We start from the raw sequence: 56,520 nt of genomic DNA on the forward strand, positions 1-56,520 counted from the left end.
CGCCTCGGGGATCCTCGGCCTGTAGCGCCGGACATCCCCCTCCCGACACCAGTCACGACGAGAGAGTCACCCATGGATTTCGAATTGACCGAGGAGCAGTCGCTCCTGCGCGACACCGCCCGCGAGGTGCTCGGACGCGCCTACGACGTCGAGAAGCTGCGTGCCGTGGCCGACACCGACCGCGGCTGGAGTGAGGACGTCTGGTCCTCACTCGCCGAGATCGGGATTCTCGGCCTGCCGTTCACCGAGGAAGACGGTGGCGCCGGAGCCGGATTCGCCGAGACCGCCGTCGTGGCAGGCGAACTCGGTCGTTCCCTCGCACCCGAGCCGTACATCACCGGGATGGCGACGCCTGGCGTGGCGATCGCCGCGGTCACCGACGACACCCTGCGCGGCGAGATCGTCAGCGCCGTCTCCGAGGGCGAGCTCGTGTTGGCCTGGGCACACGACGAGCCCGGCGACCGCTGGCCCGCATCCGCGCTGGCCACCACCGCCGCCGCGGCAGGCGACGGATACACCGTCACCGGCACCAAGAGCCCGGTGCTCGCCGGCGATGTCGCCGGGAAGTTCGTCGTCACCGCCACGCTCGACGGCGCGCCCGCCCTGTTCCTCGTCGACGCCGACGCATCCGGCGTGACCCGCACCGCGCTGCGCACGCACGATCGTCGTCGCGCCGCGCGGATCACACTCGACGGTGCCGCCGCGACCGCACTGCCGGTCGACGACGTCGCCGCAGTGATCACCAAGGCCGAGGTCGTCACCCAGACCCTGCTGTGCGCCGAGGCGGTCGGCGCGATGGAGCAGGCACTGAACCAGACGACCGAATACCTGAAGTCGCGCAAGCAGTTCGGGGTGCCGCTCAAGACGTTCCAGGCTCTCACCCACCGTGCGTCGAACATGTACGTCGAACTCGAGTTGGCGCGCAGCATCAGCACCTACGCCACGATGCGCCTCGCCGACGACGACGTCGACCCGGCCACCGCGTCACGCGCCAAACTGCAGATCTGCCGTTCGGCACGTCTCATCGGTCAGGAGACCATCCAGCTGCACGGCGGCATCGGCCTCACCGCCGAGTACCCGGTGGGCCACGTCGTGAGCCGGTTGACGGCTATCGCGCACACCCTCGGAGGCGCCGACGATCACCTGCGTGCGTTGTCGGAGTCGGTCGCCGACCACGACATGCTCACGCTGATCTGATCGGCACCATCCGGTAATCCGCGTCGCGCGGTGTCCGGACCATGGACGCGTATCGGGTCATGAAACCCGGCCAGTTGTGGGTGTCGTGGCCGTGCGCGTCCAGATACCAGTTCGAGCAACCGGATTGCCACACCGAGTTCGATTGGCGCTCAGCCAGTTCGGTGCGCCACCGCTCGAGTGCTGTCGCGGTGACCTCCATCGCCGTGCCCGGCGTCCGGTCCAGACGGGACACCGCGGCGACGATGTGGTCGGCCTGCGCCTCGAGCATGAACGTGATCGAGCCGGTACCGAGGTTCGTGTTCGGGCCGTAGACCAGGAAGAGGTTCGGGAACCCCGGCACCGCGACCCCGAGGTGCGCGAGGGCACCGCCGTCCCAGGTTTGCGCCAGGTCGATCCCGTCGACCCCGGTCACCGTGAGCGTTCCCAGGTGGGCCGTCCGAAAGCCGGTGGCGTGGATGATGACGTCGACCTCGTGATGCGCGGTTGCGGTGGACAGGCCCGTCGTCGAGAACTCCGCGATCGGCTCGGTCACCAACGTGACGTTCCCCCGCGCGAAGGCATCGTGGTACTCGCTGGAGATCAGGATACGTTTGCAACCGAGGCGGTGATCCGGCGTGAGGCCGGCACGTGTCGCTTCGTCCAGACCGCGTCTGGCGAGTGCACGTGCGTGCACCCGCTCGAGCGGCCGCATCAAGCGCGGCCACTTCCAGAAGAAGACCCCGAACGCCTCGAAGGTCCACCAGATGCCGCCGCGTGCAATCGATCTCAGCACCGGGAACAGGCGATACGTCCGGTGCAGTCGTTCACCGTAGGCGGCGTCGGGCTTGTCGAAGACGTACGGCGCCGATCGTTGGAACACCACCAGTTCGCCGACCGTGTCCGCGATCGCGGGGATGACCTGGACGGCGCTGGCCCCGGTTCCCACCACGGCAACCCGTCGGCCGGCAAGGTCGACGTCGTGACGCCAGCGTGCCGTGTGCATGCGCGGGCCGCCGAATTCGTCGAGTCCCGGTATCGACGGATAGCCGGGAACGTTCAGTTGCCCGGTCGCGCCGACGACCACGTCGGCGGTGACCTCCGCACCGTCGGCGAGGAGGAGCGACCACTGCGCACCCGTCCACCGGACCGACTCGACGGTGACGCCGAGTCGCAGGTGGTCGGCGATCCCGGCCTCGTCCACACACCGCCGCAGGTACCGCTGGATCTCCGGTCCGGGGGCGAAGCGCCGTGTCCAGTCGGTCGTCTGCGCGAAGGAGTAGCTGTAGACGTGCGACGGCGCATCGCATGCCGCGCCCGGGTAGGTGTTCGCCCACCACGTACCGCCGACGTCCGGGTTGGCGTCGAAGAGGATGAACTCCCGGTGACCCGCCGCGGCCAGCTTGAGAGCAACGCAGACACCGCCGAATCCGGCCCCGATGATGGCGATGCGCACGTCGGTCACACCTGAGGCTGACACCGGCCGGACGCGGAGTCAAGGATTTCTCGGACATTCGTCTGGACACCCGTCTATCCTGACCGGATGATCGGAAACGTGCTGGTGGTGGTCGGTGTCGGCGGCATGGGAGAGGCGATCGCCCGGCGACTGGGCTCAGGCCGTCCGGTGGTCCTCGCCGACCACGACGAGGTACGACTGCAGGCGGTGAGTTCGGCCATGCGCCGCCAGGGCTACGACGTGCGCGAGAAGTCCGTCGACGTCAGCGACCGTGGGTCGGTCCGCGAACTCGCGGCGTTCGCGGCCGGACTGGGCCCGGTCACCGCGGTCGCGCACACCGCGGGACTGTCGCCGGCGCAGGCACCGGCGGAGCGGATCGCCGCGGTCGACCTGGTGGGCGTGGCGCACTCGCTCGACGAGTTCGGCGAGGTGATCGCTCCCGGGGGCGCCGGGGTCTACATCTCCAGTATCGCGGGCCACATCTTCCGTGACGCCGTCGACGCGGCAACGGCCGCGATCTTCGCGAACGCCCCCGCCGAGGAGTTGGCGGACGTCGGATTGCTGTCCATGCCCGACGTCCCCGTCGACCTCGCACGCGCGATGACCTACGGATACGCCAAGCGCGCCAACCAGATCCGCGTCCAGGCGCAGGCGCCACGCTGGGGCGACCGCGGCGCACGGGTCAACTCGATCAGTCCCGGCGTCGTGGCCACCCCGATGGGGTGGGATGAGTTCGAGGCCGAGTTCGCCCACGACGCGTACAAGTCCATGGTCGCCGACAACGCCGCCGGCCGGTTCGGGACCGCCGAGGACGTGGCCGCGGCCGCCGACTTCCTGCTCGACTCGACGAAGTCGAGCTTCGTCTCCGGTGTCGACCTGCTCGTCGACGGCGGAACGCTCGCGGGGATCAGCACCGGGCGGGTGTCGATGTCCCCGGCCGAGAACCGGACATGACGGGGCCGTCGATAGACTCCACCCACGCATCGCCGCGCCCAGACACCAGGAGATCCCCATGGCAGCACCGCTGATCGAAGCATCGACCGACATCAAGGCCAGCCCCGAGAAGGTCTGGTCGATCGTCTCCGACCTGGCGCGCATGGGCGAATGGAGCCCGCAGTGCCGCAAGGTCATCGTGCGCGGCGGCGCCGTCGGACAGGGCACCAAGACCATCAACGTGAACAAGCGCGGCCTGCTCGTGTGGCCGACCACCGCGAAGGTGGTGACGTTCGAGCCGAACCGCGAGATCGCCTACCGCATCACCGAGAACCACACCGTGTGGGGCTTCGAGATCACCCCGTCCGCCGACGGCGTGACGCTGACCGAGCGCCGCGTGGCCGCGGACGGCAAGACCACCGCGGTGTCGGCGTTGCTCGTCGACAAGGTGTTGGGCGGCAAGGACAACTTCGAGATCGAGCTCGAAGAGGGGATCAAGGAGACGCTGGCCAAGATCAAGGCGGCCGCCGAGCGCGGCTGATCTCTGGACCTGCCGGCGCTGTCGCATTACGCTGGTCGGCGGCGCCTGCAGGACGCCTCCGGGTCCGCGGACAGGGCTGAGCCCACCTGCAGCTCGATCGTTCTCGAGGCCAACCACTCCTTTCGGCCTGTTCTGCGGACCACAGGCGACGAGAGGAGCCTGTCATGGCTGTTGCACATCTCCCGGAACGACCCGATCTCGACCAGCTGCGCAGGCAGGCCCGGGAATTCCAACGGGCGGTCCGTGAGGGCCGAGGCCACGCCGTCGCCGAGGCAGATCTCGATGCACCCGACCCCGAATATCCACTCGCGCGAGCGCAATTGGTGATCGCGCGGAGATTCGGCTTCGTCAGTTGGCCGCGCCTCGTGCGCCACGTCGAGGCCATCCGATCGCGCTTCTGGGAATACCGTGACCACGATGGGGACGGCTCGGCAGCCGACGAGTTCCTCCGGCTGGCCTGTCTGAACTACGCCGTCGACGACCCTGCTCGTCCGGCGCAGGCGATGGCGGTGCTGTCGGAGAACCCGGCGGTGCCGACCACCGATCTCGCCGTCGCCGCAGTCATCGGTGACGTCGATTCCGTTCGAGCGTCGCTGTTGCGCAACGCATCCGTCGCGACAGATCCGACGGGGCCGTTCGGGTGGTCACCACTGATGTATCTGACCTACAGCCGCGTTCCGATCGCGCGCGTCGAGGCCGTCGCGACCGCGACAGCACTCCTCGATGCCGGCGCCGATCCGAACGACGGGCGGTTCTTCGCCGGCCTGTCCGCCCCGTTCACCGTGTTGACCGGCGTCTTCGGCGGCGGCGAGAACGGCCAACCGCCGCATCCGCATTCGACGGATCTGGCACGGCTGCTGTGCTCGAGGGGGGCCGATCCCGACGACGCGCAGACGCTGTACAACCGGATGTTCACCACCGACGACGACTTCCTCGAGGTGCTGTTCGAGTTCGATCTGGGGACCGGTGACGGCGGACCGTGGCGGCATGCCGTACCGGACCTGCTGCCGTCACCCAGCGACGCCGTCCGGGGCCTGCTCGAGTGGGCGGTGACCCACGATCAGTTCGATCGGGTGGAGCTGCTCGCCCGGCACGGTGTCGACATCGTGAGCCCGCTGAGCACGGGACGCACTCCGATCGCTACCGCGATCGGCAACGGTCACACGCGACTGGCCACCCGCCTCGCAGAACTCGGCGCCGCTGCTCCGGTCCTCGACCCGGCGGAGACGTTCGTGGCGGCGGTGATGTCGGGCGACGCGACCATCGCACGCACCACCGAGGACGATGTGGTCGCAACCGTCCGTCGAGATCGACCGGCGCTGGTGGTGTGGGCGGCCGGACACGGACGCGTCGAATCGGTGGAACTGCTCGCCGAGGCCGGCTTCGACATCAACGCCCTCGGGCGATCGGACCTGCCGGTGGCGGACCGGTGGCAGACGGCGCTGCACACCGCCGTCGAACGTGATGACGCCGCGATGATCGGCCGGTTGCTGGAGCTCGGCGCCGACCGATCGGTACGTGACGCCCGGTTCGACGCGACGCCCGCGCAGTGGGCCGATCATCTCGGCCACGACGATCTCGTCGAACTGTTCGGGTCGTGACGACGGCCCGCGCCGGGGCGGCCGGATCGGTTCGGCGGCCACCCCGGGCACCGGTCGTCATCTGATCGGGGTCACTCCGCGAGCTTGGCGACCGCCTGCGCCCAGAGGAAGTACTTGTTGGTCCCGAGGTCGCCGACGGTCTTGATGTTGAAGGCCTCTTTGAGCAGCTCGGCGTGGCGCGGGCTGACCCCCTGCAGTGCGTCGACAGGTGCGTTGACCAGCTCGTCGATCGGCGTCTCTTCGAAAGACTTGTCGAACTTGTCCTTGTAACCGGACATCGTTGCACTCCTTGCGGGTTCGGTCAGCCGGGAAGGTCCCGGTCGACGTCCGCCAGGGTACGAGTCGCCGGTGACACGGAGGCGACATTCGATCTGCGGGGTCCGAACGCGACCGCTCATCGGGCGCCGTTGTTCGCGAACTGTCGCCGATAGCGGCGATGTCGTCGATCCCCCAATCGGTCGTCTCCAACAGCACGCGCGACTCGTCGAGTCGCTGCTGGAGAATCCACCGCGCCGGGGGCGGCACCGGTCGCGGTCTGATTCCACTCATGCGGGTGCGGCGGGCCGCCCATGATGGAGACAGCGCAGACCGCGCGCCGGGAGATCCCCCGGACATCGTCAGGAGCAGCCATGAGCACACCGAAACGTGCACTGATCGTCGTCGACATCCAGCAGGAGTACTTCGAGGGTCCGCTCCAGATCGCCTACCCACCGCGCGACGAGTCGCTGGCCAACATCGTCTCCGCCATGGACACCGCTGTCGCACAGGATATCCCGGTGGTCATCGTGCAGCACCAGATGCCCGACGGCGCCCCGGTCTTCGTCGAGGGGACGCCCGGGTGGTCGCTGCACCCGGAGATCGAGAAGCGGACGACGCCCACGACCAAGCACGTGCACAAGAACTTCGGCAGCGTGTTCGCGGGCACCGACGTCGCCGAGTGGCTGCGGGCGCGCGACGTCGACACCATCACAATCGTCGGCTTCATGACCAACAACTGCGATCTGGCGACCGCGGTGGAGGCCGAGGGCCTGGGGTTCGCCGCGGAGATCCTCTCCGACGCCAGCGGTGCGATCAACCTGGCCAACGAGGCCGGACACGTCTCGGCCAAGACCCTGCACACCACGCTGATGGTGCTGTTGCAGTCGAACTTCGCCGCCGTGACCACCACCGCCGAGTGGACCGCCGCCGTGGCGTCCGCGCAGACGATCGAGGTCAACAACCTCGTGGTGTCAGCCGTCGAAGGGCGCTCGGTCGCCGTCGGCTGACCGGTCCCATCCACAAACCACACCGCTCAGCGAGGCGAGCTGCACTACGCATCCAACGCCGGTCAGCGGTGTGGTTTGTGGACCGATGAGTCAGCGAAGGTGGACGATCACGCCGGCTCGGTGTCTCGGCCGAACACCGACCGATGCCAGAGCAGGACCGCGGGTACACCGATCAGCTCGAGTGCGGTCGCGGCCGCGAAGACCGGGTGGGGCCGACCGACGGCGCGCCACGACAGCAGGCGGGGTACGCCTCCGGCGGCGGCGAGACCGAGCAGCACCCGGGTCGTCGTGGCGCGCTCACGTGGAGCGGCCGCCGACCACCACAGACCGGGTCCCGCGGCGAACCAGAAGACGTTCACGAACCGGTACTCGCTGTCGACACTCGGCGTGGTCGGGCCTCCTCCGGGCGCACTCGGCGGGCCCTCGAGGACGCCGCGCGCACCGGACATCGCCGGAAGTATCCCCAGCAGCGCCACGACCGAGGTCACCGCCGCCTCGTTCGATGGTCGACGGATGCGTCGCGTCATCTGCGTCCTCGCTCTGAGCTGGTCAACTCGTCCCACAGCGCGGGCAGATCGGCGACGGAGTCGATGACGTGGTCGGGTACCGGCCCGAACTCGTCGCTCTGCACCGTCGCCAGGGCGCCGGCCCGGAACTTGCCGGTCCGCACCAGGACACCGATCAGGGCCGCGGCCTGCGCCCCGAGGACGTCGTTGTGGAGGTCGTCACCGACCATGACCACCGACGTCGGTTCGAGTCCCATCGCCTCCACCGCCGCCCGGAACCCCACCGGCGACGGTTTACCGATCGCCCGGATCTTCTGTCCCGCAGCTTTTTCCAGGCCCTCGAGGTAGACGCCGGTGTCGATCTTCATGCCGTGATCGGTGGACCATGTCATCGATCGGTGCATCGCGACGACCGGGACCCCGGAGATCATCAACTCCAACACCCGCGAGATGGCGTCGTGGGTGAACTCCGGTCCGGCGCCGCCGAGGACGACGACCTCGGGGTCGTCGTCGGCCGCGCACAGCGACACCCCGTCCATGTCGTCGGCGACGGGTCCGTCGTTGAGCACCCACGTCCGCCTGCCCGGGTACTCCGCCTCGAGGTACTCCGCGGTCAGCTTCGCCGCACTGAGGATCTCCTCGGCGGCGACGTCGAAACCGCAGTCGGTCAGTGCGGCGGCGATCTGCGCGCGCGACTTCGACGTCGTGTTGGTCAGGAACAGTCGCGGGATCCCGCGTTCGGTCAGGGCCGCGAGCGCCTCGACGGCACCGGGCAGCGGCTGCCACGAGGTGACCAACACCCCGTCGATGTCCAGCAGCAATCCCTCGGCCATAGGGAAAATCTAGTCGCCACGAGATGACCACGCAGTACGCGGCCACCGGGTCACACCGCCGCGGGATGGCATGCTGAGATTCATGTCCACGCTCACCGATCTCACCGAGGGCGTCGACCGCCTGATGCCCCGCGCCCAGGCGGATCTGACCACCCTGGTCGCCTTCCCATCCGTACACATCGCACCCGACCAGCGCGCGGCGTGCGCCGACGCCGCGTCCTGGGTGGCCGACGCGTTCGCCGAGGTCGGGGTGCCGTGCGAATCCATCACCACGTCCGACGGCAGCATCGCCGTCGTCGGACACCGACCCGGTCCCGCCGGCTCGCCGACGGTGCTGCTCTACAGCCATCACGACGTCCAGCCCGCCGGCGACACCGCGCTGTGGCATTCGGACGCCTTCACCCTCACCGAGCGCGACGGCCGCTGGTACGGACGCGGGACCGCCGACTGCAAGGGCAACGTCATCGCCCACCTCACCGCACTGCGTGCGATCGGCGACGACCTCGCCTGCGGGATCCGCGTCGTCATCGAGGGATCCGAGGAGGCAGGCGGCGAAGGGCTCGACCATCTCGCCCGTGAGCGTCCCGAACTCTTCGACGCCGACATGATCCTGATCGGCGACACCGGCAACGTCGCGGTGGGCACCCCGACCCTGACCACCAGCCTGCGCGGTGTGGTCAACGTGAAGGTGACCGTCTCGACCCTGGGCTCCGACGTGCACTCCGGTCAGTTCGGCGGCGCGGCGCCGGACGCACTCGCCGCCCTCGTCGCGGGACTCGCGAGCCTGCGCGACGCCGAGGGCAACACCACCATCGACGGCCTCGACGCCGGACAGACGTGGACGGGAGCACCGTACGACCCCGATGTGTTCCGCACGGACGCAACCATTCTCGACGGTGTCGACATCATCGGTTCGGGCGCTCCCGCCGACATGGTGTGGGCCCGACCGGCGATCACCGTCATCGGTCTCGACGCCCCACGGACCTCCGAGGCCGCGGCGGCGATCGTCCCCACCGCCGCAGCAATGCTCAACCTCCGTGTCCCGCCGGGGATGGACCCGGCGATCGCGCTGGACGCGCTGATCCGCCACCTGCAGGCGCACATCCCATGGCACGCACAGGTTGTCGTCGAACCCGAGGCCACCGGCGCCCCGTTCGCCGCCGACACCTCCGGCCCCGGTTACCGCGCCCTGAGCGAGGCGATGGAACAGGCCTACGGCGCGCCGGTCGCCCACTCCGGGCAGGGCGGATCCATCCCGCTGTGCACAGTGCTCTCCGAGATCTGCCCCCGCGCGGAGATCGCACTGCTCGGGGTCGAGGAGCCGCGGTGTCGGATCCACGCCCCGAACGAGAGCGTCGACCCGACCGAGATCGCCCGGACCGCACTGTCGGAGGCGTTGTTCCTGCGGTCGTTCGGCACCCGGTGACCGCCCCGCTCCGCTCGGTCACCGACCACCAGGCCCACGTCGCCGCGCTGTTCGGACCGGCCCGGACGGTGCGGGTGCCGATCGCCGACGCGCTCGGTCGCGCACTGGCCGTCGACGTCGCCGCGGCGGTCAGCCTGCCCGGCTTCGACAACTCCGCGATGGACGGATACGCGGTGCGCGCCACCGACATCACCGACGCGTCCGAGGAGGAGCCCATACGCCTGCCGGTGGCCGAGGACATCCCGGCCGGGCGGACCGATTCACTCACCCTCGCCGAGGGCACCGTCCACCGGATCATGACCGGCGCCCCGATGCCCGCGGGTGCCGACGCGGTGGTTCAGGTCGAACTCACCGATGGCGGGGACCAGACCGTCGCGATCCACGGCACGGTCGCCGTCGGCACGGCCGTACGGCGCGCCGGTTCCGACATCGAGGCGGGTGATCCGGCTCTACTGACCGGGACCGTGATCGGTTCCTCGCAGATCGGTCTGCTCGCCGCACTCGGTGTCGCCGAGGTGGAGGTGACGGCCCCGCTGCACGTCGTGGTGCTCTCCACCGGGTCGGAACTCATCGCGCCCGGCAACCCGCTGGAGCACGGTCAGATCTACGAGAGCAACGGCGCGATGCTGTGTGCCGCCGTCCGATCAGCCGGTGGCGAGGCGACGCTGGTGCACTTCGTCCCCGACGACGTCGGACAGTTCCGGTCGCGCCTCGACGAGATGATCGACGGGCCCACCGCCGTCGACCTGATCCTCACCTCGGGCGGTGTCAGCGCAGGCGCCTACGAGGTGGTCAAGGACGCGCTGACCGGGCAGGGCGTGGACTTCCTCAAGGTGGCGATGCAGCCGGGCATGCCCCAGGGCAGCGGTCGGTACACCAGCGCGACCGGTACGACCGTGCCCATCGTGACGCTGCCGGGCAACCCCGTGAGCGCGCAGGTGTCGTTCGAGATCTTCGTCCGACCGCCCCTGCGCAGCGCGATGGGTCTGCTCGCGCACCGCCGACGGATCCAGGCGTCCCTGGCCGACGATCTTCGTTCGCCGCGCGGCAAGCGACAGTTCCGACGCGGGGTGTTCACCCACGCCGGCGGGGCCGACGGGATCGGCTCGGTCGTCCCCATCGGCCCGCCCAGTTCGCACCACCTGCGGTTTCTCGCGTCGGCCAACGCGCTCATCGACATCGCCGCCGACGCCGACGACGTCCCGGCCGGGACGACCGTCGAGGTGATCCTGCTCGATTGAATCGCTGACCTGCGATCACGACGAGCGCAGATGGAGCGGGCGGGTCGGTCGACCCCTACCCTCTACCCTGAATGCGACAACGCGCATCGGCGTTGGACGACAGCGGGAGGCAGAACGACGTGGCGAGACGCCCGAAGACGGGGATCGATCGCCCGGGGACTCCTGAGTCGCCCCAGGGCGGCGCGGTCACCGAGCACACCACCGGTGTCGCGCACGTCGCAGAGCTGATCCGACACACCGTCCCGACGATGCATCCCGCGGGGATCCCGTTTGTCGCCGGTCCCGCCGCGGTGGCCGTGCTCGCACGCAGGCACCGCTGGATCCGCACCCCCGCGACCGCCCTGGCGCTCGCCGGGGCCACGTTCTTCCGGCACCCCACCCGGGTACCGCCCGTCACCGTCGGCGCCGTCGTCGCCCCCGCCGACGGCGAGATCACGATCGTCGACGAGACGGTCCCGCCGGTCGACCTGGGTCTCGGCGACCAGCCGTTGCCTCGGGTGTCGACGTTCCTCAGCGTGTTCGACGTGCACGTCCAGCGTGCGCCTGTCGCCGGCCGGGTCGTCTCCGTCGTACACACCCCCGGCAAGTTCCTTTCGGCCGATCTGCCCGCTGCCAGCATCGACAACGAGCGTGTCAGCATGCGCATCGCGACGTCGGCCGGAACCGGTGGCGCCACAGTCGATGTCGGTGTCGTGCAGATCGCGGGTCTGATCGCACGCAGGATCGTCTGCGAACGAGAGGTCGGCGACGAGGTCGCGCTCGGTGAGACCTACGGGCTGATCCGCTTCGGTTCGCGCGTCGACGTGTACCTGCCGGCCGGGACCGTGCCGCAGGTGCTCGTCGGACAACGCGCGGTGGGCGCGGAAACCGTTCTGGCCACGCTGGATTCGTCGGTGCCGACGTGATCGACTCGCCCCGTCCCCGGGTCCGCACCCCCTATCGCTCGCCCCGCGAATCCCGTCGCCGCCGACTCCGGGCGAGCGTCTCGCAGAACCGGTCCCGCGTTCCCGACCTCAGCGGTGGCCGACTCCTGCTGCCGTCGGCGCTCACGGTGCTCGCCATCTGCGCGGGGCTCTCGGCGGCGAAGTTCGCGCTGGACGACCGCATCGACCTCGCGGTCGGGATGATTGCGGCCGCCGCACTTCTCGACGGTGTCGACGGACGGATCGCACGACTCCTGGGGGCGACGACGCGCATCGGCGCCGAACTCGACTCGCTCGCCGACGCGATCAACTTCGGTGTCGCACCGGCACTCACGATCTACCTGGTGTTGCTGCGCGGGGAGGACAGCGGATGGGTGCTGGCGCTGATCTACACCTGCGCCATCGTGTTGCGCCTGGCGCGGTTCAACACCCTGCTCGACGACACCAGCGCACCGAAGTTCACCAAGGACTTCTTCGTCGGCGTCCCCGCACCCGCGGCCGCGTTGATCGCGTTGCTGCCCATCGCGGCCGAGCAGCAGTTCGGCTACGGCTGGTGGACCTCGGCGGCCGCGGTCGGCTCGTGGATGATGCTGACGGCCGCCCTCGCGGTGAGTCGCATCCCGACCGCCTCGCTCAAGTCGTTCGCGATCCCGCCCCGCGCCCTGGTGGGTCTGCTGATCCTCGTCGCCGTGGGCGCCGCGCTGCTGGTGACGTTCCCCTACATCCTGATGTTCGTCGCGATCCTCGGTTACCTGCTGCACATCCCGTTCGCGTGGCGGTCCCGTCGATGGGTGGAGAAGCGACCCGAGGAGTGGGACACCCCGCCGCGAGAGCGTCGCCTCGAGCGGCGGGCCCGTCGCCAGGTCACCCGCACGAGGCCGCGCAAGTCCGAGGCACGACTCGGACTGCGCCGCCCCGAACGACGGTGACGACCTAGCTGGTCGTGGTGCCCGTACCGGTACCCGTGCCCGAACCCGTCGCCGCGCCGGTCCCGTCCTGGGTCTGACCGCCGAAACCGCCACCTCCTACGCCGTTCTGCGTACCGCCGAACTGGCCACCGCCGCTCTGCGTACCGCCGCCGAACGGACCGCCGGCCTGTCCCGAACCCGTCTGGCCCGAACCCATCTGGCCACCACCGGACTGACCGGGACCCATCTGCGAGAACCCGGACTGCGGGGTGGTCGACGACCCGGCATCACCGGCCCAGTAACCGAGGCCGAAACCGGCGGCGATGAACGCGACCGCGATCCCGACTCCGCCCGCGATCAGGGCGTTCTTGAACTCGGTGCTGCGGGTGCTCATGGTCTGCGCGAACGTCGGACGCGGCTGGGCCACGATCCGATCGGTCGCATCCGGGTGGGCGAAACCGGTCGGGACGAACTCGTACTGCCGGGGCTCCGGCTGCTGGGGTTCACGCTGCTGGGGTTCATGCTGCTGGGGCCCCTGGGCGGCAGGGGAAACGGGTGTGGTCGTCACAGATCTCTCGCTTGTCGTCAGGCGGTCCGGTCCTGCCGGGCACCGCGGTCGCGACACCGGCAGACCACCGGTGTCGACGTCCTTGATAACGACCGGATCTGTGGGCGAGCTGTCCGGTTTCTGTGACTACGCTCCGCACCGGCGAGCAGGTCGGTCAGGAAGCCGACACCTGGTAGAACACCGAGTTCGGCCCGCCCGCCGCGCCGGAGACGCTCCCGACCTCGACGGTGTAGGTCTTGCCCACCTTGGTGGCGGTCACGACCACGACCTGGTTGCCGCCGTCGGTGGTCCGCTGTACCTCCCGGAAACCCCCGTCGGTGAGGGTCTTCACAGCGCTGTCGAGCGCTGCGGTCGTGTCGGCCGGCCCCTGCACGGTGAGGTTCCAGCCCTCGTCGGCCGATCCACCCGCGGAGAGCACGGCGCCGCCGATGAGCGGGATCTGATCGGTCGGGAAGTCGTCGGGCAGAGCGACCCCGGACGGGCCGCTCGGCTCGGCGGGCGACGAGTCGTCGGAACCGCAGCCGGCGAGCACGAACAGGGCCAGCACGGCCAGCACCGCCGCCCACCACGACGCCCGCACCGGTCGCGCACCAGCCCGACCCGTCATCGCTGCTTCATTCCCACCACGCATCGCGCCACCCCTCGACCGAGAAACACATACTCCAACGACCACTCGGGTCGCACCGTATCGTGCCATCCGGTCGGATCGCGCGGCGAGCACCGTGACCACCCGATCGTCGTGCGAGCAGCGCCGACGGTAAGGTGAAGAGACGGTTATCGCAGTGAGCACCACTTTCCTGCGACGCCTGACACCCCGCCCATCGATACGACGGAGTGCCTGTTGATCGCCATCCTGGTCGCCTTGGCCCTCACGGCCATGGCTGCACCTGCGATCATCTCGTGGCTCGGCCGCCGAGGGTTCTATCTGCTCGCCGTGGCCCCGGCGGCGTCGATGGTCGCCGTCATCGCCGAATGGCCCACCGAGGGCGCACCGCCCCGCACCGAGACCATCACGTGGGTTCCCGCGCTGCAGATGGACATCGTCCTGCGCATGGACACCCTCGCGGCGGTCATGTCGATCCTCGTGCTCGGCGTCGGCGCGCTGGTCCTCTGCTACTGCGCGGAGTACTTCGACGAGATCAAACGACGGGTCGCGGGCTTCGCCGCTCAGATGGTCGCGTTCACCTTCGCCATGTTCGGCCTGGTGACCAGCGACAACATGATTGTTCTCTACATCTTCTGGGAGGCGACGACGGTCCTGTCGTTCCTGCTCGTCGGCTTCTACGCGCAGCGCGCGACGTCCCGCCGGGCCGCGACGCAGGCCCTGCTGGTGACCACCGCGGGCGGTCTGGCCATGCTGGCCGGCATCGTCATGCTCGGCGAACGCGCGGGCAGCTACCTGCTCTCCGACATCCTGGCCGAGCCGCCGTCGGGGATGTTGGTCAGCATCGCGGTCGTCCTCATCCTGATCGGCGCGATCAGCAAGTCCGCGATCGTCCCGTTCCACTTCTGGCTCCCCGGCGCGATGGCGGCCCCGACCCCGGTCAGCGCGTATCTGCACGCGGCCGCGATGGTCAAGGCCGGCATCTTCCTGGTCGCACGTCTGGCCCCGGGCTTCTCCGACGACGTCGCCTGGCAGGTGACCGTCGTCGGACTCGGCCTGCTGACGATGGTGCTGGGCGGGTGGCGATCGCTGCGCGAGTTCGACCTCAAACTCATCCTGGCCTTCGGCACGGTGTCCCAGCTCGGCTTCCTGATGGTCCTCGTCGGACTCGGCGACACCAATGCCGCCTTGGCCGGGATGGCGATGCTGGTGGCGCACGCGTTCTTCAAAGCGTCTCTGTTCATGGTGGTCGGCATCATCGACCACTCCACCGGTACCCGCGACGTCCGCAAACTCGCCCGTCTGGGTGCCGCCGCCCCGGCGCTGGCCATCATCGCGGCGCTGTCGTCGTTCAGCATGGCCGGACTCCCCATCACGCTCGGCTTCGTCGGCAAGGAGGCCGCCCTCGGCGCCTACTCGCAGGGCGGCCCGCTGACGGACTGGCAGTCGATCACCGCCACCGCGATCATCGTGTTCGGTTCGATCCTGACGATGGCGTACACGATCCGCTTCATGGCAGGCGCGTTCGGTCGCAAGGTGCGTCGCGAGCCGAGCCAGGCCGTGGCCAAGATGCACCACCCGTCCGCGGCGTTCATGGCGCCCGCGGGGTTGCTCGCGGTGCTGGGTGTGGCCGCCGGATTCGCCAGCGGCCCGGTCGGTTCACTGTTCGAGCCGTACGCGAAGACGCTGCCCGACCACGGGCACGAGATCGAGCACCTCGCCCTGTGGCACGGGTTCAAGCTGCCGCTGCTGCTCACCGCGATCGTCATCGTCGGCGGTGTCACCGTGTTCCTGCTGCTGCGTCGCCGTCGTCGGCGCCTCGGGTTCACCTCGCCGCCGCTGGGCAACGCCGACCGCATCTACGACTACGTGCTGCGTGGCGCCGACACCGCCTCGCTGGCACTCACCCGGGTCACCCAGCGTGGTTCACTGCCACTGACCCAGGGCGTCATCATGGTCACCCTGATCATCGTGCCCACCGTCGCGCTGTTCCTCGGCGCACGGAACCGGTTGGACATCAACGGTTTCGACTCGGTCATCCAGGTGGTCATCGGCGGGATCATGATCGCCGCCGCCATCTCGGCGACCCTGCTGCGCAACCGTCTGGCCGCCGCCCTGGTCGTCGGTGTCACCGGCTACGGCTGCGGCATGCTGTTCGCCTTCTACGGCGCCCCCGACCTCGCGTTGACGCAGTTCCTCGTCGAGACGCTGACGCTGGTCATCTTCGTGCTCGTGCTCCGCAAGCTGCCCGCCGAGGCAGAGGCCCGCCACACCACCGGGTTCAAACCGCTGCGCGCCCTGATCGGCCTGGCCTTCGGTGCCCTGCTCGTCGTCGTCGGCCTGTTCGCCGCGGGCGCGCGCAGCACCATCCCGATGCACGTCGACATCCCCGAGGCGGCCTACAAGCTGGGCAACGGCGCCAACGCCGTGAACGTCCTGCTCGTCGACATCCGCGCGTGGGACACCCTCGGCGAGGTGTCGGTGCTGCTCGTGGCGGCCACAGGTGTCGCGTCGATGGTCTTCCGGCACCGCCGCTTCGGCTCCGCCCCGCGCGTGGCCGACGCCGCCCGCCTGCAGGGCGCGAACCCCGACATCGACGACGGCATCCCGTCGGCCCGCACCACCTGGTTGCGCGGCAGCGACTTCCGCGATCCGCGGCACCGGTCGATGGTGCTCGAGGCGACGACCCGACTCATCTTCCCGACCATGGTCGTGGCGTCGATCTACTTCTTCTACGCCGGCCACAACGCCCCCGGCGGCGGGTTCGCCGGCGGCCTCACGATGGGCATGGCCCTGGTGCTGCGCTACCTCGCGGGTGGTCGGTACGAACTCGGCGAGGCGATCCCGATCGACGCCGGACGCATCCTGGGTCTCGGACTCGGGTTGTCGGTGTCGACCGCGATCGGATCCGTGCTCGCCGGTGCCCCGGCCCTGTCCTCGGCGACGCTGGAGGTCACACTGCCTGTGCTCGGCCACATCAAGCTCGTCACCGCGCTGTTCTTCGACCTCGGCGTCTACCTCATCGTCGTCGGACTCGTCCTCGACGTGCTGCGCAGCCTCGGCGCGCGCCTGGACATCGAGGAGACCGCGACGACCGCGGCCGGATCCCGCGCGGCCAACGACGCCGCGTTCGCCAAGCCCGAGATCGACGGGACGGTGAGCCGATGAGCGTCAACCTCGGACTGCTGATCGTCGTCGGTCTCGTCGCGGCGTGCGGTGTCTATCTGCTGCTCGAACGCAGCCTCATCCGGATGTTGCTCGGACTGCTGTTGGTGGGCAACGCGATCAACCTGCTGATCATCACGATCACCGGCAGCATGGGCAATCCGCCGATCTACGGCCGTGACTCCGACAGCCGGACCGGCGACTCCGACCCGCTCGCCCAGGGCATGGTGCTGACGGCGATCGTGATCACGATGGGCATCGCCGCGTTCGTGCTCGCCCTCGCGTACCGCTCGTTCGTCATCAACACCGACGACGACGTCGACGACGACCCCGAGGACATCAAGGTCAAGAGCCAGTCGCTGGCCAGTGCGCCCGACCGCGACCGCAGCGACGACCCCGTCACCGGTACCGACACCAAGATCGGCGACATGTTCGACGACGAGGGCAACCCGCTGTCGGAGGAGGAGATCCGCTCGCGCAAGCGGAACCGGATCGAGGCCGACCTCATGCCCGAGGGGGTCTCGGAGAACACGACCGACGATCTCATCGAGGACGACCCCGACGACGACCCCGAGCCGACCGACGACAGCGCGAGCACCGGGAAGGGGGGCAGCGAGACATGATCGACCACCACTGGTTCGCGACCCTGATCGTCATCCCGTTCCTCGTCCCCCTCGGCGGCGCCGCCCTCACCCTGGTGATGGGCCGCAGCCCGCGCGTGCAGCGAGCGGTCACCGTCGTCGCGATCTCCGCCGCGTTCGTCGCCTCGTGCATGCTGCTGTACCTGACCAACCGCTACGGCACCTACGCGCTGCACGTCGGCGGCTGGGACGGAAAGGGCTACAGCAACGGTCCCCTCGGCATCACCCTCGTGGTCGACCAACTCTCGTCACTCATGCTGGTCGTGTCGACGGCCGTGCTGCTGTGCGTCGTGCTCTACGCCGTCGGACAGGGCATCCGCGACGGCACGACCGAACAGCCGGTCTCGATCTTCCTGCCCACCTACCTCGCGCTGACCGCGGGCGTGTGCAACGCCTTCCTGGCCGGCGACCTGTTCAACCTGTACGTCTCGTTCGAGGTGCTCCTCGCCGCGAGCTTCGTGTTGTTGACCCTCGGCGCCAGCGCCGACCGGGTGCGCGCCGGCGTCTCGTACGTGATGGTCTCGATGGTGTCGTCGCTGATCTTCCTGGCCGGCATCGCGTTCGCGTACGCGGCGACGGGAACGTTGAACCTCGCGGAGATGGCCATCCGACTCCAGGACATCCCGGACGGCACGAAGGGCGCTCTCTACGCGGTCCTGCTCGTCGCGTTCGGCATCAAGGCCGCGGTGTTCCCGCTGTCGACCTGGCTGCCCGACTCCTACCCCACCGCCCCCGCGCCGGTCACCGCGGTCTTCGCGGGCCTGCTCACCAAAGTCGGTGTGTACGCCATCATCCGGGCGCACACGCTGCTGTTCCCCGGCGGATCGATGGACACCGTGCTGCTGGTGGCGGGTCTGCTGACGATGCTGGTCGGCATCTTCGGCGCCATCGCGCAGTCCGACATCAAACGGCTGTTGTCGTTCACCCTGGTCAGCCACATCGGCTACATGATCTTCGGCATCGCCCTGTCGTCGAGGTTCGGGTTGTCCGGCGCGATCTTCTACGTCGCGCACCACATCCTCGTGCAGACCACGCTGTTCCTCGTCGTCGGACTCATCGAACGTCAGGCGGGATCGGCGTCCCTGCGGCGGCTGGGCGGTCTGGCCGCGAGTCCGCTGCTGGCCGGGTTGTTCCTCGTGCCCGCCCTCAACCTCGGCGGCATCCCGCCGTTCTCCGGATTCATCGGCAAGGTGGCGTTGATCGAGGCCGGCGTGCAGGACGGCAGCGTCCTCGCGTGGCTGCTCGTCGCCGGGTCCGTGGTCACCAGCCTGCTGACGCTCTACGTCATGGCCCGCGTGTGGACCAAGGCCTTCTGGCGTCCCCGCGCCGACGCCCCGGAGGGCGACATGGCCGACATCGGACCATCGGCCCTGGTCGAGGAGACCGGCGACATCGCGTTCGGTGATCGTGCCGATGTCGGACGGATGCCCATCGGCATGGTGGTCCCGACCCTCATGATGGTGGTGGCAGGCGTCGCCCTGACCCTGTGGGCGGGACCGATCTTCGACTTCACGAACGCGGCGGCCGCCGACCTCACCGACTCGAACATCTATCTCAATGCCGTGTTGGGAGGTTCCCGATGACCCGCTCGATGGGCCACGCGCCTGCCAAGGGGCCGATCCGCGGTCGGATCCACCACGCCTGGCGGATGAGTTTCATGTTCTGCTGGTGGAATCTCGCGCGTCTCGCGGTGGGCCTGCGCAACCGTGTCCACCTGCTCGGATGGCTCGGCGCCGACGGCCGCGAGGTCGCCGTCCGGCTGTGGACCATCGCCTGGCTGACCTTTGTCTGGGTCTTGCTGTGGGGCACCCTCTCGTGGGCCAACGTCCTCGCCGGGATCGTGGTGGCGCTGCTGATCATCTATCTGCTGCCGCTCCCCCGGGTACCGGTCGAGGGCCGGATCCACCCGGCGACCGTGGTGGTACTGGTCGCCCGTCTGTTCTGGGACTTCGTCGTCTCCAGCATCGAGGTCGGGTACGCCGCGGTCCGACCCCGCCGCCCACCGCTGTCGGCGGTGCTGCGGACGCGGCTGGCGATCAAGTCCGACATGGTCCTCACCCTGGCCGTGGACTACCTGAACCTCGTGCCGGGAACTATGGTCGTCGAGATCGATCACCGGCGGCGCCTGCTGTACGTCCACGTCTTCGATGTGAGCAGCGAGAAGAAGGTGCGCGACTTCTACAAGCAGGTGGCCACCGTCGAGCGACTGTTCATCCGCGCCTTCGAGCGCGACAGCGAATGGCATCCGAGTCCGTACCACGGCATCGACGAGGAGTTCCACCACGTGCCGTCCAGTCTGCGCGAACACCTGCAGACCGCCACGGAGAAGCAGTCCGACGGCGGCCGCGGGAAGCGCGACGCCCCGGTCACCCGGGACGCAGGCGGAACCGGATCGGGAGGCACATCATGATGGTCGTCTGGATCATCGCCGCGGTGCTGCTCATGGCCTCGGCGATCATCACCACCGTGCGGATCCTGCTCGGACCGAACACGCTCGACCGGCTCGTCGCTCTGGACACCCTGATCGCGTTGTCGATGTGCAGCCTCGGGGTCTGGGCCGCCTACAGCCTCGACTCCACCGTGGTCCCGGCGATCGTGGCGTTGTCGCTGCTCAGCTTCGTGGGGTCGGTCGCCATCGCACGTTTCCGTGTCCGCGACGACGTGGTCCGCTCGGGCACGCCCGCATCCGACGACGTCGACGCGGGTTCGCCGTCCCCGGGAAGTGAGCGCACATGATCTCCGACATCATCGTCGCCGTCCTGGTGCTCAGCGGTTCGGTGCTCGCGCTGACCGCCTCGATCGGCGTGCTGCGCTTCCCGGACACCATGACGCGGATGCACGCGGCCACGAAGCCGCAGACCTTCGGACTGCTGCTGATCCTGGTGGGCGCGATGATCCGGCTCTCCGGCAGCGTCGACTTCGGGATGCTCGTGCTCTCCGGACTGTTCGCGCTGATCACCGCACCCGTGGTCGCGCACCGCATCGGGCGGCTCGCCTACCAGGAACAACGGGCCCGCGACGACCTCATGCGCGACGGCGACATGGATTCCGGCGCCGCACACTGAGATATCGTTAGGCACGGAAACTGTGCATTCGCACACTTTCGGAGCGAAATCTTATACATTACTGTCCACAACACGGATTAATCACGCGCGGGCACGGGGGTGCGTGGGATACGAGCGGGGAGCAACACCATGACGACTCAAAGCAGGGGTCTGGACATCAGCACCATCGAGGGCACCGATCTCGCGGCCAACGCGACTCTCCGGGTCGCCGGACGGCCCGCATCGCGGACCCTGGCCGACATCAACAAGCTCGCGACCGAGATGGTCGGCCACTTCGCCGATAACGTCGTTCCCTGCGGCACCCTGCCCGGCGAGCAACTGCACGGTGACGTCACACAGGTGACGCAGACCTGTCTGCGGCTGGCCATCGAGATGCTCGACGACCAGACCCTCCCCGGCGACGCGCAGCTCGCCCAGATCCGCGAGTCCGCCGCCCAGTGGGCCCGCGAGGGCGTCCCGCTCGACACGATCATCCACACGTACCACGAGGGCATCAAGATCGGCTTCGACCTCATCGCCGCACAGGCCGGCGCCGACGACCTCGGCGACCTGGTCTCCGGGTTCAAGCTGGTCATGAAACTCCTCGACACCTTCACCGCCAACGTCGCCACCGCCTATGTCGAAGAGCAGCGGCTCGTCGCCAGCCAGCACCAGTCGGCGACGCAGACGCTGATGTCGGCGTTGCTGTCCGGCCACACCGCGTCGGCGGTCGCACGTCAGACCGGCATCCCGATCGCGAACAACTACCAGGTGGTGTCGCTGTCGATCGCGCCGCACCCCGACGAGCTCGACCCGCGGGTCAACACCAAGATCGCCGCGCGACGCAAGCTGCGTCGGGTGCAGTCGGCGCTGGCCACGATGTTCAACTCCCGCGCGCTGACGCTGCTCAGCAACAGCGGCGGCACCGTGCTCGTCCCGGCCGATCCCGATCTGCCCCTGCTGACCACCGAGCTGCTCGCGGAGTTGTCGGTGCACGCCGAGGCGCCGATCATCGCCACGCAGTCGGTCGGTGCGACCGAGAAGATCCCGGATCTGTCCGACGAGACGCACGATCTGATGGACCTCGTCCGCGCGATCCGGCGTCCGCCCGGCCTGTACGAGATGCAGGATCTGCTCATCGAGTACCAGATCACCCGACCGGGCCCGGCGCGCGATCACCTCGCGTCCACGCTGAACCCGTTGGACACCCACCCCGAGCTGCTCGAGACGCTGCGCGTCCACCTCGAGACCGGGTTGAACCGCAAGAGCACCGGTCGGCGGATGCACATCCACCCGAACACCGTCGACTACCGGCTGCGACGCATCACGCAGACCACCGGCATCGATCTCGCTCTGCCCGAGGGCATCTCACGCGCCCACATCGCGTTGCTCGCGCTCGACCTGCAGACGCAGGCGTCACGCCCGATGGTCTGAGTCCCGACTCCGCGACGGATCGTCGCGCTCAGCGTCCGAGTTCGTGGACGACGAGCGCGACGACGTCGCGCATGTCGCCGGTCCGCTCGAACACCGTGCGCTGCCGCTGATACGAGCCGCGGCCGCCGGTGATCTCGGCGACCGAGGCCAGCTCGTCGACGCAGTCGAGGCGGCGGGCCACCGGTTCGAGCCGGGTGAGGATGTCGGCGAGGTCGTCGGTGACGAGCCGCTCGTTGCAGTCCGCGTCCTGGATGATCACGGCGTCGAGCCCGTATCGAGCCGCACGCCATTTGTTCTCCTGCACCAACCACGGCGCCATCTCCCGCGGCAGTGTGCCCGCGGTGAGCTGGGCGTCGATGTCGACGACGAGGCAGTGGATCAACGCGACGATGGCCTCGAGCTCGCGGACGTTCGTCGCGCCGTCGCAGACCCGGACCTCGACGGTGCCCAGCCGCGGGGACGGGCGGATGTCCCAACGGATCTCGTTGACGTGGTCGATGATCCCGGTCGTCTTCTGGTCGGCGACAAACGCCTCGAACTCGCCCCACTGCGAGAACTGGAACGGCAACCCGGCGGTCGGCAGCTGCTGGAACATCATGGCCCGGTTGCTCGCGTAGCCGGTGTCCTGCCCCGACCACATCGGTGACGACGCCGAGAGCGCCAACAGGTGCGGGTAGTAGGCCAGCAGCGCGTTGACGATCGGCAGCACCTTGTCGCGGCGGTCGATGCCGACGTGGACGTGCACACCCCAGATCAGCATCTGACGTCCCCACCACTGGGTGCGTTCGATCAGTTCGGCGTAGCGCGGCGCCTCGGTCAGCTGCTGGGTCGACCACTCGGCGAACGGATGGGTGCCGCCGCCGTAGAGGTTGACGCCCAGGTCGTCGCCGATGCCGCGCACGACGCCCAGCGTGCGGCGCAGATCGGCCATCGCCTCGGCGGTGGTGGTGCAGATACCCGTCACCAACTCGACGGTGTTGCGCAGCAGTTCCTTGTGGATACGTCCCTGCGACGCCGGGTCGTCGAGCTCGACGACCCGGTCGAACAGTGCGGCAGCCGAATTCGAGAGGTCACCGGTCACCTTGTCGACGAGTGCGAACTCCCACTCGACGCCGATGGTGGGGGCCGGCGAGCCCCGGAACTCGATGGCCTCGATCACTCCTGCTCGATGACTCCGCAGGCGATCCGGCCGCCGGCGTCACCCGTCGACAGGGTCTCCTGATCCGGTGCGGGCGCGTAGCGGGTGGGGATGTTGGCGAAGTTGTCGGCGTTCGCGTGGATCATGATCGACTTGCCGACGATGTCGCTGATGGTGAACGCGTCACTCGTGGTGACGGTCTCGCCGGTGCCCGCCGCGGAGACGAACATCGAGATCAGGTCGCCGCTGGACGGGTGGCCGGTACGGCCGTCGACCTGCAGGTGCGAACCGGCCGAGAGGAACGCGCCGGGCGCGCCGCCGGTGGGGGCGACGGAGTTGCTCTCGCACTTGCCCACCGAGTGCAGGTGCATGCCGTGGAAGCCGGCCGGGATGCCGGAGGTCACCTTGACGTCGACCTTCACCTCGGCGCCCTCGGCGGTGAACGTCGCGGTGCCGACCTGGGTGCCCTGCGGGCTGATCAGCGATGCGGTCGCGCCGCTGCTGGAGCCTTCCGAGCCGGACTCGCCCGAGGGTGTCTGACCGACGCCGAGTCCGCCCGGGGCCTGGTCGCCGGTGATGACCGGCGGCGTGGTGCCCTGCTGGCTGGAGGGTTCCTCGCCGGGGCTGCAGGCCGCCAGCACGGTCCCCGCGGCGAGCACCGAGGACGCGAGCAGGATTGCGCGCCGCACCGAGGTGCGGCCGCGGGCACCAGAGGTGGGGGTCGGCTGGTGGGTCATCGCTGAGGGGCTCCCTTGTTGTCGGCGCCGCTCGCTGCGCTCCGCGCCCGAGCTGGCTGGCGTGTCTGGCCGAATCATATCGGTCGGCTCTATCGGGTGATGACGACGACCGCCAACCCGCCTCGGCACTGGGTGAACGAGGAGGGCTTGAGGTCGGCGGTGGCGTCGTTGCCCAGGTCGGACACGAGGCGATCGGCCTCGGACTTGAGCGCCGACGAGTAGAAAACGGTGTTCTCGGTGATGCTGGCCGACTGCAGGTTGCCCGGCTCGGCCACGCGCCAGCCCTTGGACTTCAGCGACGCGGTGACCTCAACGGCAAGACCGCTGATCGAGCCGGCGTTGTAGACGCAGGCGAGAGGACCGGCGGTCGATGAGCTGCTCGGGTCCGTCGAGCTCGAGCCGGCCCCGGAGGCCGAGGCGCTCGTCGACGCGGCGGCCGAGGAGCTGGGGGCGGCCGAGGACGCCGAACCCGACGCGGCGGCCGCGCGGAGGTCTGCTTCCGGGCTGCTTTTCGTCGTCACCGCCGAATGCCAGCCGAGGCCGATGCACACGACAGCTATCGCGAGGAGCAACATCGCGCCTGCGCGGAATGGCAGCCGATTGGGTTCCCGATCCGGGGTCATCACGGCCGCTACTCTACGGACTCGACTCAGGTGATCTCGAATCCGAGGCGGCGCGCGGCGCGGGCCTTCTGCCTGCTCGCACGCAGACGACGGAGGCGCTTCACCAGCATCGGATCGACCGCGAGGGACTCCGGACGGTCCACCAGGGCGTTGAGCACCTGGTAGTAACGGGTCGCCGAGAGGCCGAACAGCTCCTTGATGGCTTCTTCCTTGGCGCCGGCGTACTTCCACCACTGGCGTTCGAAGGCCAGGATGTCGTGTTCGCGGCGGGTCAAACCGTCGGCCCCGACGACATTGACGTCGTGACCGGTGCTCGAGGTGGGTGAATCGGCCTGGTCCCCGTTGGCCTGGTTCGCCGAATCGGCGGGCTGCCCCGACCGCTTCTGGCTTCGCGCAGTTGCGCCGTCCATCTCGCTCCCTTGAGGTTCTCCTCTACCGACACATCGTCGCTGCCCACGACCCCTGGTCGCGGTAGCCGACGAAGGGAGAGAAGGAAACTTACATCGATGTGGTTCGTTGAACATCTAACCACGGCGAGGGCCCGATTTCGGGTTGGGCGTGCCGGTGTCCGCCACTAGTAATCTGTGCCGCATGGCAATTCTCCCCATCTGCATCGTCGGCGAGCCGGTGCTGCACCGCGTGACCGAACCGGTGACCCTCGACGCGCAGGGCCGACCGCCCGCGGATGTCGTTGCGCTGCTGGACGACATGTACGAGACGATGGACGCCGCGCACGGCGTCGGACTGGCCGCGAACCAGGTCGGCGTCGGGCGACGATTCTTCGTCTACGACTGCCCCGGCGGCGAGACACGCGGCACCGAGCGCCTGCGCGGCGAGGTCATCAACCCGGTGCTCGAGACCTCCGAGATCCCCGAGGGCATGCCCGACCCCGAGGACGACGACGAGGGCTGCCTGTCGGTACCGGGCGAGCAGTTCCCCACCGGGCGTGCCGAGTGGGCCAAGGTCACCGGCGTCGATCGCACAGGCGCGCCCGTCGAGATCGAGGGCACCGGGTTCTTCGCCCGCATGCTGCAGCACGAGACCGGACACCTCGACGGATTCCTCTACGTCGACGTCCTGGTGGGTCGCAACGCGCGCGCGGCCAAGAAGCTGATCAAGAAGAGCGGCTGGGGCGTGCCGGGTTTGACGTGGACCCCGGGCGAGGGCCCGGATCCCTTCGGCCACGACGACCCGGACGATGACGAGGACTGACCCCGCGTCCCCTGCTCCCGGGGATCGCGTCGTCGTCCGATTCCGTAAGGGCGCAGACGCTCCCGGCGACTGGCGACGTGACCCGTCGGCCACGGCCAGCGACGTGACGGGGGTGTTGGTGTCGGCAGGTGACGACGTGGTCGTCGCGCGGGATGGCGAGGACGTCACGATCCCGGCCCCGCTGGTGCTGTCGGTGCGGGCGCTGTCGGATCGCCCGGTGCGCAACTCCGACATCAGGACGCTCGAGATCGCGGCCGCACGGGGTTGGCCGGGAACGGATTTCGCGGTGATCAGCGGCTGGCTGGCCCGCGCGGGTGGCGGCTTCACCCGTCGTGCCAACTCCGCGACGCCGGTCGAACGGGGTGCGACCCTCGACGCCGCGTCGGTCGGCGCGCTGTCACGGTTCTTCGACGCGCACGACCTGGCCACGAGATGTGCTGTGGTGGAACGCCTCATCCCCGCCTCGCACGTCGACCCGGAACGGTTCGAGATCCAGGCCGTCGCGATGGTGCGACCCACCGACCCGCTCGCGGCAACGGCGGGGATCGACGTGGCGGTGTCCTCCGCTCCGACCGCCGACTGGGTGCGCGCCTACCTCGACGAGTCGGGGCGGTCGTCGGCGGCCGATGTGGCGACCGCGGTGCTCACCGCATCGATCGACGGGGCGCTCGCATTCTTCTCGGTCTCCGACGGCCAGGGGCTCGTCGCCATCGGCCGTGGCGCGGTGACCTCGGACGAACCGTTCGGTGCCGGTCCAGGTTCGGGCCGACGGTGGGTCGGGATCGCGTGCCTGTGGACGGCGCCGCGCGCCCGCGGAACCGGGATCGGCACCCGGGTGGTCGCCGAGGTGATGCGGTGGGGTCGGGACCAGGGTGCCGACACCGCGTACCTCCAGGTCGAGGCCGACAACGTCGACGCCATCCGGCTCTACCGCCGTCTCGGCTTCACCCGTCACCACACATACGGCTACGTCACCCTTTCGCCGCCGACCGTGCCCTGACCACGCACCGAGCGGGCCCAAATCACCCGGTGAGCGGGCCCTAAACACCCTCCGAGCGTGCCCTAATCACCCTGCGGCGCCGCGCCCGACACCCTCGCGTTGTTTCGGCCCGTTCGACGCGTTGCTTCGGCACGTTCGACGGGTCGTTTCGGCACGCTCGGCGGTCTCGGAAGTCCATAGCGGGCTATCGGGTCGCTCACAGGGACATCCCAGGGTGGCCGCCCACGATGGAATGCATCACCCCCCACCGGATCGAGGTATCAACGATGATCGCCACCGCTGCCCTGTCCGGTCTCGGCACCCAGATCTCGGTGTCCGTGACCGAACCAGCCGCTCTGCCCAACGCCCTGCGGGAGGTCACCCGCTACGCCGACCACGTCGACCTCACGGTCAACCGTGAGCGTGCGTCGGCGGAGATCCACGCCATCGACCTCGCCGGCGGATCACCCGCCATGGTCGGTGTCCTGCTCGAACAGATTCTCACCGAGGCACTGTATTTCGCAGACCTGACCGACGGCGCGACCCGCTCGGTCCGTCGCAGCGCGGTCCCGGACTACCGTTTCCTCCCGCACCTGCAGTTCACGGTCGACGGCCCGCGCCCGATGACCGTGCGAACGATGACGCCGGTGCCGGAGTGGCACCGACCCCGCCTGGGCGAGGGACGGGTCGTCGTCCCCACCGACGTACGCCTCGAACTGATGGGCACCGCCCGCGCGTTCCTCGCCGACCGCGCCGCGCAACGGGTCGCGACCCGCTTCGAGTGCGGCGTCATGGTGACCGTCGGCGACCCCGGCGCGGGGAGCGTCGCCGCGACCGCCGGACATCCCCCGCTCGGAGGGTGGCATGTCACGGTCGGCGACGAGCTCGTCGAACTCGAGCCCGGCCACGCACTGGCGACCGTCACCCGCACCGACATCGCCGCCCTGCCGCGCAGCCCGTTCGACCCGCGCCCGGCCCCGGAGTTCGCGACGGTCACCACCATCGCCGAGGAGGCGGGGTCGGGCTACGCCGCCGCGATGATGACCTACGCACACCCCGACCGTGCGCCGCACTGGCTCATCGGCGTCGGGGTGGCGGCACGCACCGTCGGGAACACGGGCCGTGTGCACGAGATCGGCCACTGGCCGTCGCACCGGCACGCCCACGCGGCCTGACGCCTATTCGGTCAGGGTCCGGCTGGTGTCCTTGAGGTCGACGCCACTACGGCCCAGTGCTCGGGCGCCTTCCACCAGCGCGGCGACCACCCGCGCGGCCCCGACGTAGCTCTGCCCTCCGGGCGGATGGATGTTCGAGATGCAGTTGCGTTCGGAGTCCGCCCGCCCGGGACGCGGCAGATGCGTGAGATAGATGCCCACACTGTCGGCCACCGACAACCCGGGCCGCTCACCGATGACGACGATGAGCGTCCCCACCTTCTGCGCCGCTCCGATGTGATCGCCGAGTGCGACGCGCGCCTGCGTCGCGATGACCGGCGTGGCGATCGAATACTGCGGCGCGAGAACATCCTTGATCGCGCCGACGACACCCGCCGCGTGCTCGGTGAGCGCGATCGGCGACAAACCGTCGGCCAGCACGATGCCGATGTCGGCGTCCTCGGTGTCGACGGAGTAACCCCCGGAAGAATCGTTCGCTGCCGGTTGGCGTCCCAGATCAGGTCTGCGCAGGTACTCGCTCCGATCGGCGGCCCGACTGGCCACCACCGACGGCGTCCCTAGACCCAGTGGCTCGATGGCGGCGATGAGCGCATCGACGTCGAGCGGATGGTGCACCGCGTCGCGTGCCGCGGCGTGCGCCGCCGCGAACTCCAACACCCGGCTCGTCGGCAACGAGTCACCGACCCGACCGAGTCCGATACGCGCAGACGTGTTCTGCCGCAGCACAGTCCACAGATCTGTCACAGGAGACCCCTCACAGGTGCGCCCCGGACCGGTCGGTCAGTGCCCGCAGCGGCGAAGCCTCCGGCGCGAGGTCGAGGATGCGTCCGGTGTCGTCGAGCATGCCCACGACCCCGAGCCACGCCTCGAACTCGGGAGCGGGCCGCAGGCCCAACACCCGTCGCGCGTAGAGCGCGTCGTGGAACGACAGGCTCTGGTAGCCGAGCATCACGTCGTCGGCGCCGGGCACCGTGATGACGAACGGCACCCCGGCCGCGCCGAGCAGGGTGAGCAGGGTGTCCATGTCGTCCTGGTCGGCCTCGGCGTGGTTGGTGTAGCAGACGTCGACGCCCATCGGCAGCCCGAGCAGCTTGCCGCAGAAGTGGTCCTCGAGTCCGGCGCGGATGATCTGTTTGCCGTCGAACAGGTACTCGGGTCCGATGAATCCGACCACGGTGTTCACCAGCAAGGGGTCGAACTCGCGAGCGATCGCGTACGCCCGCGTCTCCAGGGTCTGCTGGTCGACGGGCCGACCGCCGGTACCGATGTGCGCGCCTGCCGACAGCGCCGATCCCTGGCCGGTCTCGAAGTACATGACGTTGTCGCCGACGGTTCCGCGGTGCAGCGACCGCCCCGCCTCGTTGCCCTCCCGCAGCACGGCGATGTCGACGCCGAACCCACGGTTGGCGCCCTCGGTGCCCGCGATGGACTGGAAGACCAGATCGACCGGCGCCCCGGCCTCGATGAGCCCGATCGTGGTGGTGACGTGCGACAGCACGCACGACTGCACCGGGATGTCGTAGCGCGTACGGATCTCGTCGAGCAGATACAGCAGATCCGACGTCGCCTGCGGGGAATCGGTCGCCGGATTGATGCCGATCACCGCGTCCCCGCACCCGAGCAGCAGTCCGTCGAGGGTGGCCGCGGCGATGCCCATCGGGTCGTCGGTGGGGTGGTTGGGCTGCAGCCGGGTGGTCAGGGTGCCGGGCGCGCCGATGGTGGTGCGGAACGCCGACGTCACGCTCGTCGCCTTCGCGACAGCGATCAGATCCTGGTTGCGCATCAGCTTGCTGACCGCGGCGACCATCTCCGGGGTCAGTCCCGCGCCGACCTTGCGCAGCCGATCGGCCGCGTCCGGACCACTCGCGGTGGCCAGCAACCAGTCCCGGAGACCGCCGACGGTGAGGTCGGCGACCGGCGCGAACGCCGCCCGGTCGTGGGTGTCGATGATGAGCCGGGTGACCTCGTCGGTCTCGTACGGCACCACCAGGTCCTCGAGAAAGGTGGTCAGTGCGACGTCGGCGAGCGCCCACTGGGCGGCCGCCCGTTCGAGGTCGGTCTCGGCCGCGCATCCGGCGAGCTCGTCGCCGCTACGTCGCGGTGTCGCCTTCGCGAGGAGGTCGATCAGGGAGTCGAAGGTGAAAGTGGTGCCGCCGAGCGTCTGCCGATAGGTCGACACCCCTCACACGACCTCGTCGTCGGCGAGCAGCGCGAACTCCTCGTCCGGTGACCCGGCCACGAGATGACGTCGGCTGTACAGGCCGAAGTACGCCATGAACGCGGCGAACGCACCGAGGGTCCACAGCGCGGCGGTGGTGTCGACGAGGAACGTCGCGATGACCGCGGCCACCGCGATGACGAGGGCGAAGCCGGTGGTCACGATGCCGCCGGGCGTGCGGTAGGGCCGCGGCATGTCGGGCTCACGCACCCGCAACACGATGTGGCTGATCATCATCAAGACATAGCTCAGAGCGGCGCCGAACACGGCCATGTTGAGCAACATCGCGCCCTCGCCGATGAAGGTGAGCGCGAAACCGATCACGCCGGGGATGATCAGCGCCCAGACCGGCGCCTTGCGATTGTTGGTCAGCGACAGCGACGTCGGGAGGTAGCCGGCGCGCGACAGGGCGAACGTCTGACGCGAGTAGGCGTAGATGATCGAGAAGAAGCTGGCGATGAGTCCCGCCAGGCCGATGTAGTTGACGACGCTCGATGCAGTGCCGTCGCCGAGGGCGAGCACCAGCGGGTTGCCCGAGTCGGTGAGTTCGTCCGCACCGACGGCGCCGGTGGCGAGCACCAGCACGACCGCGCCGGTCACGACCAGCATCAGCATCGCGACGATGATGCCGCGGGGGACGTTGCGCTCGGGGTTCTCGGCCTCCTCCGCGGCGAGGGGGACGCCCTCTACGGCGAGGAAGAACCAGATCGCGAAGGGGATGGCCGACCAGATGCCGAGGTACCCGTTCGGCAGGAAGCTCGACGACCCGGCCGCGTCGGGGTCGGCGGCGATGTTGGTCAGGTTCGACGCGTCGAACATGCCTGCCGCGGCGACGGCGAAGATCACCAGACCGACGAGGGCGATACCGGTGATCACGAACATGGCCTTCAACGCCTCGCCGGCGCCGACCAGGTGGATGCCGATGAAGATCGCGTACGCGGCGAGATAGACCCACCACCCGTCGGTGATACCGAACAGGTTCAGCGACTCGACGTATGCACCGATGAAGGTGGCGATCGCGGCGGGCGCGATCGCGTATTCGATGAGAATGGCAGTGCCGGTGGCGAATCCACCCCACGGGCCCATCGCACGACGGGCGAAGGTGTACCCGCCGCCCGCAGCGGGCAGGGCCGACGACATCTCGGCCATGCCGAGCACCATGGCGAGGTACATCGCGGCGATGATGACCGCGGCGATCAACAGCCCGCCGAATCCACCCTCGCCGAGTCCGCCGTTCCATCCGGCGTAGTCGCCGGAGATGACGTAGCTGACGCCGAGACCGGCCAGCAGGACCCAGCCGGCGGTGCCTTTCTTCAATTGCCGTTTCTCTAAGTAATCACCTTGCGATGACGCAGATTTCGCGGTGGTGATCGCCGGAGGGGCAGACTTGTCGATCGTCATGATCGGACGGTAGACCCGTTGTGAGAACCACGGGTGATATCGACTTTTCGGGCATGTTTCGTTCACCACCCTGAACTTTTCGCACGCTGACTCCAGCGACGATCGCGATTCGACACGTTGCGGCATGACACATTGCGGCCGGCTCATCACTCCTCCGAGAAGTAGCCGGTCTCCGGATCGATCTCGGCGAGGAAATCACGGATGGACTGCCGGTGTCGGCCGACGGTCGTCAGCGGGAGGGGGAGAGGCGCAGGCGGTGTCGGGTCGGCGCGACCGACCCGCTGCCACGCGACCTGAGGCGCACCGGAGCTGAACCCGTATCCCGGATTCGGGCCGGTGACCCATGTGTACCGGCAACCGCCGTCGGGCTGCACCATGACCTGGAACAACTGCCCGTCCACGACGAGCTCGACCGGACCGTCGGCGGCTGCCGGACGCCAGTCATCAGAATGAGAGTCAGGGTCCACCCGGTCAGCGTGCCCGATGACGTCGGATGTCGGGTGCGTATCAGTCGTCGTAACCTGGCGGGGATGACTCTGCCGATGAACACGCCCGCGGATCGGCGCCGAACGCGCAGGACTCGCGTGCTGATCGCCGCCACCGCACTGTTGGTACTGGTGGTGATCGGACTCGCGGTCGGCGTCTCGTTCCGCGGCGACGATCAACCGGCCCCCGCGCGCAGCACCACCGTCGAGTCGTCGGGCGACGCGTCGACGACGGCCCCGTCGTCGACGGTGACCACCACGGAACCGACCCAGGTCCCCGCGACGACAGCCGACGTCGAGCCCGCGCCCGCAGGGACCGAGCAGGCTCCCGGTCAGCAGAAGAAGCAGGACAAGGAGAAGCCCGGCGCGGGTGGGCCCGCAGGCGGACCCGGTCGGCCGGACAAGGGTCCGGGCTGAGGCGACGATCAGAAGCTCGAGCGCGGCGCGCCGATGCCCGGGTCGATCTGGAACGGGCCGGTCGCGCTGGGCGCGATCGGGAAGTCGAAGATGGCCGTCGGGATGTAGACCGTCGCACAGGCATTGGGGATGTCGACCACCCCGGACAGGCGCCCTTCGATCGGAGCGGCACCGAGCAGCAGGTAGGCCTGCTCGGGGCTATACCCGAACTTCGTCAGGTAGTCGATCGCGTGCAGGCAGGCTCGCTGATACGACAGATGCGAGTCCAGATAGCGCTGTTCGCCGTCGAGAGTCACCGAGGTACCCGAGAACGCGATGAACTCCGAGTACTGCGGATCGGTGTTGCCCGGCATGAAGATGGCGTTCTCGCTGACGCCGTAGGTGGTCATCCCGTCGCGGAGGATCTCGACACGCAGGTCGATGAACCCGCCCATCTCGATGGCGCCGCAGAAGGTGATCTCACCGTCGCCCTGCGAGAAGTGCAGGTCGCCCACCGAGAGGTTCGCGCCGTCGACGAACACCGGATAGAAGATCCGACTGCCCTTCGTGAGGTTCTTGATGTCCTGGTTGCCGCCGTTCTCGCGCGGCGGCGCGGTGCGGGCCCCCTCGGCGGCCGCGGCGGCGAACGCGTCGCCGGTCAGCGAACCGAGGATGGCGCTGTCGGTCAACGGGGGCAGCGCCAGCGGCGGCACCCGGTCGGGGTCGGTCGCGATCAGGGCCGCTTCGCGGGTGTTCCAGGTGCTCAGCAAGTCTTTCGACGGCGCAGTACCCATCAGACCCGGGTGCACGATGCCGGTGAACTCGACGTGCGGCACGTGACGCGAGGTGGTCTTCTGTCCGCTGAAATCCCAGATGGCCTTGTAGGCATCGGGGAACTGCTCGGTGAGAAAGCCACCGCCGTTGAGGGTCGGGAAGATGCCGGTGTAGCCCCAACCCTGCCCGGCCAGCGGCCCGGAGTCCTCCTGCGGGATCGGGCCGAGGTCCAGGATGTCGACGATCAGGAGGTCGCCGGGCTTCGCGCCCTCGACCGCGATCGGCCCCGACAGCACGTGCACCCCGGCCAACGGCGCGTCCCGGATGTCGTCGGCCGAGTCGTCGTTCACGATCGCCCCGTCGAACCACTCCCGACAGTGCACCCGGAACGAGTCACCCGGCTTGACCGTCACCGCGGCGGGGATGTCGGGATGCCAACGGTTGTGGCCGACACGCTCCTGATCGGTGAACGTCTTCGTCGAGTCCAGCGGGAAGATCAACTCGGGCATGGGGATCCGATCTCGGGTAACGGTTTCGTGGACGGGACTACGGACGGGGCAGACGGCGGTGTCGGGGATCAGCGGAGACCGGGCGCCGTCGCGCCGAGCCACCTGACGCCGGCACCCCGGACACGACGCGGGGCGCATCGGCGGTGGCCCTGGTGGCGTCCTGCAGCCGCATCGCGGCGCTGGCGCCGACCCCGATCGGCACCGGGGTGATCCGTCGACGCGCGGTCGAACCACAACCGGGACAGTCGATCCCGTCGGGGACCGTGGACATCGGGAAGGAACGATCGAGCGCGACACAACCCTGGTCGCATCGGAAACCGTAGAGCGGCACGGGCGGCTCCTTCGAGAGCGGGGACCTTCCGGGGAACGCTAGGGCCGTTTGGTCCCGCTGTCCACAGATGCGCGCTGATCGACGGGACGAACCACGCCACCGACGATGCCGATCTCCACCCGTATCTCGACCCACGGGTGGATCCGGGATCCCCGCGCGATTCGTAGCGTTTCGACCGTCACATCAACACTTCCGACAACGACGGGAACACGAACCGATGAACGGAATTCTCGAGGTGATCATCGCCATCGCGGTGATCGGCTACCTGCTCGTCCGCCGCGTCCTCGGCGAGCCCGCCGAGGGCAAACGCATGCTGCTGCTGCCCGCGATCCTGACGGTGATCGGCCTGGTCCAGATCACGCAGGTCAGCCAATCGGGGGTGTCCCTCGCCTTCCTGGCGGCCTCGACCGCGGTGAGCGTGCTCATCGGCGTTCTGCGCGGGGCGAGCGTCCGCGTGTTCGAACGTGACGGGCTGGTGTTCATGAAGTACACCGCCGTGTCGATCGGACTCCTGGTCGCCAATGTCGTGATCCGACTCGGTGCCGGCCTGCTGCTCGGGGTGATCGACCCGTCCGCGTCGGACTCGGTGAGCAAGGGAGTTCTGCTGGCGCTCGGGGCGAGCCTTCTCGCGGAGGGCCTGGTCGTCCTGTTCAAGGCCGTCGGGACCTCGGGTCGCATCGTGTGGGCGAAGGGACGCAAGGGCGCACCCCATCAGACATCCGCGTTCCTCGACGGTCTGCAGGAGCGCGCCCGTGACCGGCTCGATGTCGCGACGCGACCGGCCGCACCGGTTTCACAGACGTCTCCCCTATCCTGGGGCCGCGATGACAGAGCCGACGAACACCCCACCCGAGCCCGAACCGGACACCACTCCGATATCGCGGCGTACGACCATCCTGATCGCGATCGCCGCCGTTCTCGCGATCGTCGTCGTGGCCGGGATCATCCTGGTCGCCGTGTCCGGTGACGACGATCCGGCGTCGACGGCCTCGTCGTCATCGCCATCGTCGGTGGTGACCCAGACCGTCACCGAGACGCCGAGCACCACCGAGGCGCCGACGACGACCGACGAGACCACCACCGAGGAGACGACCACCACGACGACGGAGACGTCCGAGTCGTCGAGCACGGCGCAGGACAACCCCGGCGGGCTGGTCATCTACGACTGCGGTGGTGCGCCCCAGGTCCGGCCCACCGACGTCACCTCCATCTACTGCGGCGACAACTCGGTGTCGGTCAGCGACATCACCTGGAACCGCTGGGGACCGCGCAGCGCCGTGGGCACCGGCACCGAGGCCGTCAACCTCTGCCGCCCGAACTGCGCCGCCGGCAACTACGAGCAGCGTCAGGTCGACGTCGTGCTCGGCGACCCCGAGCGCAAGACGTTCACCACCATCACCCTCACCGGCACCGACGGCGTGACCCAGACCTACAAGCTCACCGGCAACGCCCCGAACTGACGGCCCGACCCCGACCCGTAGGGTCGACGCGTGCGTATCGCGACGTGGAATGTGAACTCGATCCGGGCCCGGAGTGAACGCGTGGTCGACTGGCTCGAGCGCCACGACGTCGACGTCCTGGCGATCCAGGAGACCAAGTGCACCGACGAGAAGTTCCCCGCGATGGGGTTCGCGGCCGCCGGGTACGAGTTGGCGACCGCCGGCCTGAACCAGTGGAACGGCGTGGCGATCGCGTCGCGTGTGGGTATCGCCGACGTCGCCGTCGGGTTTCCCGGCCAGCCGGGATTCTCCAAGTCCGACGACGTGCCCCCGGTGGTCGAGGCCCGGGCGATCGGCGCCACCTGCGGCGGCGTGCGGGTGTGGAGTCTGTACATCCCCAACGGCCGTGATCTCACCGACCCGCACTACCTGTACAAGCTCGAGTGGTTGGGCGCGTTGCGCGACGCGGGGGCAGCGTGGCTCGCCGCCGACCCGGACGCGCAGATCGCGTTGACCGGCGACTGGAACATCGCCCCGACCGACGACGACGTCTGGGACCCCGCCTATTTCGCGGACAAGACCCACACCTCGCCTGCGGAGCGCGCGGCGTTCGACGCCGTCGTCGAGGCCGGGTTCGGCGACGTGGTCCGACCGTTCACACCGGGCCCGGGTGTCTTCACCTACTGGGACTACACCCAGCTCAGGTTCGCACGCCGTGAGGGCATGCGCATCGACTTCTCGCTGTGCTCACCCGCGCTCGCCGCCCGCGTCACCGGCGCCGAGATCGACCGTCAGGAACGAAAGGGCAAGGGCGCCAGCGACCATGCCCCGGTCATCATCGACATCGCCTGACCCGGCCGACCGACTCAGCTACGTCCGGCCGCCTGCACCGCGGGGGTGAGCTGGTCGAGCACGTACGGGATCGACAGCGGTGACGGCAGATTCAGCGCGGTGATGCTCGTCAGGTCCATCTGGGCGACGGCGTTCGCACGCACCGCCGTCAGCTGGGCGTAGCCCGGCAGCGTCGTGAGCTGTGTCTCGAGTTGCGGTGTGCCCGCGGCGATGACGAGCAGATCCGATTCGAGCTGGGGGACGTTCTCGGTGCTGATCGGGAACCGCGGCAGCTTCTGCTGGGTGGCGATGTCCTGCAGACGCTGCGGAACGGTCAACCCGAGATCGGCGAACAGCGATGTAGCACCGTCTTTCGGGTCCCCGAGGACCTGGATCTGGTCGGCGGAGAACATGAAGGCGAAGGCGAAGGTCTTGCCCGCGAGGCCGGGGTTGTCCTGCTTGATCGTGTCGATCCTGCTCTGCACCCCGTCGACGATCTCGGTCGCCTTGTCGGGTTCACGCAGCACGGCGCCGAGGAGTTGCACCTGGTCCTGCCACGGGTCGATCTGCTGACCGGTGATGCTCGGGATGGTCGGCGCGATCTGCTTGAGCTTGTCGATCTCGGCCGATTCGACGCCGAAGCCTGGCAACAGGATCAGGTCGGGCTTCGCGGCCGCGATCTGCGACACCCGGTCACCGGTGAGGCTGATCTTCTTCGCATCGCCCAGTTTGCCCTCGGTCCAGGGGGATTGCCTGCCGATCTGCTGTTCGGTGGTGGTGCCGTACGCGGTCGGGGTCACCCCGAACGAGAGCACGGCGTCGGTCCACTGGTCGCCGATCGCCGCGATGCGTTCCGGGACGCGGTCGATGGTGACGCTGCCCGCCGACGTGTTCACGGTGACCGGTGCGACCGAACCGGATGCGTCGTCGCCCTCGTCCGGCGAACTGCAGGCGGCGAGCCCGAGTACGAACAGGGCGACGACCGCGGCCGCGATCAGACGCGGCGTGCCGGCTGACCGACCGCCGACGGCGGCGACACCGGCGGAGGCGATCACGGTGGGCAGGTTCACCGAGGTACTCGGCGGCCGCTTCGATGATTCGGAGAGCTCTTCGCCGCCGTGGCGTTCGTCGTCGGCAGACCTCCGGTTCATGTCGCGGTCCAGTAGGCCTGGGCCTTCACCGCCTTGCGGCTCAACCCGAATTGGCTCTTGAAGATGCCCGCGACAGCACGGGTGGCGCCGGCCTCCAGGGCAACCCATCCGAAGTGATCCGGCGACGGCGTCGCCGCGGCGCGAACGGCGTCGACGACAGTGGCCGATCCGGGCTCGCGTGCGATCCAGTGCACTGTGTCGCTCGGCCGGGTGCGCAGCGGGAGGTCGCGATCGCTCTCGTGCTGGTACTCGAACCAGATCGTCACCGGGACGGTCGGTTCGGACGAGGCCGAGATCGCATCGAGGATCGAGTTGATCGCCGGGAGCGACGCGGGGTCACCCGCCAGCAGCCAACCGGCGGGAGCGGGATCCGGGAAGGCGAACTTCGAGCCCATCAGCGTCGCGGTGATCTCAGCGCCGGGCTGCACCGTCTGCGCCCACCGCGCCGCGGTGCCGTCGTGGATCGCGAACTCGATGTCGAAGGTGTCGGTGGCCGGGTCGGGATCGACAAGGGTGTACCCACGCTGGTGCAGCTTGCCGTCCGCCTCGAACCACACCCGCAACCACATCGTCGGGTGGACCGGCTTCGCGGTCAGCAGTCCGCCGCCGGTGAAACCCACCCGGACGTAGTGCTCGGTGACCACCTCGGCGCGCGTCACCCGCAGCGTGTAGTCATCACCGCCGAGGAGCTTGAGGACCGCTCCCTGCCATCCCTTCGACGGTGCCGCGGTCGTCTGATCGGCCATGGTGTCCCTCTTCCCTCGTGGTTTTGAGGGAAGGGTAGCCTAACCAACCGTCGGGCGGAATGCCCGATTACTCAGGCGGCGATCGGCGCGACGCCGGGATGAGTGGTCAGGTAGTGCTTCGTGTAGCTGCAGACCGGACGGACCTTCGCGCCCTGGTCGACGACGTAGTCGAGTGCGCTCTGGGTCAGACGGGTCGCGAGACCGTGTCCGGAGAACTCGTCGTAGAGCACGGTGTGCATGATCGTCAGCACCTTGTCGCCGCTGGCCTCGTCGATCGAGTAACCGAGCACGCCGACGAGGTCGCCGGCGACGTAGAGCTCGAACCGGCTCTGTCCGACGTTGTGCACCACCTCGGAGATCTGGTGCAGGATCGATTGCGCCGTCTGCTGTGGCCTCTTCTTACGTCGGACCTGCATGGCGACCTCCTCTCGTTGTGTGACTGCAATCACACTACAGAACCTTTCGGCTACGTAGGCGTAGTTACGTCACGGTTCAGTCACTGTTGACCACCTGTTCGGTGGATGTCTGGGGCGTCTCACAACACGGTGGTCATCCCGCGCTGTGTTGTTCCCGGTTCTGACGCACCGCAACCGCACCCGGTTCCCTCTCGGCGGTGAGGGCGTAGCGTGACCGACAGACCGCTGCGGCGGTCACCCATGAAAATCCACGGGGGCTCTCACGAACCGAGGGCTGAGATGGCGGCAGGCGGCCGCCGACCGAATGAACCTGACCGGGTAATGCCGGCGTAGGGAGATCTGATGTCGAATTCTGCTGTCGTGACCACCGGACCCATCCGTGGGAGTCACAAGAACTATCGCCGCGTCGACGGGATGGACGTGCCCACCCGTCGCGTAGAACTGAGCAACGGCGAACACCTCGACCTGTACGACACGTCCGGCCCGTACACCGAGACCGACCCCGGGATCGACCTCGACCGCGGGCTCGCGCCCGTGCGGGACACCTGGGAGCGGCCCGATCCCGTCGACGGTGCCGCGACCCAATTGGCCTGGGCGCGTGCGGGAATCGTGACACCGGAGATGCGATTCATCGCCGCACGCGAGGGGGTCGAACCCGAGCTGGTGCGATCCGAGGTCGCCCGCGGACGGGCGGTCATCCCGGCCAACCACCGCCATCCCGAGTGCGAACCGATGATCATCGGCAAGGCGTTCGCGGTGAAGGTCAACGCCAACATCGGCAACTCGGCGGTCACCTCGTCGGTGGCCGAGGAGGTCGAGAAGATGGTGTGGGCGACCCGGTGGGGTGCCGACACGATCATGGATCTCTCGACCGGTGACGACATCCACCTCACCCGCGAGTGGATCATGCGCAACTCCCCCGTGCCGGTCGGCACCGTCCCGATCTATCAGGCGCTGGAGAAGTGCAAGGGCGATCCCACCACTCTGACGTGGGAGATGTACCGCGACACCGTGATCGAGCAGGCCGAGCAGGGCGTCGACTACATGACCGTGCACGCGGGTGTCCTGCTGCGTTACGTCCCGCTCACCGCGCGTCGGGTCACCGGCATCGTCTCGCGCGGCGGGTCGATCATGGCCGCGTGGTGTCTCGCGCATCACGAGGAGTCGTTCCTCTACACACACTTCGACGAGCTCTGTGAGATCTTCCGGCGCTACGACATCACCTTCTCCCTCGGTGACGGACTGCGCCCCGGGTCGATCGCCGACGCCAACGACGAGGCGCAGTTCGCCGAGCTCCGCACCCTGGGCGAGCTGACAAAGATCGCGAAATCGCATGGTGTGCAGGTGATGATCGAGGGTCCGGGCCACGTCCCGATGCACAAGATCGTCGAGAACGTCCGCCTCGAGGAGGAGCTGTGCGAGGAGGCCCCGTTCTACACACTCGGGCCGCTCGCGACCGACATCGCGCCCGCCTACGACCACATCACCTCGGCGATCGGTGCCGCGATGATCGCCCAGGCCGGTACCGCGATGCTCTGCTACGTCACGCCGAAAGAGCATCTGGGACTGCCGAACCGAGACGACGTCAAGGTCGGGGTGATCACCTACAAGATCGCCGCGCACGCGGCGGACCTGGCCAAGGAGCACCCCCGTGCGCAGGAACGCGACGACGCCCTGTCGCGGGCCCGGTTCGAGTTCCGGTGGAACGACCAGTTCAACCTGTCTCTCGATCCCGACACCGCCGTCGAGTACCACGACGAGACGCTGCCGGCCGAGCCCGCGAAGACCGCGCACTTCTGCTCGATGTGCGGTCCGAAGTTCTGCTCGATGCGGATCTCGGCGGACGTGCGTCAGTTCGCCGAGGACCACAACCTGCGCACGCAGGCCGACATCGACGCGATGCTGAACGCGGAGATGGACCGCAAGTCCGCGGAGTTCGTGGCGTCGGGCAAGCAGGTCTATCTCGACATCACACCGGCCGTCGGCACCCGGCAGGGATGATGGGGTGATGAAGCTGCTGCCACCCGCCCCGCTGGGACAGACGCCGGTCCGCGCCATGACGATCGCGGGGACCGACTCCGGCGGCGGGGCGGGGGTCGCGGCCGACCTGCGCACGATGGCGTTGGCCGGCGTGCACGGATGCGTGGCCGTGACCGCGGTGACCGTGCAGAACACCCTCGGTGTCTCCGGCGTCCACACCATCCCGCCGGAGACGGTCGCCGGTCAGATCCGGACCGTCGTCACCGACATCGGCATCGGGGCCGCGAAGACCGGGATGCTCGCGACCGGCGCGATCATCGATGCGATCGTCGACGTGGCCGCCGAGGTGGGGATCGGTCGGGACCGTCCGATCCCGCTGGTGGTCGACCCGGTCTGCGCGTCCATGCACGGCCACCAACTGCTCGCCACCGAGGCGATGGACTCACTACGGGAGCGGCTCATCCCGATCGCCACCGTCGTCACGCCGAACCTCGACGAGGTCGCGTTGATCACCGGCATCACCGTCGTCGACGAGGACACCCAGCGTGCCGCCGCGATCGAACTGCACGCGATGGGCGCGCAGTGGGCGCTGGTCAAGGGCGGGCACCTGCGCTCGAGCCCGTTCAGTCCCGATCTGCTCTACGACGGCGAGACGTTCCTCGAACTCGACCACGAGCGCATCGACACCCCGCACGATCACGGCGCCGGCGACACCCTGGCCTCGGCCATGTGTTGTGCTCTCGCGCACGGGTTGTCGGTGCCGGACGCCCTGCGGTTCGCCAAGGACTGGGTCACCGAGTCGATACGCTGGTCCTACCCGCTGGGCGCGGGCCATGGTCCGGTCAACCCGCTGTGGCGGGTCTCCGGACCGTTACCCGATTGACCCGCCAGTTGGGCACGTACGACACGCAGTTGGGCACGTACGACCGTCAGTTGGGCATCATGTGCCCAATCAGTGGTCGTACGTGCCCAACTGGCGTACGCAGGTGCACGCTCGGCGGTTGTGTCAGGCGTCGCGCTTCTTGGTGAAGAAGACCCCGAGACCGAAGATGATCAGCGAGATGACCGCGAAGTAGGCGATCGATCCGTATGCGTTCCACGGGAAGTCGATCGACGTGTCGCGCTCGGTGAGGAACCGCGCGGCGTTGTTGAACGGCAGGTACGGGCTCACCGCGTCGCCGAACTTCGGGATGATGCCGATGATCCCCTCGAGGGCCAGCGTCCAGATGAGCAGCACGACGATGGCGCCGGCGGTCTGGCGGACGATCGCGCCGATCCCCAGACCGATCAGGATGCACAGCAGCGTGTACACCGGGATACCCCAGTACTGACGGATTGCGTCGGAACCGACGAGGTCCATGTTGTTGCCCGACAACACCTTGCCCAGCAGCAGGGCCACGATCCCGAGGACCAGCGTGACGACGACCGAGAGTCCGCCGTAGATCACGGCTTTCGCGCCCAGGACGACCTCGCGACGCGGGATGGCCTGGTAGGTGGTCCGGATGGTGCCGAATCGGAACTCGCTGGTGACGGCCAGCACGGCCATGATCATCAGCACGATCACACCGATCTGGCTGACGCCGGTGGTGTAGTCGGAGGCGTAGATGTTCTCCGAGTCGTCGCCGGATGCGAAGGCGCCGATCAGGACGCTGAACAGGATCGCGAGCAGGGCGACGATGGCGACGCACCAGTACGGCGACTTGGTGCTGAGCAGCTTGATGCGCTCGGCGTTGAGGGCGTTGACCATCATTGCGGTCCTCCGTGGTTCGGGTGGTTGGCACCATGCGGTCCGGGGGCGTTCGACGGCTGACCCGCAGGCCCACCCGAATTGCCGTGGTACTGAACCGATCCCGCGGTGAGCGTCATGAACACCTCCTCCAGGGATGCCGTGCTGCCGGACAGTTCGTGCAGCGCGATGGCGTTGGCGGCGGCGATGTCGCCGACCTGGTCGGTGGTCACGTCGAGCAGGCTGAGCGCGGGTGAGCCGTCGGCGGCCGGGGTCGCCCGGAGCCCGGCACGGGTCAGCGCCTCGTGCAGCTGCGCCAGCTGCGGACTGCGCACGGTCACGGTGCGCTGGGCCTGGCTGGTGAACTCTTTGACCGAGCAGTCGGCGATGAGCCGACCCTGGCCGATGACCACGAGGTGCTCGGCGGTCAGCGACATCTCGGTGAGCAGGTGGCTCGACACCAGGACCGTGCGTCCCTGCGCGGCGAGTGCGCGCATGAACTTTCGGATCCAGACGATGCCCTCGGGGTCGAGGCCGTTGACCGGCTCGTCGAACAGCAGCACGCCCGGGTCGCCCAGCAGGGCGCCGGCGAGACCGAGTCGCTGGGACATGCCCAGCGAGAACCCGCCCGCCTTCTTGCCTGCGACAGCGCTGAGGCCGACGTCCTCGAGGACCTGGTCGACCCGGGTCGTGGGGATGCCGTTGGACGCGGCCATCCAGCGCAGATGCGAGCGCGCCGAGCGGTTGGGGTGCACCCACTTGGCGTCGAGCAACGCACCGACCTGCCGGAGCGGGTCCTTCAGCGAGCGGTAGTCCTGCCCGTTGATGGTCGCCCGGCCCGCGGTGGGGTTGTCGAGTCCGAGCATCATGCGCATGGTCGTGGACTTGCCCGCACCGTTGGGTCCGAGGAAGCCGGTGACCATGCCTGGCTTCACACCGAAGGTCAGATTGTCGACCGCACGGGTCGGCCCGTATGTCTTGGTCAATCCTTCAACATTGATCACCCATCGGACTATGCCAGGGATGTCCGGTCCGATGGATCAGCCGATGGATTGACTTTGCACGCCCCGGCGTCTCGACCGAAGGGTGGACGTCAGTCCCGCGCGGGTGACGAGGCCTGGGCCCAGAACCGTCTGGGGATGCGTCCCGCGCCGCGAGCGAGGCGGCCGGCGTACACCGCCGCCGACATCGCCGACGCCATCCTCACGGGGTCATCGGCCCGGTTGACCGCCGACGCCAGCAGCACGCCGTCGCAGCCGAGTTCCATGGCCAACGCCGCGTCGCTGGCGGTGCCGACACCGGCGTCGAGGATGATCGGCACCGTCGCCGAGGCCACGATCATCTCCAGGTTGTGCGGGTTGGAGATGCCCAGTCCGGTACCGATCGGCGACCCCAGCGGCATCACCGCCGCGACCCCGGAGTCCCGGAGTCGGGCCGCGAGTATCGGGTCGTCGTTGGTGTAGGCGAGGACGACGAACCCGTCGTCGACGAGGGTCACCGCCGCGTCGAGCAGTTCGATCGGATCCGGCAGCAGGGTGCGGTCGTCGCCGGCGATCTCGAGCTTGATCAGATCGGTCTCGAGCGCCTCGCGGGCGAGCTGCGCGGTCAGTGTCGCCTCGGACGCGGTCCGACACCCCGCGGTGTTCGGCAGCACGTCGATGTCCAGGCGGCGCAACAGATCCACCACCCCCTGCCCGCCGCCGGCATCCGCCCGGCGCATCGCGACGGTGGTGAGTTCGGTGCCCGAGGCGACCAGTGCGCGTTCGAGGACGTCGAGGTTGGCCGCGCCCCCGGTACCCATGATCAGCCGGGACCGGTAGACACGCGATCCGATCCGCAGCCCCTCGGCGACAACGTCTTCGGGCGCTGACACCGGCTCAACCACCCTGCACCGCGGTGAGGATGTCGATGCGCGCCCCGTCGGCGAGTGGGGCGTTCCAGCTGCCTCGATGATGCACCGCCCCGTCGACGGCGATCGCGATCCCCCGGTCCGGGAGTCCGAGAAGATCCAGCAGGGCGGAGGCCGTCGTGCCGTCGGCCACCTCCTTCTCGTCGCCGTTTACCTCGATGATGATCGTCATGTGAACCTCCTCGGGTCCAACGTCGCGGACCATCGGGGGTCCACGGTGTCGTCGAGATGGTCGACGACCAACTCAGCGGTGATGGGCGCCAGCATGATCCCGTTGCGACCGTGTCCGGCGGCGAGCACGGTCCGCTCGTCGAGTCGGCCGATCAGGGGTAACGCGTCCGGGGTCACCGGTCGCATCCCGCCGCCGACCTCACTCACGCGGTACTCGGCGAGTCCGGGCATCACCTCGATGGCGTCGGTGAGCAGATCGGCCACGCCACCGGCGCGGGGTTCGGGATCGGTCTCGACACCCACCTCGTACTGCGTCGCCCCGACCACGACGCCGTCGGCCCGCGGCACGAGGTAGACCAGTCGCCCGCGCCAGCGCGCGCGGATGACGTTGTCCGGTGGGGGCGGTGCGGTCGGCGGCCTGCGCAGCCGAAGGATCTCGCCCTTCTCGGCCCGGATGGCGGCGGGTGGCCACAGTCGGCCCGCACCGACACCCGCGGCGACGACCACCTGGTCCGCGTCGAGGTCATCGAGGTCGGTCACGTGGCGCGTGCGTGTGGTGACGCCCACCTGGGTCGCGGCCGTGCGCAGTGCCCGCAGCAGCGCACGATTGTCGACCGCACCCTCGCCCGGGGCGAGGTAGCCTCCGCGCACCGAGCTGCCCAGCCCCGGCGACACCGACCGGATGTCCCTGCCGCGCAACGGTTTCATCGCGAGACCGCGGCTGAGGAGATAGTCGGCCCGGGTGGCCAGTTCGTGGGCGTCAGCGGTGTCGGCGGCGACCAGCACCGTGTCGGTGGCGACCACGATCGTCGGATCGGCCAGCGCCGTCAGCAGGTCGGGCCACCTCCGGGCCGAGGCGCGGGCGAGGTCCAGCGCGGTGTCCTCGCCCGGTCGGGCCTCGCCCATGCAGCCCAGCATCCCGCCGGCCACCCAGGACGCCGATTCGGCCGGATCACGCTCATAGATGGTTGTGTCCCAACCCTTTCGGGCGGCTTGCCAGGCGATCATGGATCCGATGACCCCGCCGCCGACCACTGCCAGCGTTCGTCCCATCGACTGCTCACCTCGTTCCTACGCCGGCATTACCCGGATCAGGTGTGACGGTCAGCGACATATCGGTCGCACTCTCAGCCCGGCGATCTCCCGGGCCCCCGCGTGTGTGGGGTCCAGCCTACCGCCCTGCACGGAACCTCTCCGGCGAGCCGAGCCCCGGCGCCACTAGATTGGCCACCGTGGATCCCCGAGATCGTTTGTCCGAGGCCCGGCTCTATCTGTGCACCGATGCGCGACGTGAACGCGGAGACCTGCTCGCCTTCGTCGACGAGGTGCTGGCCGGCGGCGTGGACATCGTGCAGTTGCGCGACAAGGGGTCGCCGGGCGAGGTCGAGTTCGGCGTTCTCGAGGCCGCCCGGGAGCTCGACCTGCTGGCAGCGCTGCGGGAGGTCACCACCCGTCACGGCGCCCTGCTGGCGGTCAACGACCGCGCCGACATCGCCGCGATCGCCCACGCCGACGTGCTGCATCTCGGTCAGGACGACCTGCCGCCCGCCGCGGCGCGCCGCATCGTCGGTGCCGACGTGGTCATCGGTCGATCGACCCATGACGACGCCCAGGCCCACGCCGCCGACGCCGATCCCGACGTCGACTACTTCTGCACCGGACCGTGCTGGTCGACGCCCACCAAACCGGGACGTCCCGCCGCCGGGCTCGGGCTCGTGAACGCCGTCGCGGGCCGGACGACCCGAGCTCCGTGGTTCGCCATCGGGGGGATCGACGCGGCGCGTCTGCCGGAGGTCCTCGCGGCCGGCGCGGAACGCATCGTCGTGGTGCGGGCACTGACGCACGCGACGGACCCACGCGCCGCCGCAGCCGCTCTGCGGAAACAGATCACAGCAAACTAACGATGTCATGAAGGTGAATTGAGAACGGTTGCCACAGCACGCTCGTCGGGCTTACGCTCGACCCGCCATGACGCGCCTGAACGTAGTAACCCGCCGCAGCGGGGTCTGAACCGACCGACCCCCCGCTGCGGGTCGTCGCGCCTGTTCGTTGGTCACTTCTCTCCTCTCGGAAAGACCACGTCATGAATCCAGCACCACACGCCTCCGACACCGTCGAGCGTTCCCGGCCCACGTCATCCGATCCGGCCGAGGCCCATTTCCGTTCTCCCCTGCCCCGCGGCCTGCGCGATGTCGCACACGCTCTGAGCTGGGACAACTTCTACGCCACATATGCCTGCGCCGGCGGCATCCGACTCGGTAGCTGGTCCGCGACGCCCGGTCGCGGGGGTCTCACCGACTACCAGGCCACCATCGCCGTCGGCGACCGCATCTGGTCGTTGCGGGAGTCGTCGACCGGTCCGATCGGCGCGGTCACCGCCATGCTGCACGCGCTGGGCACACCGATCGAGATCGTCAGCCTGCACCACCAGCGGACCGTTGACGGTTACGCCGGCTTCGTCCTGTGCGACGTCCGCGGCATCTCGAGTTGGGGCCTCGGCGTCGACGAGACGTCCGAGGCGGCGTACGCCAAGGCCATGATCTCGGCCGTCAACCGCTTCGGCTGACGCGCGAGCGGTTCCTACAGTCGGCCGAGGGCGGACCGGAGCGTCGGCCAGCTGCGCGCGAATGCGGGATGCAGCGGCAGCTCGTCGACGGCGTGTTCGCCGACCCAGCGCAGCTCGGTCGACTCCACGTTCGCGACGGTGTCCACCGGGGTGTCGACGTCGGCGATGACGGTCGTGTAGGTCCAGCCGCTCTGAGCCTCGTGGGTGACCAGCGTGTCGCGGACGGTCAGCATCGCGGCGACGATGCCGGCCTCCTCGTCGGCCTCACGCATCGCGGTGTCCTCGGCGGTCTCGTGCGAGTCACGTGCTCCACCGGGCAGAGCCCACGTCCCACCCTGATGGCTCCACAACGCGCGGTGCTGCAACAGGATCCCCGTGGTGCCGTCCGCCAACGGTGCGCGCAGCAGCAGCCCGGCCGCGCCGTGGCGACCCCAGTACCGAGCACCGTCGGGGTCGAACACCCAACCGTCACCGTCTCCCCGCACCGCGCGTCCACCTCCACCACTCACCGCGCCCCGGCATGCCACCAACGACCGCCCTTCCCCGCAACCGTACGCAAACGGCAACAGACCACGGTGATCCCATGTCGGGATTAGAGTCGAAAGCGGCAGTCGTGAAGATGTGCCCGCGGAGGCAGAACCCGTGGGCGCACCCACGGATCGGGTAGTAGAAGGGACCTCGTCAGTGACCGGCGAAGCGGCGTCCGTGCGCTCCCGACTGACCCGTGGGACGACGACCATCCCGCGACCGATGTTGCGGCGCTCCGACCCCCGACCCGACCGCCGCGGTCCCCTGGGCCGCCGCGGGGCTCGTGCCGAGCGTCGTGAGTTGCTCACCTACGCCCGCGACCGCGCGCAGTCCCCGCTGTCGTCGCTGCGGCATCTGGCCGGGACGAGTCCGGGCAAGCTGTTCATCATCGCGGCCGTCCTGTTCATCGGCGCGATCGCGACCGGGTGGTACTCCTCGATCAGCCTGGACAACCGCACCTCCGCCCTGCAGCAGACCATTTCCGACACCGAGCCCATCGCCGAGTCGTCGCAGATCCTCTACAGCAACCTGTCCATCGCGGACGCGTCGGCGAACGCTGCGTTCATCTCCGGCGGTCTCGAGCCCGCCGCGGTGCGCAGTCGCTACTCCACCGCGGTCGCCACCGCCGCGCAGGCGTTGATCCAGGCGGCGAGCGGTACCGCCGAGGAGAACATGGACGTCCGGGCCGACCTGGACACCCTGGCCGAACGCCTGCCCGTCTACACCGGGTTGATCGAGTCGGCGCGGACCAACAACCGGCTCGGGAACCCGGTGGGATCGGCCTACCTCGGTGAGGCGTCGAATCTGATGCAGACGACGATCCTGCCCGCGGCCGAGCGGTTGTACACGGCGCGGTCGCGGGCGATCAGCGATCCCCAGAACCGGTTCACCAGCCCGCCGTGGGGTGTCTACGCCGCGCTGACGATCCTGCTGCTCGCGTTCGTCGGCGCCCACTACTACCTGGCCCGTCGTACCCGACGCCGGTTGAACCTGGGCATGTTGCTGGCCATCGGCGCGATCGTCATCGCGCTGCTGTGGGTGCTCGTGGGCAGCCTGCTGTCGGTGTCGTCGACCAACAGCGCCGAGACCCGCGGGGCTCAGCCGCTGCGGGAGCTGACCTCGGCCCGCATCCAGGCGCAGCAGGCGCGCTCGGCGGAGACGCTGTCGCTGGCCCGGCGTGGCGACCGGGGGCTCCTCGAGTCCCAGTTCACCGACGCCGGCGGCAAGATCCGGACCACCCTGACCGCCTATCTCGACGACAACGACGACGCCGATGCCGACGCGGCGGTCCGCCGGGCCCAGACCGCGCTCTCGGCGTGGGCCGACGCCCATGCGGCCACCGTCGAGCGGACCAACGCCGGCGACTTCAACGGCGCGACGGCGATGGCCGTGGGCGACAACCCCGACGGTGCGGCCGCCGCCTACACGCAGCTCGACGCCGCGCTCGTCGACGGCATCACCACCACCAGGACCACCTTCCGCGACGACATCAACACCGCCCGGGTGGTCATCGGCTACGCGGGCAGCGGTGCGCTCATCCTCGGTCTGATCGCGGCCGCGACCAGCGCACTCGGCATGGTGCCGCGGATCCGGGAGTACCGATGACCCGCGGGCCGACAAGACGCGCCGGCGTGTTCGCGGTGATCCTGGCGCTGGTGGCGCTCGGTGTCACGAGCTGCCTCAACGTCCCCGCGCCGGCCGACGAGGCGCCGTCGGCGAGTGCCATCGCGCCCACCCCGCCCGGCCTGACGGTGAACGCGCCGGTCGAGTCGCCGCCGAACCAGAACACCTGCGACGCGACCGCGAGCCTGCGGCCGGGACCGCTCCCACCGGTCGCGCGGATGCCACGCGGGTCGGCGATGGACGCGATCTTCGCGCGGGGCCGGTTGATCGTCGGACTCGACATCGGGTCGAACCTGTTCAGCTTCCGCGACCCGATCAGCGGTGACATCGAGGGTTTCGACGTCGACATCGCCAAGGAGATCGCGCGGGCCATCTTCGGCGACCCCGAACGCATCGAGTACCGCATCCTCAACTCCAACGAGCGGATCAGCGCGCTGCAGAACCGCGAGGTCGACGTGGTGGTCAAGACGCTGAGCATCACCTGCGACCGCGCCAAGGACATCGCCTTCTCGACGGTGTACTACGAGGCGTCGCAACGGATCCTGTCGCTGCGCAGCTCACCGATCAGCAACGCCAACGACCTCGCGGGCAAGCGCGTGTGCGCGGCGCGCGGCACCACCTCCATCGGCCGGCTGCAGCAGCGGGTGCCCAGCGTGCGGATGTCGACGGTGAGCACCTGGGCCGACTGCCTGGTCGTGCTGCAGCAGGGGGCGGTCGACGCGGTGTCCACCGACGACGCGATCCTGGCCGGTCTGGCCACCCAGGACCCGTACGTCCACGTGGTCGGGGCGAGCCTCGGCGAGGAGCCGTACGGCATCGGCGTCAACCTCGAACAACCCGATCTGGTGCGCTTCGTCAACGGCGTCCTGGACAAGATCCGCGCCGACGGCACCTGGTACGAGATCTACAATCGGTGGCTCTCCATCCTGGGCCCGATCTACTACCCGCCCCAACCGACCTACCGCGACTGACGAGGGGGTGACGACGAGCGATGACCGATCGAGACGACGACCGCGACGACGGTGACGGCTCGGTGTCCACCCGAGCGGTGACCCGCGCCGATCTCGGTGTCGATGCCCCGGATGCGGCCACGTCGGCCGACGACGAGCACGACCGGCGCACGGACGAGGGTTCGGCCGGGGACGATGTCGAGGTCGCGACGCAGGCCGCAGTACCCGATGTCGCGACGCAGGCCGCAGTACCCGATGTCGCGACGCAGGCCGCCGTGCCCGATGTCGCCACGCAGGCGGTCGCCTCACCGGACGCCGACCCGTCGAGCTCGGCGACGACCGACGAGACCGGTACCCGGATGGCTCCCCCGCTGCACAAGGTGACCGGTCGCCGGAAGCGGAAGAAGCGACGCCTCGGCGTCGGACTGGTCGAGGTCGCGTGGGTTCGTGACATCGAGCCCGAGGACGCGGTGATGACCGATCCCGTCATCCCGGAGAGCAAACGGGACTGCTGGCAGTGCGGTCGGGCGATCGGTCGGTCCTCGGGCCCCGACGCCGGCCCGCTGACCGGCGACTGTCCGCACTGCGGTGCGCACTACTCGTTCGTGCCGGGTCTGGCGCCGGGGACCATCGTCGCCGACCAGTACGAGATCACCGGCGCGATCGCGCACGGCGGACTCGGATGGATCTACCTCGCCTTCGACCGCAACGTCTCCGATCGTGCGGTCGTGCTCAAGGGCCTGCTGAACTCGAAAGATGCGGAAGCGCAGGCGGTTGCGTTCGCCGAGCGTCAGTTCCTCGCGTCGGTGTCGCACCCCAACATCGTCAAGATCTTCAACTTCGTCGAACACCACGACGTGAGCGGGTCGACGTTCGGCTACATCGTGATGGAGTACGTCGGCGGCGCGACGCTCAAGAGCCTCACCACGGTCGACGGCGATTCGTCGCATCGGACCCATCTCCCCGTCGAGCAGGCGATCGCCTACCTGCTCGAGGTGATGCCCGCGCTCGCCTACCTTCATTCGATCGGACTGGTGTTCAACGACATCAAGCCGGAGAACATCATGATCGGCGGCGACGAGGTGAAGCTGATCGACCTCGGTGCCGTCTCCCCCATCAACGGGTACGGCCACCTGTACGGCACCCCGGGTTTCCAGGCGCCGGAGATCGTCAAGACCGGTCCGCAGATCGCCACCGACGTCTACAGCATCGGCCGCACGCTGGCCGTGCTGACCGTGCCGATGCCGATGGAGAACGGCCGCTACGTCGACGGGCTGCCAGGCGTCGACGCGTCGAAGGTGTTGGCCGACAACGAGTCCTTCCGACGGTTGCTGCAGCGCGCCACCGATCCTGACCCGGAACACCGCTTCGCCTCCGCCGAGGAGATGACCACCCAGATGGTCAACGTCCTGCGCGAGACCGTCGCGCGGACGACCGGCGTGCCCCGCCCGGCGCTGTCATCGGTGTTCACCCCGCAGCGCACCACGTTCGGCACCGACCTGCTCCTCGGACCGGTCGACGGCTTCTTCGACCCGATCAACTCCGAGACGTTCCTCGACCCGGACGACATCGCCGCCGCACTGCCGGTGCCGCTCGTCGATCAGCTCGATCCCGCTGCCGGACTGCTCAACTCGGCCCAGCTGTCGGAACCGAACCAGACGCTCGACACGATCCGGTCGGCCAAGCAGGACGGCTTGTCGTCGCTGATCGGCACCGACCCGTCCGACGATCACCCGTCCCTCGAGGTCGACCTGGCCGAGGCCCGCGCCTACATCGAACTCGGTGACGTCGACACCGCGCTCGGTCTGCTCGACATCACATCGCGCCACCACCAGCATTCGTGGCGCATCGAGTGGTTCCTCGGCATCTGTGCGCTGATGAACTCCGAACCCGAACTGGCGCATGAACGTTTCGCGTCGGTGCTGATCGCCATGCCGGGCGAGGTGGCCCCCAAGCTGGCCGTCGCCGCGACCGCGGAGCTGATCGGCCGGTGGTTGCGACGCGAGGCGGGTGAGTCCGCCGAGCGGGACACGTCGATCACGCGGTGGAACGCGGTGGCGCTGCGGGAGTACACAGCGCTGTGGCAGACCGACCGCGGTATCGTCACCGCCGCATTCGGGGTCGCCCGGATGCGTTTCACCGCAGGCGATGTCGAGGCGACGGTGAAGGCCCTCGACGATGTCCCCGCCACCAGCAGGCACTTCAACACCGCCTCGTGCACCGCGGTGTTGGCGCTGGTGCACGGTCGCGAACCGGAGCAGGTGACCGGCGAGCAGATCCGCGAGGCCGCTCGCCGGCTGTCGGCGATGCCCGAGACCGAACCGCGTAAGCCGCGGTTGTCGATCATGGTGTTGGGGACCGCGCTCGGGTGGCTCGGCGTGAATCCCGACCGCGCGTCGGACAACATCTCGCTGCTCGGGTTCCCGTTCACCGAGCACGGATTGCGCGCCGGGCTGGAGCGGTCGCTGCGCCGCCTCGCACGCGCCACCGTCGACCGAGAACAGCGTTTCAACCTGATCGACCTGGCCAACCTCATCCGCCCGCACACGCTGTTCTGACCCCCGAGCGTGCGGTGACGGCGGGGTCAGCCGGCTCCGCCTCCGCCGAGCGTGCCGAAACCGCGCACCCACCGTGCCGAAACCGCCTTCCCACCCCGCGTGACGGCCCGCTCGGCAGGTATTTACGGCCCGCTCGGCAGGTATTTACGGCCCGCTCGGCGGGTGATTACGGCACGGTCGGCGGTCAGTTGACGAGTGCGGCGGCCTTGCGGGCGATGGCCAGCTCTTCGTTGGTGGGGACCACCAGCACTGCGATCTCGCTGTCGTCGGTCGAGATCCGCCGGGCGTCGCGTGAGCGCGCGGTGTTGGCGTCGTCGTCGACGACGATGCCGAATCGTTCGAGACCTGCCAATCCATCTCGCCGCACGGTCGGGGCGTTCTCGCCGACGCCGGCGGTGAAGACGATCGCGTCCACCCGCCCGAGATCCACCAGGTACGCACCGATGTAGCGACGCAGACGGTGGATGTAGACGTCGTAGGCCAGGGTCGCGGCCTCGTCGCCGTCGTCCACCATCGACGTGATGGTGCGGAAATCGTTCTCCCCGCACAACCCCTTGAGGCCGGACGACTTGTTGAGCATGGTGTCGATGGCGTCGACATCCATGTCTGCCACGCGACGCAGATACATCACGATCGCGGGATCGATGTCGCCGCTGCGGGTTCCCATGACCAGTCCCTCGAGCGGCGTCAGCCCCATCGAGGTGTCGACGGCGCGCCCACCCCGGACCGCCGATGCCGACGCGCCGTTGCCCAGGTGCAGCACGATCAGGTTGACGTCGGCCGGATCCCGGTCGAGGAACTCCGCGGCCGCACCGCTCACGTACTCGTGTGAGGTGCCGTGGAATCCGTACCGCCGGATGTTGTGACGCTCGGCGACCTCGTGGTCGATGGCATAGGTGGCGCTGTGCGGCGGGAGGTCGTGGAAGAAGGCGGTGTCGAACACGCACACCGCGGGGACGTCCGGCAGCAACTCCCGGATGGCCTCGATTCCGATCAGGTTCACCGGATTGTGCAGCGGGGCAAGGCTCGACAGGCGATCGACCTCGGCGATGACCTCGTCGCTCACCAGGACCGGCTCGCTGAAGCTCTTGCCGCCGTGTACGACGCGGTGCCCCACCGCCAGGAGGTCGCTGGTGCGCAGATCGGTGCCGCACTCGTCGAACAGGTGCAGGGCGCGCTGCAGTGCCTCGCGGTGATCGGCGATGGCACCGGTGACGGTCTGCGTCTGGCCGTTCTGCGTGTGTTCGACCGAGGCGTCGTGGTCGCCGATCCGCTCGACGATCCCGGACGCGATCACCTCGCCGGAGTCCGGGTGCACCAATTGGTACTTCAGGGACGACGATCCCGAGTTGAGGACGAGGACCGCACCGGACGCCGTGCCCGTGGGCACCGTGTCGCCACCGCTCATGACTGCAGCGCCTGGGCCTGGATCGCGGTGATCGCGACGGTGTTGACGATGTCGGAGACGAGCGCCCCACGCGACAGGTCGTTGATGGGCTTGCGCAACCCCTGCAGGACCGGGCCGATCGCGACCGCAGATGCGCTGCGCTGCACCGCCTTGTACGTGTTGTTGCCGGTGTTGAGGTCCGGGAAGACCAGCACCGTCGCCTGGCCCGCGACCTTCGAGTCCGGCATCTTGCTCTGCGCCACCGAGGGTTCCACCGCGGCGTCGTATTGGATCGGCCCCTCCACCAACAGCTCCGGGGCCCGTTCACGCACCAGTTCGGTGGCGGTGCGGACCTTGTCCACGTCGGCACCGGAGCCGGATTCGCCGGTCGAGTACGAGAGCAGCGCGACCCGCGCCTCGATCCCGAACTGTTCGGCCGTGGCCGCCGACGAGATGGCGATGTCGGCGAGCTGCTCGGACGTCGGATCCGGCACGATCGCGCAATCACCATAGGCGAGAACACGATCGGCCAGACACATGAAGAACACGCTCGACACCGTGGAGACGCCGTCGAGGGTCTTGATGATCTCGAACGCGGGGCGGATGGTGTGTGCGGTGGTGTGGGTCGCGCCGGACACCATCCCGTCGACGAGCCCCTCGTGCACCATCATGGTGCCGAAGTAGGAGACGTCACCCATCACCTGTCGTGCCCGGGCGAGGTCCATCCCCTTGTGCTTGCGGAGCTCGGTGTAGGTCGTCGCGAACGACTCGAGGTGCTCGGAGTCGCGCGGGTCGATGACGTGTGCGGCGTCGAGGTCGACGCCGAGCTCCTGGGCCCGCGAGTGCACGGCGTCGATGTTGCCGAGCAGCGTCAGGTCCGCGACACCGCGTCGGAGCAGACGTCCGGCCGCACGCAGGATGCGGTCGTCCTCGCCCTCCGGCAACACGATGCGTTGGCGGTCCGACTTCGCCTGCGCGATGAGCTGGTATTCGAACATCTGCGGCGTCACCACGGTCGGCGCCGACAGCCGCAGCCGTTCGAGCAGCGACGCCGAGTCGACGTGTTCCTCCATCAGGGTGAGCGCGGCATCGATCTTGCGGACCGACTCGACGCCGACCCGGCCGCGTGCCAGTGCCGCGGCCCGCGCGGTCTCGTAGGTGCCCTGCTCGCACGAGATGATCGGCAGCGCCGGTTTGAGGCCCTCGACGAGCGACTCGATCATCGGGTGCGGACGGATCCCGCCGTTCATGATGATCCCCGACAACTTCGGGAAGCCCTGTGCCGCATTGGCGGTCACCAGCGCGAGCAGGACGTCGGAGCGATCGGCCGGGGTGATCACCGCGACACCGTCGGTGAGGCGTTCGAGGATGTGTTCGGCGGTCATGCCGCCGACCATCACGCTCATCGCCTCGCGGTCGAGCAGCTCCGGGTCGCCGCTGAACAGCTCACCGTCGAGCGCGGTCATCAGCTCCGCCATCGTCGGCGACACCAACACCGGATCCTCCGGCAACGACCACGCCGGGAGTCCGGTCGTCTCCAGGATGTCCTTGACCGCCTCGAGTTGGTCGGGGTCGCACCGGTTGGCGATGAGGGCGACGGCCTGTGCGTGCGCACCCTTGATCTCGGTGAGGCACAGCTCGGCCAGCGCCAGTACCTCCTCGGGGGTGCGCTCGGCGGCCTTGAGCGCGAGCACCATCGGGGTACCGAGGTTCGCGGCGATCCGCGCGTTGAAGCTGAGTTCCGACGGGCTGGCGACGTCAGTGAAGTCCGACCCGATCACCAGCACCGAGTCGCACTGCTCCTCGACGGTGTGGAAGCGGTCGACGATCTCGGCGAGCGTCGCCTCGGGATCACCGTGGACCTGCTCATAGGTCACACCGATGCAGTCCTCGTAGGACAGGTCCACCGAGTCGTGCTCGATCAGCAGATCGAGGATGTAGTCGCGCTCGCCGGCCGCGGCCCGCGAGATGGGGCGGAACACACCGATGCGTCCACCGGTGGCGGCGAGCAGATGCAGCGTGCCCAGCGCGATGGTGGATTTACCGGTGTCACCCTCCGGCGACGCGATGTAGATGCTGCTCGAGGTCGGACTCCCTGCACCCATGTCCCCGAGCGTAGTGGGCGCGGGTCAGTTGTCGTCGCCCCGGATCTGTCCGGGACCGTCGCGCTTGGCCCGGTAGAGCCGCGCGTCGGCGCGATCGAAACAGCCGATGACGGTCTCGGTTGCCCGCAGCGCGGCGAAGCCCGCGGAGAAGGTCTGAGAGTCGGGGACGACCGCGCCCATCGCACGCAGCACGG

Annotated in this window: 58 protein-coding genes, 1 pseudogene and 2 riboswitches (2 of these 61 only partly in view); of the genes and pseudogenes, 31 read left to right on the forward strand and 28 right to left on the reverse strand. The window is 68.9% G+C overall.

Annotation, left to right across the window (positions count from 1 at the left end; translation table 11 throughout):
• Positions 1-25: the 3' portion of an acyl-CoA dehydrogenase family protein gene (locus LX13_RS05720; RefSeq protein ID WP_253660309.1), read on the forward strand. The gene continues 1,148 nt to the left of window position 1, outside the view; only the last 25 of its 1,173 coding nucleotides appear in the window; the start codon falls outside the window, past its left edge; its stop codon occupies positions 23-25.
• Positions 26-72: 47 nt separating this feature from the next.
• On the forward strand, positions 73-1,197 hold the full coding sequence (locus LX13_RS05725) for an acyl-CoA dehydrogenase family protein (RefSeq protein WP_253660310.1): 1,125 nt from the start codon (positions 73-75) through the stop codon (positions 1,195-1,197).
• Here the strand turns inward: LX13_RS05725 and LX13_RS05730 are convergent.
• Positions 1,184-2,653, reverse strand: coding sequence for a flavin-containing monooxygenase (locus LX13_RS05730; protein WP_253660311.1), 1,470 nt, complete (start codon positions 2,651-2,653; stop codon positions 1,184-1,186). The two genes, LX13_RS05725 and LX13_RS05730, sit on opposite strands and share 14 nt — an antisense overlap.
• A gap of 63 nt (positions 2,654-2,716) precedes the next feature.
• Between LX13_RS05730 and LX13_RS05735 the strand changes: the two genes are divergently transcribed.
• The 3 genes from LX13_RS05735 (at position 2,717) to LX13_RS05745 (ending at position 5,704) form a co-directional block, all read left to right on the forward strand.
• Positions 2,717-3,583, forward strand: coding sequence for an SDR family oxidoreductase (locus tag LX13_RS05735; RefSeq protein WP_253660312.1), 867 nt, complete (start codon positions 2,717-2,719; stop codon positions 3,581-3,583).
• 58 nt (positions 3,584-3,641) lie between these two features.
• The gene (locus LX13_RS05740; protein WP_253660313.1) at positions 3,642-4,103 is read left to right on the forward strand and encodes an SRPBCC family protein; all 462 of its coding nucleotides are present in this window, start codon (positions 3,642-3,644) and stop codon (positions 4,101-4,103) included.
• 164 nt (positions 4,104-4,267) lie between these two features.
• Positions 4,268-5,704: an ankyrin repeat domain-containing protein gene (locus LX13_RS05745; protein WP_253660314.1), complete on the forward strand. Its 1,437-nt coding sequence runs from the start codon at positions 4,268-4,270 to the stop codon at positions 5,702-5,704.
• 71 nt (positions 5,705-5,775) lie between these two features.
• Here LX13_RS05745 and LX13_RS05750 read toward each other — a convergent pair whose 3' ends face one another.
• Positions 5,776-5,982, reverse strand: coding sequence for a hypothetical protein (locus LX13_RS05750; RefSeq protein WP_253660315.1), 207 nt, complete (start codon positions 5,980-5,982; stop codon positions 5,776-5,778).
• A 351-nt stretch (positions 5,983-6,333) separates the two neighbouring features.
• On the opposite strand from LX13_RS05750, the gene LX13_RS05760 reads away from it, so the two are divergent.
• Complete coding sequence (locus LX13_RS05760) at positions 6,334-6,969, forward strand: isochorismatase family protein (RefSeq protein ID WP_253660316.1); 636 nt, start codon at positions 6,334-6,336, stop codon at positions 6,967-6,969.
• A 107-nt stretch (positions 6,970-7,076) separates the two neighbouring features.
• Here the strand turns inward: LX13_RS05760 and LX13_RS05765 are convergent, their stop codons facing one another.
• Complete coding sequence (locus LX13_RS05765) at positions 7,077-7,457, reverse strand: DUF4345 domain-containing protein (RefSeq protein WP_253660317.1); 381 nt, start codon at positions 7,455-7,457, stop codon at positions 7,077-7,079.
• A gap of 35 nt (positions 7,458-7,492) precedes the next feature.
• Positions 7,493-8,308, reverse strand: coding sequence for an HAD-IIA family hydrolase (locus LX13_RS05770; RefSeq protein WP_253660318.1), 816 nt, complete (start codon positions 8,306-8,308; stop codon positions 7,493-7,495).
• A gap of 82 nt (positions 8,309-8,390) precedes the next feature.
• On the opposite strand from LX13_RS05770, the gene LX13_RS05775 reads away from it, so the two are divergent.
• From LX13_RS05775 to LX13_RS05790, 4 genes are all read left to right on the forward strand, one after another.
• A complete protein-coding gene (locus tag LX13_RS05775; protein ID WP_253660319.1) occupies positions 8,391-9,734 on the forward strand; it encodes a dipeptidase in 1,344 nt (447 codons plus the stop codon).
• The gene (moeA, locus tag LX13_RS05780; RefSeq protein ID WP_253660320.1) at positions 9,731-10,975 is read left to right on the forward strand and encodes a molybdopterin molybdotransferase MoeA; all 1,245 of its coding nucleotides are present in this window, start codon (positions 9,731-9,733) and stop codon (positions 10,973-10,975) included. The genes LX13_RS05775 and moeA overlap by 4 nt, the downstream gene beginning before the upstream one ends.
• 119 nt (positions 10,976-11,094) lie before the next feature.
• Positions 11,095-11,880: a phosphatidylserine decarboxylase gene (locus LX13_RS05785; RefSeq protein WP_372499832.1), complete on the forward strand. Its 786-nt coding sequence runs from the start codon at positions 11,095-11,097 to the stop codon at positions 11,878-11,880.
• Positions 11,877-12,827: a CDP-alcohol phosphatidyltransferase family protein gene (locus LX13_RS05790; RefSeq protein ID WP_253660321.1), complete on the forward strand. Its 951-nt coding sequence runs from the start codon at positions 11,877-11,879 to the stop codon at positions 12,825-12,827. The genes LX13_RS05785 and LX13_RS05790 overlap by 4 nt, the downstream gene beginning before the upstream one ends.
• A 4-nt stretch (positions 12,828-12,831) precedes the next feature.
• Here the strand turns inward: LX13_RS05790 and LX13_RS05795 are convergent, their stop codons facing one another.
• On the reverse strand, positions 12,832-13,374 hold the full coding sequence (locus tag LX13_RS05795; protein WP_253660322.1) for a hypothetical protein: 543 nt from the start codon (positions 13,372-13,374) through the stop codon (positions 12,832-12,834).
• A 154-nt stretch (positions 13,375-13,528) separates the two neighbouring features.
• Positions 13,529-13,981: a hypothetical protein gene (locus LX13_RS05800; RefSeq protein WP_253660323.1), complete on the reverse strand. Its 453-nt coding sequence runs from the start codon at positions 13,979-13,981 to the stop codon at positions 13,529-13,531.
• A gap of 234 nt (positions 13,982-14,215) precedes the next feature.
• On the opposite strand from LX13_RS05800, the gene LX13_RS05805 reads away from it, so the two are divergent.
• From LX13_RS05805 to LX13_RS05835, 7 genes and pseudogenes are all read left to right on the forward strand, one after another.
• Positions 14,216-17,146, forward strand: coding sequence for a Na+/H+ antiporter subunit A (locus tag LX13_RS05805; protein WP_253660324.1), 2,931 nt, complete (start codon positions 14,216-14,218; stop codon positions 17,144-17,146).
• Complete coding sequence (locus tag LX13_RS05810; RefSeq protein WP_253660325.1) at positions 17,143-17,766, forward strand: Na(+)/H(+) antiporter subunit C; 624 nt, start codon at positions 17,143-17,145, stop codon at positions 17,764-17,766. The genes LX13_RS05805 and LX13_RS05810 overlap by 4 nt, the downstream gene beginning before the upstream one ends.
• Positions 17,763-19,367 carry a Na+/H+ antiporter subunit D gene (locus LX13_RS05815; protein ID WP_253660326.1) on the forward strand — a complete coding sequence of 535 codons (1,605 nt, stop codon included), beginning with the start codon at positions 17,763-17,765 and terminating at the stop codon, positions 19,365-19,367. The genes LX13_RS05810 and LX13_RS05815 overlap by 4 nt, the downstream gene beginning before the upstream one ends.
• Complete coding sequence (locus LX13_RS05820) at positions 19,364-20,194, forward strand: Na+/H+ antiporter subunit E (RefSeq protein ID WP_253660327.1); 831 nt, start codon at positions 19,364-19,366, stop codon at positions 20,192-20,194. Before LX13_RS05815 ends, LX13_RS05820 begins: the two co-directional genes overlap by 4 nt.
• A pseudogene (locus LX13_RS05825) lies at positions 20,191-20,445 on the forward strand (monovalent cation/H+ antiporter complex subunit F); the annotation flags it as partial. The gene LX13_RS05820 and the pseudogene LX13_RS05825, both read left to right, overlap by 4 nt.
• A gap of 71 nt (positions 20,446-20,516) precedes the next feature.
• Positions 20,517-20,849, forward strand: a complete 333-nt coding sequence (mnhG, locus tag LX13_RS05830; protein ID WP_253660328.1) for a monovalent cation/H(+) antiporter subunit G — start codon at positions 20,517-20,519, stop codon at positions 20,847-20,849.
• A gap of 129 nt (positions 20,850-20,978) precedes the next feature.
• Positions 20,979-22,262 carry a PucR family transcriptional regulator gene (locus LX13_RS05835; RefSeq protein WP_253660329.1) on the forward strand — a complete coding sequence of 428 codons (1,284 nt, stop codon included), beginning with the start codon at positions 20,979-20,981 and terminating at the stop codon, positions 22,260-22,262.
• 28 nt (positions 22,263-22,290) lie between these two features.
• Here the strand turns inward: LX13_RS05835 and LX13_RS05840 are convergent, their stop codons facing one another.
• From LX13_RS05840 to napA, 4 genes are all read right to left on the reverse strand, one after another.
• Entirely contained in the window at positions 22,291-23,418 is a 1,128-nt protein-coding gene (locus LX13_RS05840) for a glutamate--cysteine ligase (protein ID WP_253660580.1), read from the reverse strand.
• Entirely contained in the window at positions 23,418-24,137 is a 720-nt protein-coding gene (gene sodC, locus LX13_RS05845) for a superoxide dismutase[Cu-Zn] (protein WP_253660330.1), read from the reverse strand. Before sodC ends, LX13_RS05840 begins: the two co-directional genes overlap by 1 nt.
• Before the next feature lie 89 nt (positions 24,138-24,226).
• The gene (locus LX13_RS05850) at positions 24,227-24,760 is read right to left on the reverse strand and encodes a LytR C-terminal domain-containing protein (RefSeq protein WP_253660581.1); all 534 of its coding nucleotides are present in this window, start codon (positions 24,758-24,760) and stop codon (positions 24,227-24,229) included.
• A 26-nt stretch (positions 24,761-24,786) separates the two neighbouring features.
• Positions 24,787-25,170, reverse strand: a complete 384-nt coding sequence (napA, locus tag LX13_RS05855; protein ID WP_253660331.1) for a nucleoid-associated protein NapA — start codon at positions 25,168-25,170, stop codon at positions 24,787-24,789.
• Between the two features lie 181 nt (positions 25,171-25,351).
• Between napA and LX13_RS05860 the strand changes: the two genes are divergently transcribed.
• The 3 genes from LX13_RS05860 to LX13_RS05870 all read left to right on the forward strand — a co-directional run bounded on the left by LX13_RS05860 (position 25,352) and on the right by LX13_RS05870 (position 28,126).
• Positions 25,352-25,972, forward strand: a complete 621-nt coding sequence (locus LX13_RS05860; RefSeq protein WP_253660332.1) for a peptide deformylase — start codon at positions 25,352-25,354, stop codon at positions 25,970-25,972.
• Positions 25,959-26,972 carry a GNAT family N-acetyltransferase gene (locus LX13_RS05865; protein WP_253660333.1) on the forward strand — a complete coding sequence of 338 codons (1,014 nt, stop codon included), beginning with the start codon at positions 25,959-25,961 and terminating at the stop codon, positions 26,970-26,972. The genes LX13_RS05860 and LX13_RS05865 overlap by 14 nt, the downstream gene beginning before the upstream one ends.
• Before the next feature lie 266 nt (positions 26,973-27,238).
• Complete coding sequence (locus LX13_RS05870; RefSeq protein ID WP_253660334.1) at positions 27,239-28,126, forward strand: FAD:protein FMN transferase; 888 nt, start codon at positions 27,239-27,241, stop codon at positions 28,124-28,126.
• Between the two features lie 3 nt (positions 28,127-28,129).
• Here LX13_RS05870 and eutC read toward each other — a convergent pair whose 3' ends face one another.
• The 4 genes from eutC to LX13_RS05890 all read right to left on the reverse strand — a co-directional run bounded on the left by eutC (position 28,130) and on the right by LX13_RS05890 (position 32,212).
• On the reverse strand, positions 28,130-28,870 hold the full coding sequence (gene eutC / locus LX13_RS05875; protein WP_253660335.1) for an ethanolamine ammonia-lyase subunit EutC: 741 nt from the start codon (positions 28,868-28,870) through the stop codon (positions 28,130-28,132).
• 10 nt (positions 28,871-28,880) lie between these two features.
• Positions 28,881-30,305: an ethanolamine ammonia-lyase subunit EutB gene (locus LX13_RS05880; protein ID WP_253660336.1), complete on the reverse strand. Its 1,425-nt coding sequence runs from the start codon at positions 30,303-30,305 to the stop codon at positions 28,881-28,883.
• A gap of 3 nt (positions 30,306-30,308) precedes the next feature.
• Positions 30,309-31,745: an ethanolamine permease gene (gene eat, locus LX13_RS05885; RefSeq protein ID WP_372499836.1), complete on the reverse strand. Its 1,437-nt coding sequence runs from the start codon at positions 31,743-31,745 to the stop codon at positions 30,309-30,311.
• A 146-nt stretch (positions 31,746-31,891) separates the two neighbouring features.
• Complete coding sequence (locus tag LX13_RS05890; RefSeq protein ID WP_253660337.1) at positions 31,892-32,212, reverse strand: hypothetical protein; 321 nt, start codon at positions 32,210-32,212, stop codon at positions 31,892-31,894.
• A gap of 63 nt (positions 32,213-32,275) precedes the next feature.
• On the opposite strand from LX13_RS05890, the gene LX13_RS05895 reads away from it, so the two are divergent.
• A complete protein-coding gene (locus tag LX13_RS05895; protein ID WP_253660338.1) occupies positions 32,276-32,647 on the forward strand; it encodes a hypothetical protein in 372 nt (123 codons plus the stop codon).
• A gap of 8 nt (positions 32,648-32,655) precedes the next feature.
• Here LX13_RS05895 and fmdA read toward each other — a convergent pair whose 3' ends face one another.
• Entirely contained in the window at positions 32,656-33,909 is a 1,254-nt protein-coding gene (gene fmdA / locus LX13_RS05900; RefSeq protein WP_253660339.1) for a formamidase, read from the reverse strand.
• Between the two features lie 37 nt (positions 33,910-33,946).
• The gene (locus LX13_RS05905) at positions 33,947-34,240 is read right to left on the reverse strand and encodes an FmdB family zinc ribbon protein (RefSeq protein WP_253660340.1); all 294 of its coding nucleotides are present in this window, start codon (positions 34,238-34,240) and stop codon (positions 33,947-33,949) included.
• A 217-nt stretch (positions 34,241-34,457) separates the two neighbouring features.
• Here LX13_RS05905 and LX13_RS05910 point away from each other — a divergent pair, with 217 nt between their 5' ends.
• From LX13_RS05910 to LX13_RS05920, 3 genes are read left to right on the forward strand one after another with little or no spacing between them, the layout of a single operon-like run.
• Complete coding sequence (locus LX13_RS05910; RefSeq protein ID WP_253660341.1) at positions 34,458-35,207, forward strand: CcdC protein domain-containing protein; 750 nt, start codon at positions 34,458-34,460, stop codon at positions 35,205-35,207.
• Positions 35,197-35,700: a hypothetical protein gene (locus LX13_RS05915; protein WP_253660342.1), complete on the forward strand. Its 504-nt coding sequence runs from the start codon at positions 35,197-35,199 to the stop codon at positions 35,698-35,700. The genes LX13_RS05910 and LX13_RS05915 overlap by 11 nt, the downstream gene beginning before the upstream one ends.
• 30 nt (positions 35,701-35,730) lie before the next feature.
• A complete protein-coding gene (locus LX13_RS05920) occupies positions 35,731-36,531 on the forward strand; it encodes an exodeoxyribonuclease III (protein ID WP_253660343.1) in 801 nt (266 codons plus the stop codon).
• Between the two features lie 14 nt (positions 36,532-36,545).
• Here LX13_RS05920 and LX13_RS05925 read toward each other — a convergent pair whose 3' ends face one another.
• The 3 genes from LX13_RS05925 to LX13_RS05935 all read right to left on the reverse strand — a co-directional run bounded on the left by LX13_RS05925 (position 36,546) and on the right by LX13_RS05935 (position 38,823).
• Positions 36,546-37,661 (reverse strand): ABC transporter substrate-binding protein, encoded by a 1,116-nt coding sequence (locus tag LX13_RS05925; protein ID WP_253660344.1) that lies wholly within the window; start codon positions 37,659-37,661, stop codon positions 36,546-36,548.
• Complete coding sequence (locus tag LX13_RS05930; RefSeq protein ID WP_253660345.1) at positions 37,658-38,407, reverse strand: siderophore-interacting protein; 750 nt, start codon at positions 38,405-38,407, stop codon at positions 37,658-37,660. The genes LX13_RS05925 and LX13_RS05930 overlap by 4 nt, the downstream gene beginning before the upstream one ends.
• A gap of 71 nt (positions 38,408-38,478) precedes the next feature.
• The gene (locus tag LX13_RS05935; protein WP_253660346.1) at positions 38,479-38,823 is read right to left on the reverse strand and encodes a GNAT family N-acetyltransferase; all 345 of its coding nucleotides are present in this window, start codon (positions 38,821-38,823) and stop codon (positions 38,479-38,481) included.
• 240 nt (positions 38,824-39,063) lie between these two features.
• Positions 39,064-39,175: riboswitch (TPP riboswitch) on the forward strand.
• On the opposite strand from LX13_RS05935, the gene thiC reads away from it, so the two are divergent.
• The gene (gene thiC, locus LX13_RS05940; protein WP_253660347.1) at positions 39,166-40,824 is read left to right on the forward strand and encodes a phosphomethylpyrimidine synthase ThiC; all 1,659 of its coding nucleotides are present in this window, start codon (positions 39,166-39,168) and stop codon (positions 40,822-40,824) included. Its footprint overlaps the riboswitch before it by 10 nt.
• A 7-nt stretch (positions 40,825-40,831) precedes the next feature.
• Positions 40,832-41,686: a bifunctional hydroxymethylpyrimidine kinase/phosphomethylpyrimidine kinase gene (gene thiD / locus LX13_RS05945; protein ID WP_253660348.1), complete on the forward strand. Its 855-nt coding sequence runs from the start codon at positions 40,832-40,834 to the stop codon at positions 41,684-41,686.
• 123 nt (positions 41,687-41,809) lie between these two features.
• Here thiD and LX13_RS05950 read toward each other — a convergent pair whose 3' ends face one another.
• The 5 genes from LX13_RS05950 to thiO all read right to left on the reverse strand — a co-directional run bounded on the left by LX13_RS05950 (position 41,810) and on the right by thiO (position 45,662).
• On the reverse strand, positions 41,810-42,553 hold the full coding sequence (locus LX13_RS05950) for an ABC transporter permease (RefSeq protein WP_253660349.1): 744 nt from the start codon (positions 42,551-42,553) through the stop codon (positions 41,810-41,812).
• Positions 42,550-43,533 carry an ABC transporter ATP-binding protein gene (locus LX13_RS05955; protein ID WP_253660350.1) on the reverse strand — a complete coding sequence of 328 codons (984 nt, stop codon included), beginning with the start codon at positions 43,531-43,533 and terminating at the stop codon, positions 42,550-42,552. Before LX13_RS05955 ends, LX13_RS05950 begins: the two co-directional genes overlap by 4 nt.
• Positions 43,534-43,622: 89 nt before the next feature.
• Positions 43,623-44,402: a thiazole synthase gene (locus LX13_RS05960; RefSeq protein WP_308214710.1), complete on the reverse strand. Its 780-nt coding sequence runs from the start codon at positions 44,400-44,402 to the stop codon at positions 43,623-43,625.
• Positions 44,403-44,406: 4 nt separating this feature from the next.
• The gene (gene thiS, locus LX13_RS05965; RefSeq protein WP_253660351.1) at positions 44,407-44,610 is read right to left on the reverse strand and encodes a sulfur carrier protein ThiS; all 204 of its coding nucleotides are present in this window, start codon (positions 44,608-44,610) and stop codon (positions 44,407-44,409) included.
• Entirely contained in the window at positions 44,607-45,662 is a 1,056-nt protein-coding gene (thiO, locus tag LX13_RS05970) for a glycine oxidase ThiO (RefSeq protein ID WP_253660352.1), read from the reverse strand. The genes thiS and thiO overlap by 4 nt, the downstream gene beginning before the upstream one ends.
• Positions 45,661-45,773, reverse strand: a riboswitch (TPP riboswitch). (Overlaps the previous gene by 2 nt.)
• Positions 45,774-45,832: 59 nt before the next feature.
• Between thiO and thiE the strand changes: the two genes are divergently transcribed.
• On the forward strand, positions 45,833-46,510 hold the full coding sequence (gene thiE / locus LX13_RS05975) for a thiamine phosphate synthase (RefSeq protein ID WP_301300521.1): 678 nt from the start codon (positions 45,833-45,835) through the stop codon (positions 46,508-46,510).
• Positions 46,511-46,692: 182 nt separating this feature from the next.
• Entirely contained in the window at positions 46,693-47,175 is a 483-nt protein-coding gene (locus tag LX13_RS05980; protein WP_253660354.1) for a 2-isopropylmalate synthase, read from the forward strand.
• Positions 47,176-47,189: 14 nt separating this feature from the next.
• On the opposite strand, the gene LX13_RS05985 is transcribed toward LX13_RS05980, so the two are convergent.
• Complete coding sequence (locus LX13_RS05985; protein ID WP_253660355.1) at positions 47,190-47,660, reverse strand: NUDIX hydrolase; 471 nt, start codon at positions 47,658-47,660, stop codon at positions 47,190-47,192.
• Positions 47,661-47,859: 199 nt separating this feature from the next.
• On the opposite strand from LX13_RS05985, the gene LX13_RS05990 reads away from it, so the two are divergent.
• From LX13_RS05990 to LX13_RS06000, 3 genes are read left to right on the forward strand one after another with little or no spacing between them, the layout of a single operon-like run.
• Entirely contained in the window at positions 47,860-49,308 is a 1,449-nt protein-coding gene (locus LX13_RS05990; protein WP_253660356.1) for a GlnX family signal transduction membrane protein, read from the forward strand.
• Complete coding sequence (locus LX13_RS05995; RefSeq protein ID WP_253660357.1) at positions 49,305-50,297, forward strand: glutamate ABC transporter substrate-binding protein; 993 nt, start codon at positions 49,305-49,307, stop codon at positions 50,295-50,297. Before LX13_RS05990 ends, LX13_RS05995 begins: the two co-directional genes overlap by 4 nt.
• A 20-nt stretch (positions 50,298-50,317) precedes the next feature.
• Positions 50,318-52,834 carry a serine/threonine-protein kinase gene (locus tag LX13_RS06000; protein WP_253660358.1) on the forward strand — a complete coding sequence of 839 codons (2,517 nt, stop codon included), beginning with the start codon at positions 50,318-50,320 and terminating at the stop codon, positions 52,832-52,834.
• Between the two features lie 184 nt (positions 52,835-53,018).
• On the opposite strand, the gene LX13_RS06005 is transcribed toward LX13_RS06000, so the two are convergent.
• The 3 genes in view from LX13_RS06005 to LX13_RS06015 are tightly spaced (at most 24 nt apart) and all read right to left on the reverse strand, a layout consistent with a single transcriptional unit that may run on beyond the window.
• The gene (locus LX13_RS06005; protein ID WP_253660359.1) at positions 53,019-54,242 is read right to left on the reverse strand and encodes an acetate kinase; all 1,224 of its coding nucleotides are present in this window, start codon (positions 54,240-54,242) and stop codon (positions 53,019-53,021) included.
• Positions 54,239-56,326, reverse strand: a complete 2,088-nt coding sequence (gene pta / locus LX13_RS06010) for a phosphate acetyltransferase (RefSeq protein ID WP_253660360.1) — start codon at positions 56,324-56,326, stop codon at positions 54,239-54,241. Before pta ends, LX13_RS06005 begins: the two co-directional genes overlap by 4 nt.
• 24 nt (positions 56,327-56,350) lie before the next feature.
• Positions 56,351-56,520, reverse strand: partial view of a GGDEF domain-containing protein gene (locus LX13_RS06015; protein WP_253660361.1) — the 3' portion only. Its footprint extends 709 nt past the window's final position; only the last 170 of its 879 coding nucleotides appear in the window; its start codon lies off the right edge, out of view; it ends in the stop codon at positions 56,351-56,353.

The sequence above is a fragment of the Williamsia maris genome, from assembly GCF_024171815.1.
In the GTDB taxonomy this organism is placed as follows: domain Bacteria; phylum Actinomycetota; class Actinomycetes; order Mycobacteriales; family Mycobacteriaceae; genus Williamsia_A; species Williamsia_A maris.

Bases quoted from the DNA above. Each gene is read 5' to 3' on its own strand.
- LX13_RS05725 (WP_253660310.1), top strand. From the start codon at position 73: ATGGATTTCGAATTGACCGAGGAGCAGTCGCTCCTGCGCGACACCGCC.
- LX13_RS05735 (WP_253660312.1), top strand. From the start codon at position 2,717: ATGATCGGAAACGTGCTGGTGGTGGTCGGTGTCGGCGGCATGGGAGAG.
- LX13_RS05740 (WP_253660313.1), top strand. From the start codon at position 3,642: ATGGCAGCACCGCTGATCGAAGCATCGACCGACATCAAGGCCAGCCCC.
- LX13_RS05745 (WP_253660314.1), top strand. From the start codon at position 4,268: ATGGCTGTTGCACATCTCCCGGAACGACCCGATCTCGACCAGCTGCGC.
- LX13_RS05750 (WP_253660315.1), bottom strand. From the start codon at position 5,982: ATGTCCGGTTACAAGGACAAGTTCGACAAGTCTTTCGAAGAGACGCCG.
- LX13_RS05760 (WP_253660316.1), top strand. From the start codon at position 6,334: ATGAGCACACCGAAACGTGCACTGATCGTCGTCGACATCCAGCAGGAG.
- LX13_RS05770 (WP_253660318.1), bottom strand. From the start codon at position 8,308: ATGGCCGAGGGATTGCTGCTGGACATCGACGGGGTGTTGGTCACCTCG.
- LX13_RS05775 (WP_253660319.1), top strand. From the start codon at position 8,391: ATGTCCACGCTCACCGATCTCACCGAGGGCGTCGACCGCCTGATGCCC.
- LX13_RS05800 (WP_253660323.1), bottom strand. From the start codon at position 13,981: ATGACGGGTCGGGCTGGTGCGCGACCGGTGCGGGCGTCGTGGTGGGCG.
- LX13_RS05810 (WP_253660325.1), top strand. From the start codon at position 17,143: ATGAGCGTCAACCTCGGACTGCTGATCGTCGTCGGTCTCGTCGCGGCG.
- LX13_RS05815 (WP_253660326.1), top strand. From the start codon at position 17,763: ATGATCGACCACCACTGGTTCGCGACCCTGATCGTCATCCCGTTCCTC.
- LX13_RS05820 (WP_253660327.1), top strand. From the start codon at position 19,364: ATGACCCGCTCGATGGGCCACGCGCCTGCCAAGGGGCCGATCCGCGGT.
- mnhG (WP_253660328.1), top strand. From the start codon at position 20,517: ATGATCTCCGACATCATCGTCGCCGTCCTGGTGCTCAGCGGTTCGGTG.
- LX13_RS05835 (WP_253660329.1), top strand. From the start codon at position 20,979: ATGACGACTCAAAGCAGGGGTCTGGACATCAGCACCATCGAGGGCACC.
- sodC (WP_253660330.1), bottom strand. From the start codon at position 24,137: ATGACCCACCAGCCGACCCCCACCTCTGGTGCCCGCGGCCGCACCTCG.
- LX13_RS05850 (WP_253660581.1), bottom strand. From the start codon at position 24,760: ATGACCCCGGATCGGGAACCCAATCGGCTGCCATTCCGCGCAGGCGCG.
- napA (WP_253660331.1), bottom strand. From the start codon at position 25,170: ATGGACGGCGCAACTGCGCGAAGCCAGAAGCGGTCGGGGCAGCCCGCC.
- LX13_RS05860 (WP_253660332.1), top strand. From the start codon at position 25,352: ATGGCAATTCTCCCCATCTGCATCGTCGGCGAGCCGGTGCTGCACCGC.
- LX13_RS05865 (WP_253660333.1), top strand. From the start codon at position 25,959: ATGACGAGGACTGACCCCGCGTCCCCTGCTCCCGGGGATCGCGTCGTC.
- LX13_RS05870 (WP_253660334.1), top strand. From the start codon at position 27,239: ATGATCGCCACCGCTGCCCTGTCCGGTCTCGGCACCCAGATCTCGGTG.
- eat (WP_372499836.1), bottom strand. From the start codon at position 31,745: ATGACGATCGACAAGTCTGCCCCTCCGGCGATCACCACCGCGAAATCT.
- LX13_RS05895 (WP_253660338.1), top strand. From the start codon at position 32,276: ATGACTCTGCCGATGAACACGCCCGCGGATCGGCGCCGAACGCGCAGG.
- fmdA (WP_253660339.1), bottom strand. From the start codon at position 33,909: ATGCCCGAGTTGATCTTCCCGCTGGACTCGACGAAGACGTTCACCGAT.
- LX13_RS05910 (WP_253660341.1), top strand. From the start codon at position 34,458: ATGAACGGAATTCTCGAGGTGATCATCGCCATCGCGGTGATCGGCTAC.
- LX13_RS05925 (WP_253660344.1), bottom strand. From the start codon at position 37,661: ATGAACCGGAGGTCTGCCGACGACGAACGCCACGGCGGCGAAGAGCTC.
- LX13_RS05930 (WP_253660345.1), bottom strand. From the start codon at position 38,407: ATGGCCGATCAGACGACCGCGGCACCGTCGAAGGGATGGCAGGGAGCG.
- LX13_RS05935 (WP_253660346.1), bottom strand. From the start codon at position 38,823: ATGCAGGTCCGACGTAAGAAGAGGCCACAGCAGACGGCGCAATCGATC.
- thiC (WP_253660347.1), top strand. From the start codon at position 39,166: ATGTCGAATTCTGCTGTCGTGACCACCGGACCCATCCGTGGGAGTCAC.
- thiD (WP_253660348.1), top strand. From the start codon at position 40,832: ATGAAGCTGCTGCCACCCGCCCCGCTGGGACAGACGCCGGTCCGCGCC.
- LX13_RS05950 (WP_253660349.1), bottom strand. From the start codon at position 42,553: ATGATGGTCAACGCCCTCAACGCCGAGCGCATCAAGCTGCTCAGCACC.
- thiS (WP_253660351.1), bottom strand. From the start codon at position 44,610: ATGACGATCATCATCGAGGTAAACGGCGACGAGAAGGAGGTGGCCGAC.
- thiO (WP_253660352.1), bottom strand. From the start codon at position 45,662: ATGGGACGAACGCTGGCAGTGGTCGGCGGCGGGGTCATCGGATCCATG.
- LX13_RS05980 (WP_253660354.1), top strand. From the start codon at position 46,693: ATGAATCCAGCACCACACGCCTCCGACACCGTCGAGCGTTCCCGGCCC.
- LX13_RS05995 (WP_253660357.1), top strand. From the start codon at position 49,305: ATGACCCGCGGGCCGACAAGACGCGCCGGCGTGTTCGCGGTGATCCTG.
- LX13_RS06000 (WP_253660358.1), top strand. From the start codon at position 50,318: ATGACCGATCGAGACGACGACCGCGACGACGGTGACGGCTCGGTGTCC.
- LX13_RS06005 (WP_253660359.1), bottom strand. From the start codon at position 54,242: ATGAGCGGTGGCGACACGGTGCCCACGGGCACGGCGTCCGGTGCGGTC.
- pta (WP_253660360.1), bottom strand. From the start codon at position 56,326: ATGGGTGCAGGGAGTCCGACCTCGAGCAGCATCTACATCGCGTCGCCG.